This is a genomic window from Xanthobacter sp. SG618 (assembly GCF_012932745.1).
Lineage (GTDB): Bacteria > Pseudomonadota > Alphaproteobacteria > Rhizobiales > Xanthobacteraceae > Xanthobacter > Xanthobacter flavus.
Genome location: NZ_JABBHL010000001.1, coordinates 502,918 through 560,410, shown reverse-complemented (window position 1 = coordinate 560,410; position 57,493 = coordinate 502,918). Strand labels below are relative to the sequence as shown.

Here is a 57,493-nt window from a genome sequence, read left to right as displayed (position 1 = left end):
GCCGCCGTTGAAGTCGACCGTACACGGAGATCCACTGGATGCGACTGTTCATGCGCCGCCGCGGCGAGGCGGGCCCCGCCCTCGATGCCTCGCGGACCCTCGCGGACCTGGTGCGCACCACCCTGTCGCTGGAGGAGGAGGCCACCGTCTCCGTCTCCGAGATTTCCTGCGGTGATCCGGCCTGCGGCGGGGCCGAGACGGTGGTGTTGGTGATGCGCCCCGGCCGCCGCACCGAGGCCGCCAAGGTGCTGATGCCCATGGCGCAGGTGACGCCGGAGGCTCTGCTGGCGGCGCTCCGGCCGCTGATGCCGGGGGAGGCGGGGGTCTCCACCGGGCTTTCCGAAGGCGCCGGAAGGGTCTAAAGGGCGCTGGCCCGCTGGGCCCCGACCCCTTGCCATCGCGAATTTCCCATGTCCCATCCGCAATTTACGCCCCGTCCGCTTAATCCCATCTATGCCGGGCTGCCCACCACCATCTTCGAGGTGATGTCCGGGCTCGCCCGCACCCATGAGGCGGTGAACCTCGGCCAGGGGTTCCCGGACGATCCCGGCCCCGAGGACGTGCGCCGCAAGGCGGCCGAGGCGGTGGTGGACGGCTGGAACCAGTATCCGCCCATGATGGGCCTGCCCGAGCTGCGCCACGCCGCTGCCGCGCATTATCGCCACTGGCAGGGGCTGGAGCTCGATCCAGACGCGGAAGTCATGGTGACCTCCGGGGCCACCGAGGCGCTGGCCGGCGCGCTCTTCTCGCTCATCGAGCCGGGCGACGAGGTGGTGCTGTTCCAGCCGCTCTATGACGCCTATCTGCCGTTGGTGCAGAGGGCAGGGGGCATTCCCCGCCTCGTGCGGCTGGAGCCACCCTCCTGGGCCATGACGCCGGAGAAGCTGGACCAGGTGTTCTCCGAGCGCACCAAACTCGTCCTGTTCAACAATCCCCAGAACCCCACCGGCGTCGTCTACGACCGCGCGCAGATGCAGCTCCTCGCCGACTATTGCGTGCGCTTCAACGCCTATGCAGTGTGCGACGAGGTGTGGGAGCACGTGGTGTTCGACGGCCTCACGTTCGAGCCGCTGATGGCGCTCCCGGGGATGCGCGAGCGCACGGTGAAGATCTCCTCCGCCGGCAAGATTTTCGGCATGACCGGCTGGAAGGTGGGCCTCGTCTTCGCCGCGCCGCATCTCATGAAGGTGCTGTCCAAGGCCCACCAGTTCCTCACCTTCACCACGCCGCCGAACCTGCAGGCGGCGGTGGCCTACGGGCTCGGCAAGCCGGACGATTATTTCACCACCATGCGCGCCGGCCTCCAGCGCTCCCGCGACCGCCTCGCGGCGGGGCTGAAGGAGCTGGGCTTCGAGGTGCTGCCCTCGCGCGGCACCTATTTCCTCTCCATCGACCTCGCCGCCCAGGGAAACGCCCGCGAGCCCAACGCCTTCGACGACGAGGCCTTCTGCCTCGATCTCGTGAAGACCCGTAAGGTCGCGGCGATCCCGGTTTCCGCTTTCTACGCGGAGGATGCGGTGAAGAGCGTGGTGCGCTTCTGCTTCGCCAAGCACGACGCCACCATCGACCGGGCTCTGGCGCATCTGGCCGATCTCGCGCGCAAATCCTGACCCAAGGTCAAGTTAAGCGCGGGCTTGGCTGTTCACGAATGCGTCATTACTGTCACTTCCATCGCGCAAGGCGTGACAAAAGCTTAATTGGACCAGAGCGCTGAATTGTTGTTGCATCGCGGCGCGAACGGTTCTGACGCTGCGGAGTTTCGAGGACATTCATGCCAGCCGAGAATGCACCGGGTAGCGCGAAGAGCGGCGGATCGGCCGGCCGCAAGATGGTCCTCGCAGTCCTGTTTCTGGCCCTCCTCGGTGGCGGGGCGTGGGTCTGGGACAAGAAGCCGTGGCTCGCCGCCAGCGGGCAGAAGGCCGCGCCGCCGCCGCGCGTGGTCGCGGTGCTCGCCGGCAAGGCGGAGCGGACCTCCCTGCCGGTGCGCGTGGAGGCTTTGGGCACGGTGGAATCCATGGTCACGGTGCCGGTGCGCTCGCGCGTCGCCGCCGCCGTGGAGAAGGTGGGCTTTGCCGACGGCGCGACCGTCAAAGAGGGCGACCTCCTCTATCAGCTCGATCCGCGGGTGATCGACGCGCAGATCCTGCAGGCCGAAGCGACCCTCAACCGGGACAAGGTCCAGCTCGAAAAGAACCTGCGCGACGTGGAGCGCTATGCCGGCCTTGCCACCCGCAACGCGGTCTCGCAGGTGCAGGTTGACGATGCCCGCACCACGGCCGACGTGCAGAAGGCGGTGGTGGCGCAGGACGAGGCCAACCTTACGGCGCTCAGGGTGCAGCGCGGCTATTACGAGATCCGCTCTCCCGCCACCGGCCGCATCGGCGTGTCCTCGGTGCGTCCCGGCACGGTGATCCGCGTGGACGACACCCTCGCCACGGTGCGCCAGCTCGCGCCCATCTATGTCGCCTTCGGCCTGCCCGAGCGCTACATCGCCGGCCTCAGGGCGGCGAAGGATGCCAAGGTGTCCTTCACAATCCAGGGCACGGGTGAAACCATCTCCGGCGGGACCGTGGCGGTGATCGACAACACCATCGAGCCGCAGACCGGAACCCTCACCGCCCGCGCCATCTTCCCCAATGCCGACGAACGGCTGTGGCCGGGCGCCCTCGGTGCGGTGACGGTGACGCTGCGCATCGAGGACAACGTGGTCGCGGTGCCGAGCGAAGCGGTGCAGAACGGGCAGGACGGCCCGTTCGTCTTCATCGTCGACGACGGCATCGCCCATGTGCGGCCGGTCACCGTCACCCGCACGGTGGACGGGCGCAGCGTGATCGCCAAGGGGCTCGACGGCGGCGAGACCGTCGTCACCGATGGCCAGCTCTCCCTGCGCGAGGGCAGCCGCGTGAGCGTCCGCACCCGCACCGCTGTGCCGGCCACCGGGAGCTGAGCCCATGTTCTCCGAACTGTGCATCCGCCGCCCGGTGATGACGACGCTGATCATGCTGTCGCTCGTGGTGGCGGGCCTGTTCGCCTATCGCCAGCTTCCCGTCGCGGCGCTGCCGCGGGTGGATTTTCCCACCATCAACATCTCGGCCAGCCTGCCGGGCGCCAGCCCCGAGACTATGGCGACCTCGGTGGCCACCCCCATCGAGCGCCAGCTCGCCACTATCGCCGGCATCTCCTCGCTCACCTCCTCGTCCACCCAGGGCTCCACGTCGATCACCGTTCAGTTCGACCTGAACCGCAGCATCGACGCGGCGGCCCTCGACGTGCAGTCGGCCCTCTCCGTCGCCCAGCGCCAGCTGCCCGACGAGATGACCACCCCGCCGAGCTTCCGGAAGGTGAATCCCGCCGACGCGCCGGTGATCCTGCTCGCCATCTCCTCGGACACGCTGCCGCTGTCGGCGGTGAACGAATATGCCGACACGCTGATCGGCCAGCAGATCTCCCAGTTGCCCGGCGTGGCGCAGGTGCAGATCTACGGCTCGCAGAAATATGCCGTGCGCATCCGGGTCGATCCCGCCGCCGCCGGCGCGCGCAACATCTCGGCCGACGACATCCAGCGCGCGGTGGAGGCGGCGGCCTCCAACACGCCGCTCGGCATCGTCTCCGGTCCGAAGCAGGCGCAGACCATCGACATGGGCACGCCCAAGGCGGACGCCTCCCAGTTCCGACGGGTGGTGGTGAAGGCGCGCGACGGCTCGGTGGTGCGGCTCGAGGAGATCGCCGTCGTCTCGGACGGCGTGGAGAACGAGCGCGTCGCCAGCTGGTTCAACGACCGCCGCGCGGTGGTGCTGGCCGTGGTCCGCCAGCCCGACGCCAACACCGTGCAGGTGGTGGACGAGGTTCGCAACCGCTTGCCCCAGTTCCGCGCCCAGCTTCCGGGTTCCGTGGGCATCGAGGTGCTGAACGACCGCTCCGTCTCCGTCCGCGATGCAGTGGCGGACGTGCAGAAGACCCTGTTCGAGGCCATCGTCCTCGTGGTGCTGGTGATCTTCCTGTTCCTGCGCAACGTGCGCGCGACGATCATCCCCTCGCTGGCGCTGCCTTTGTCCATCATCGCCACCTTCGCGGCCATGTGGGGCTTCGGCTATTCCATCAACAACATGACGCTGCTGGCGCTGACGCTGTGCGTCGGCTTCGTGGTGGACGATGCCATCGTCGTGCTGGAGAACATCTATCGCCACGTGGAGGCGGGGGAGAGCCCGTTCCGCGCGGCGCTGCGCGGCTCGCGCGAGATTGGTTTCACCATCATCTCCATGACGCTGTCGCTGGTGGCGGTGTTCATCCCCGTGCTGTTCATGGGCGGCGTGGTGGGCCGGGTGTTCCGCGAGTTCGCGGTGACAATCTCGGTGGCCATCCTCGTCTCCGGCTTCGTCTCCCTCACGCTCACGCCCATGCTGTGCGCCCGCGTGATGAAGCCGGTGGACCACACCAAGAAGCCCGGTTGGTTCTTCCGCGTCACCGAACGGATGTTCGACTCTTGGCTCAACGCCTACCGGGTGAGCCTCGATTTCGTGCTGCAGCACAAGCCCTTCATGCTGGTGGTGACGTTCGCCACCATCGGCCTGTCGGTCTATCTCTACATCGTCATCCCGAAGGGCTTCTTCCCGCAGGAGGACAACGGCTTCATAACCGGCACGGTGGAGGCGGCGACCGACAGCTCCTTCGCCGCCATGGTGGAGCGCCAGAAGCAGGTGGCGGACGTGGTGCGCGCCGATCCGGCCGTGGACTATATCGTCTCCACCGCCGGCGCCACAGGCAGCAGCCGCACCACCAATACCGGCCGCCTGTTCATCGCCCTGAAGCCCAAGGGCAATGGGCCGGGCGAGCGCGTGGGCTCAGCCAACGACGTGATCCAGGGCCTGAGGAAGCGCGTTGCGCAGGTGCCCGGCGTCAACGTCTTCTTCCAGCCGGTGCAGAACATCAACGTGGGCGGCGTCGCCTCCAAGAGCCAGTATCAGTACACGCTGCAAAGCCCGGACACGGAGACCCTCTACGCCTTCGCCCAGACGATGGAGCAGCGCCTTGCGCAGCTTCCGGGCCTCAGGGACGTGACTTCCGACCTCCAGATCACCAATCCCCAGCTCACCATCGAGCTGGACAAGGACAAGGCGGCGGCCCTCGGCATCACCGAGCAGCAGCTGCGGGATGCGCTCTACACCCAGTTCGGCACCCGCCAGATTGCGACGCTCTACACGCCCACCAACCAGTTCGCGATCATCGCCGAGGTGCAGCCCATCTTCCAGCGCGACCCGAGCGACTTGGGCCGCGTCTATCTGCGCACCAGCTCCGGCAATGTGGTGCCGCTGGAGACGGTGGCGAACATCAAGCGCACGGTGGGCCCGCTCTCGATACAGCACCAGCAGCAGCAGCCGTCCGTCACCATCTCCTTCAACCTGGCGCCGGGCACCTCGCTCGGGCAGGCGGTGGAGGAGATCAATGCGGCGGCCGCCGAGGCACGCGTGCCGGACAGCGTCATCCCCGGCTTCCAGGGCACCGCGCAGGTGTTCCAGGATTCGCTCTCCAACCAGCCGCTTTTGATCCTGGCCGCGGTGGTGGTGATCTACATCGTGCTGGGCGTGCTCTATGAGAGCTTCATCCACCCCATCACCATTCTCTCGGGCCTGCCCTCCGCCGGCATCGGCGCGCTGCTGACCCTGATGGCGGCGGGGATGGAGCTGTCGGTGATCGCCATCATCGGCATCATCATGCTGGTGGGCATCGTGAAGAAGAACGCCATCATGATGATCGACGTGGCGCTGGAACGGCGGCGCGCCGGGGCGGCGGCGCAGGACGCCATCCGCGAGGCTGCGCTGCTGCGTTTCCGCCCGATCATGATGACCACGCTCGCCGCCATCTTCGGCGTGCTGCCCATCGCGATCGGCGCCGGAGCCGGCTCCGAGCTGCGCCAGCCCTTGGGCGTCGCGGTGGTGGGCGGCCTGCTGGTGTCGCAGCTGCTCACGCTGTTCATCACGCCGGTGGTCTACCTCTATCTCGACCGGCTGGACGCCATCGTTCACCACGCTGTCTCCGGCCGGCACGAGGACAAGGCCCATCCCGCGCATCCGGTCCCGCCGGTGCCGCCGGAGCGGATGGCGGCGGAGTAGGGGGCTTCTGCCACCCCGACGCGCATGCTGGTGGGTGCTACCTCCCGGTGTTGCACTCGCGCCCCATGACAAAATGATTAAGGAACCGTGACCATTCCTCGCCTTGCGAGGAATTGCCCCAACGTCGCCTCTTTGTTATCCCGCCTGTGGCGAGGTTTGCGCGCGGGCGGCTGCGCGCCTTGATCCGGGGGCGGGGCATGAATCTCAAGTATCGGCCGGATATCGATGGCTTGCGCGCCGTCGCGGTCGTGGTGGCGCTGCTGTTTCACGCCCACATTCCCCCGTTTCGCGGCGGCTTCATCGGCGTCGATATCTTCTTCGTCCTGTCTGGCTACCTGATTACCTCCATCCTGTACAACGACATGATGAAGGGCGAGTTCTCGCTCGTCGATTTCTACGACCGCCGCATCCGGCGCATCTTCCCGGCGCTGTTCGTCGTGCTGCCGGTCACCACCTTCATCGCCGCCTTCCTCCTGATGCCGCGGCAGATGGTGCTGTTCGCGCAATCCATCATTCCTTCGGCCCTGTTCTATGCCAACATCCACTTTCAGGGCCTGATGAACTATTTCGGCCCCCAGGCCGACGAGACGCCGCTGCTCCATCTGTGGTCGCTGGCGGTGGAAGAGCAGTATTACATTTTCTTCCCGCTGCTCATGTTCGCCTTCCTCAAAACCGGCGGGCGGGTCGCGCTGGGCCCGCGGCGGATGGCGATCCTCGGCTTCCTCATCATTGCCGTCGTCTCCGGCGTCTATGCGGAGCTGAGCGCGCGCACCCAGCCCACCGCCTCCTTCTTCCTGCTGCAGAGCCGCGCCTGGGAATTGCTGGTCGGCGCGCTGCTGGCGCTGGTGCACATGCCGAAGGTGTCGGAGAAGACGGCCAACTGGATCGGCGTGGCGGGGCTGCTCGCCATCGTCGTCCCGGTCTTCGCCTACAGCCATGACATGACCTTTCCGGGCCTCTCCGCCGCGCCCATCGTGTTCGGCACGGCGGCGGTGATCTATGCCGGCACCATCAACCCCGCGGGCTATGCCAACTTCCTGCTCAGCCGCCCGAAGGTGGTCTATGTGGGGCGCATCTCCTATGCGCTCTATCTCTGGCACTGGCCGCTGCTGGTGTTCGGCAAGACCTATATGGGCCGCGCGCTGACCTATTTCGAAGCCGGCGGCATGCTCATCGTCGCCTTCATCTTCGCCTCGCTGTCGCTGAAATATGTGGAGACGCCGCTGCGCCACGCCGGCTCGCTCGGCGGCAAGCGCCGGGGCCGTTTCGCAGCGGGCATCATGGCCATGGCCATGACGCTGGCCGTGGGCGTGCTGTTCGAGCGGCTGGGCGGCGGCTTCTATCCCATCTCCCCGCTGGGTGCGCGTGCCGAGGCGGCCATGGAGGACAGGAGCCCCTTCAGCCGCTCCTGCAACAACTCCCCCAAGGGCTTCAGCGCCGCCGTGCTGAACCCGGCCTCGGCCTGCTCGGTGGGCCCGGGCGCGGCCAAGGGCGAATATGACGTGGTGGTGTGGGGCGATTCCCACGCCGGCGCCTCCTTCATCGGCATCGCCGAGCAGGTCGCCGCCCTCGGCCACACCGCCCGGCTCCAGACCATGGCCGGCTGCCCGCCTTTGATCGGCGGACAGGCCCATCGCGACGACATGCCGAGCTGGACCTGCACCGCCTTCAATGCCGAAGTGCTGCAGGAAATCCGCCGCATCAAGCCCAAGGTCGCCGTGCTGGTGGGCCGCTGGGCCATGTGGACCAGCAAGGCCGGCCCGGCCTTCACCCTCACCTCCGACGAGGTGCCGGGCGGCGGCGTGCGGTCCAAGGAGGTGAGCCAGAAGGTGTTCGCCCACATGCTGGACCGCACTCTGAAGGACCTCTCCGACCTCGGCATCCACGTGGTTCTGGTGGGCCAGACGCCGGAATTCGGCCGCTCCCCCGGCCGCTGCGTGGCCGAGAAGGAGTTCTACAACCGCAGCAAGCTCGGCAATTGCCTGGAGCTGCCGAGCGCGGCGGCGGACAAGGTGCTCGGCATCAGCAACCAGATGATCGCCAAGGCGGCGACGAGCTTCCCCGGCACCACCACCTTCCTGCTGTCGGACGTGTTCTGCCGGGACGGGACCTGCCGCGCCGGCGACGGCGAGAAGTTTTTCTACTTGGATGCCGACCACCTCTCGGCCACCGGCGCCCACCACATGAGCCAGGACCCCGCGCTGCGCACGGCTCTGCTCAAGGCGCTGGGCGAGGGCGGCAACACCAGCGCCGCGCTCGCCCCGGCGACGGCCAAGGACTGACCGGGGGCGCCGGTTCCCACCTCCCCCCTGCGGCCCCGCTTTTCCTGAGCTGGAGCGTGGCCGCGCGGAACCGCAGCGAACGTTGCGTCAGCCCCGGATGGGCGGCGCGGCGGGCTTCCGCGCGATTTGCCCAAGCCGGATTTTGTCGGTAAGCGGTCCCCGCGGGGGCGTGCGCGTAGGGCGCGCCGATCAAGGACACCAGGATGAGTCTGGCCTACCGGTCCGACATCGACGGCCTTCGGGCCATCGCCGTCGGCAGCGTGGTTCTGTTCCATGCACGCATTCCGCCCTTTACCGGGGGCTATATCGGCGTCGACGTCTTCTTCGTCATCTCCGGCTTTCTCATCACGTCCATCCTCCATCAGGAGATGACGGCGGGCACCTATTCGCTGGTCGATTTCTACGATCGCCGCATCCGCCGCATCTTCCCCGCTCTGTTCCTGATGATGGCGGCGACGACGCTGTTCGCCGCGCTCATCCTGATGCCCCGGCAGATGCAGGGCTATGTGGGCACGCTGGTGCCCTCGGCCCTGTTCTTCGCCAACATCCATTTCGAGAGCCTGCTCAACTATTTCGGCCCCGCAGCCGACGAGGTGCCGCTGCTGCACCTGTGGTCGCTGGCGGTGGAGGAGCAGTTCTACATCTTCTTCCCGCTCGTCCTGTTCGTGCTGATGAAGCTGGGCGGGCGCCGGGTCGCGGTCGGGGTGCTCGCCCTCATCGCGCTCGGCTCGCTCGCTTATGCCGAGAGCATCGTGGAGACCGAGCAGTCGGCCGCCTTCTTCCTGCTGCAGAGCCGGGCTTGGGAGCTGCTGGCCGGATCGCTCCTCGCCATGGTGACGCTGCCGCGCCTGCCGGAGAAGGCCGCGTCATGGCTCGGCATCGCCGGGGCGCTGGCCATCGTCGTCCCGGTGTTCGCCTATGGCAAGGAAACCGTCTTTCCCGGCCTCTGGGCCCTGCCGCCGGTGCTGGGCGCGGCGGCGATCATCCTGTCCGGCGGATTCGCGCCGAACGGCATCGTCGCCCGCGTGCTCAGCCTGAAGGGCATGGTGTATGTGGGCCGCATCTCCTACGCGCTCTATCTGTGGCACTGGCCGATGCTGGTGCTCATCGCGATCTGGAAGGGGCGGCACACCACCTATATCGAATCCGGCATCGTCATCCTGGTGGCCGGCATCATCTCCGGCCTGTCGCTGAAATATGTGGAGGCGCCGCTCCGGCGCGGCAGCGCGCTGGGCGGGCGCCGCCTGATGCGCATCGGCGCAGGGGCCTGCGCCATTCTTCTCACCGTGGGCGTAGCCCTGGCGCTCCAGAAGGCCGGCCGGGGCGTGTTCCCCATCTCGCCGCTTGGCGCGGCGGCGGAGGCGGCGGCCGACGACCGCAGCCAATTCCAGCGCACCTGCAACAACAACGCCCGCTTCTGGACGCCGGACCAGATGCAGCCCATCGCCACCTGCGCGCTCGGGCCGGGGGCGGCGAAGGGCAGCTACGACGTGCTGGTGTGGGGTGATTCCCATGCCGGCGCGACCTTCCTCGGCATCGCCGAAATGGCAGAGAAGCTGGGACTCACGGCCCGGCTCCAGACCATGGCCGGCTGCCCGCCGCTCGTGGGGGGCATCGCGCGGCAGGATCATAACAACGGCGTCGTCTGCGCCAGCTACGTCGCCGCCGTGATGGACGAGATTCGCCGCATCAAGCCCAAGGTGGTGGTGCTGGTGGGCCGCTGGTCCATCTGGACGACGCGGTCGAGCGCCGGCTTCTCCCTCATCAGCAGCGAGATTCCGGGCGGCATGACGCGCGACCGGGCCACCAGCAAGCAGGCGTTCGCCCACATGATGGAGCGCACCGTCGCCGAACTGCGCCAGATCGGCCCGCAGGTGATCGTGCTGGGCCAGTCGCCGGAATACAAGCCGGCCCCGGCCGGCTGCGTCGCGACGCGCGAGTTCAACAGGACGGGCGGTGCCGAAGGCTGCATGAGCCAGCCGCGCGCCAGCGCGCTCGACATGGTCGGCTTCGGCAACGACGTCATCACGGCCACCGCAAGCCGGCATCCCGGCGTCTCGGCCTTCCGCATGGCGGACATCTTCTGCCGGGACGACCGCTGCACCGCGGGGGAGGGCACGCGCTTCTTCTATGTGGACGGCGACCACCTTTCCGTCACCGGCGCGCGCCATGCCGCCGAGGACAAGGCGCTGCGCCAGACGCTGATGCAGGCGCTCGCCGCCGGTGGGGCGACCACCGCGACGGCGAACGACTGAGGAGAGAATGGGTTGCGGGCCTTCTGGCCTCGGCTCAGTCCTTGTCGAGCAGGCCGGCGAGCTTCAGGGCGACGCCCTGCGAGCCTTCCACCTTCAGCCGGCCGGTGGAGAAGGCCATCATCGGCCCGATGCGGCCGGTGATGAGCTTGTCCAGCGTGTCGGTGGAGAGCTTCAGCACCGCATCGGCCTCGCCCGTGCCTTCACCCACCTCGACGCTGCCGCCGGTGGCATCGAGCAGGATCGCCTCGCCCGTGTCGCTGAGATCGAAGCGCACCTTGTAGCCGAGCTCGGAGAGGGCTTCGGCGCGATCGCGGATGGCTTCGACGAGGGAGGCGAGATCGGCCATTGGGTCTTCCTGGGCAGGCGTCCGTCCCCCGGGCTGCGGAAGCGGGAGGCGGAGGAGAAGGGAAAGCCGCCGCGGCAACATCCACCGCGGCGCGCGGTATTCAGAACATGGCCTCATCGAGCGCCATCATGGACCCCTTGCCGGCCTTGATGGAGCCCCACAGGGCGGCCACGTCTGGCAGCAGCTTCTCCATGAAGAAGCGCGCGGTGACGATCTTGGCATCGTAGAAGGCCGCGTCGTCCGGGTTGGAGACACGCTTCTCGTAGGCCACTTCCGCCATGCGCACCCACATGTAGCCCAGCGCCACGAGCCCGAACAGCCGCAGATATTCGGTGGCGGCGGCGCCGGCCTCCTCCGGGTCCTTCAGGCCCTTCTCGGCGATGTGGGCGGTGGCGAGCTGGAGCGCGCCGAACGCCTTGGAGAGGGGCGTGATGAGCGGGCCGAGATTCTCGTCGTCCAGCTTCGCATCCATGTAGTTGAGCACGGGATGGAAGAAGGAGCGCAAGTAGCGGCCCATGTGCGCCGGCAGCTTGCGGCCCACGAGGTCCAGCGCCTGCACGCCGTTGGTGCCCTCGTAGATCATGGCGATGCGGGCATCGCGCACATATTGCTCCATGCCGTGGTCGCGGATGTAGCCGTGGCCGCCATAGACCTGCATGCCCATGGAGGTGGCCTCGAAGCCGAGATCCGTGAACAGGGCCTTCACGATGGGCGTCATCAGCGCCGTGAAGTCCTCGGCGCGCTTGCGCTCCTCCGGATCTTCCGCCCGCTCCATCAGATCGAGCGCGCGGGCGATCCAGCCGGCGAGCGCCCGGCAGCCCTCATTGTAGGCCCGCATGGTCATCAGCGTGCGGCGCACGTCGGGATGGACGATGATCGGGTCGGCCGGCTTGTCCGGATGCTTGGCGCCAGAGAGGGCGCGGCCCTGCAGGCGCTCCTTGGCGTAGACCACGGCCGCCTGATAGGCAGCTTCGCCAAGGCCGAGGCCCTGCGTGCCCACGGAGAGGCGCTCCGAATTCATCATGGCAAACATGGCGCGCATGCCCTTGTGGGGCTCGCCGACCAGCCAGCCGGTGGCCTCGTCGAACGACATCTGGCAGGTGGATGAGCCGTGGATGCCCATCTTGTGCTCAATGCCGGTGCACAGCACGCCGTTGCGCGGGCCGACCGAGCCGTCTTCCTTCGGCAGGAACTTGGGCACCAGGAACAGGGAGATGCCCTTGATTCCCTTGGGCGCGTCCGGCAGGCGGGCGAGCACGAGGTGGACGATGTTCTCCGTCATGTCCTGCTCGCCGGCGGAGATGAAGATCTTGTTGCCGGTGATCTTGTAAGAGCCATCTCCTTGAGGCTCCGCCTTGGTGCGCACGAGGCCGAGGTCGGTGCCGCATTGCGGTTCGGTGAGGCACATGGAGCCGGACCACACGCCATCCACCATCTTGGGCAGGAAGCGGTCCTTCAGTTCCTCGGAGGCGTAGGCCTTGAGCGCCTGATAGGCGCCGTGGGTCAAACCGGGGCAGATGCCGAAGGCGAGGTTGCCCGAGCAGAGCATCTCCTCCACCAGCTTGTTCACGCTCGCCGGCAGGCCCTGCCCGCCATATTTGGGATCGCAGGCGATGCCGTTCCAGCCGCCTTCTCGGAAGGCGGTATAGGCCTCCTTGAAGCCCTTGGGCGTGCGCACCACGCCGTTCTCATAGGTGCAGCCCTCAAGGTCGCCCGACTGGTTGAGCGGCGCGAGCACCTCGGTGACGAACTTGCCCGCCTCCTCCAGCACCGCATCGATGAGGTCGGGCGAAAGCTCCTCCAGCCCCTTGAGCTTGCTCAGCTCCTCGCTGCCGTGCAACTCGTGGAGGACGAAGCGCATGTCGCGCAGCGGGGGGGTATAGACCTGCATGGCGTTGGCTCCCGTTTTGGTTTCTCCCCTCTCCCCTTGCGGGAGAGGGGGCGGGGGTGAGGGGGCGGCCGCCTGCTCCGGAGCGTTGTGCCCGGCGGAGCCATACCCCTCACCCTGACCCTCTCCCGCAAGCGGAGAGGGGATTCCTTCGCTCAGTTCCTGAGCGGCCGGCCCGTTTCGAGCACGTGCTCGATGCGGTCCAGGGTGGCGGTGGTGCGGATGAGCTTCATGAAGCCTTCCCGCTCCAGCTCCAGCACCCGCGCCGCCGGCACCGGGGCGATGTGGTCGGCATCCCCACCCGTGAGCACCTCGGCGAGGGCCGCGGAGACCACCTTGTCGTGCCGGGTCGCCAGGCCCTTCTTGGCAAAGCCTTCCACCGCCATGTCCATGGCCGCCTTGCCGGAGGGGCCGGGCAGGAAGAACTCCACGGGCTTGGGCGGTTGGTAGCCATCCACCATGGACAGGGCCTTCGCCTTGGCGTCGGCCAGGAGCCGATCGCGGTTCATGGTGATGCCGTCGCCCTCGCGCAGGAACTTCAGTTCCTTCGCCTCGGCGGCGGACTTGGCGACGGTGGCGGTGGAGACCGTCTCGAACACCTTCGAGGGGGCCGGCATGGGTCCCTTCGGGAATTTCGGGTCGGCCGCCCAGCGCTCCAGCATGGCGGTGCAGCCGCCCCAGGCCGGCAGAACCCCGACTCCGCACTCGACAAGCCCGATATAGCTCTCGGCATGGGCCTGAACGGCACCGACATGCAGCAGAATCTCGCACCCGCCGCCGAGGGCCAGGCCGGACGGCGCCGCCACCACGGGGAAGGGCGCGTACTTCACGTCCTGATAGGTCTTCTGTCCGGCAGCGACCAGCTTCTCGACTTCGCCGAAGGCGCCGATGTTGCAGGCAAACAGAGCGAGGCCGAGATTGGCGCCGACGGAGAAGTTCGAGCCCTCGTTATAGATGACGAGCGCCTTGTACTTGTCCTTCACCAGCTTCAGAGCCTTGGCGAGCATCGTGATGATGCCCTCGTCCAGCGAATTGCTCTTGGAGGTGAATTCCAGGCACACCACGCCGTCGCCAATATCCCACAGGGCAGCAGAGCCATTCTTGGCCAGCGGCTGGGACTTCAGCTTGATGTCGGCGAGCAGCAGCACACCTTCGGGCCGGACGATATCGCGGTAGGTGCCATCCAGAGTAAGGTATTGGCGCTGGCCGTTTTCCACCCGGTAGAAGGGCCTGTCGGCGGCGAGCGCCAGCAGCGGCGGCACCTCTCCCCCATCCGCCTTCAACAGCGCGATCAGGCGGGCCGCGCCGATCTTGTCGATCAGCTCGAACGGACCGGATTTCCAATTATATCCCAAGCGCATGGCATCATCGATGGCGACGATGTCATCGGCTGCCTCGGGCACGAGGCGCGCGGCATAGGCGAGGGTGCGCACCATGACGGAGCGGGCATAGCGCCCGCCTTCGCCGGGGGCGGAGAGGAGGGCGAAGAGATCCCGCCCGCCGCCATCCTCAAGCTCCGCCACCTGCGCCTTGGCCTGCGGGCGATAGGTGCCGGTGGAGAGGTCGATGGCCTCCTTGAGCTTCTGGCCGCCCTCGCGGTTGAGCCGGTAGAAGCCGCCCTTGCCCTTGCGGCCGGTGTAGCCGGTCGAGATCATCTTCTCGATCAGCGGCTCGTCGCGAAGCGTTGCGTGGAAAGGGTCCGTGGCGGGAAGCGCCCGCTTCAGCGAGCCCTGGACGTGGGGCATCAGATCGAGGCCCACGAGGTCGATAAGGCCGAACACGCCGGTCTTGGGAAAGCCGAACGGCCGGCCCATCACCGCGTCCGCATCCTCCACTTTCATGCCCAGCGCGAAGGCCTCGCCCACCGCCAGCTGCAGCCAGTAGGTGCCGAGCCGGTTGGCGATGAAGCCGGGTGTGTCCTTGCACATCACCACCGTCTTGCCGAGCTTCACGTCGGCGAAGCGGGCGACGGCAGCCACCGTGTCCGGGTTCGTCTCCGGGCCGGAGACGATCTCCAGAAGTCGCATGTAGCGGGGCGGATTGAAGAAATGGGTGATGAGGAAGTCGCGGCGGAAGCTCTCGGGCAGTCCCGCCGTGAGGTCCGCCAGCGGAATGGTCGAGGTGTTCGAGGACACCGCCGAGCCGGGCCGGCGCGCCGCCTCGATCTTCGCGTAAAGCGCCTGCTTGAGGTCGAGGCGCTCGATGATGGCCTCGATGATGAGGTCGCAGTCGGCGATGTCGGCGAGGTTGTCCTCGATGTTGCCGGGCTTCACCAGCTTCGCCGCAGCCTTGGACATGAAGGGCGCGGGATCGGCCTTCAGCAGCTTCTCCACCGCCTTCTCGGCGATGGTGTTGCGGTTGGCTGCACCCTCGGGAACGATGTCGAGGAGCAGCACCTCCACGCCCGCATTGGCCACATGGGCGGCGATTCCGGCGCCCATGACGCCGGCGCCGATGACGGCGACCTTCTTGATTTCAAAGGACATCCGGCCCTCCTCAGACGCGCTCGAGGACGGTGGCGATGCCCTGTCCGCCGCCGATGCACTGGGTGGCGAGGGCATACTTGCCGCCTTCGCGCTTCAGCAGCGCGGCCGCCTTGCCGACGATGCGCGCGCCGGTGGCGCCGAGGGGATGGCCGAGCGCGATGGCGCCGCCATCGAGGTTCAGAACCTCGTCCTTGATGCCGAGCTCCCGCTGGCAGGCGAGGGCCTGGGAGGCGAAGGCCTCGTTCAGCTCCACCACCTCGATCTCGGACACGTCGATGCCGGCGCGGGCCAGCGCCTTCTTGGTCGCGGCGACGGGGCCGATGCCCATGATCTCCGGCGCGCAGCCGGCCACCGCCACGCTGCGGATGCGGGCGAGGGGGGTAAGGCCGTTCTTCAGCGCGTAGTCCTCGGAGCACACCAGCACGGCGGAGGCGCCATCGGTGAGGGGAGAGGCGGTGCCGGCCGTCACCGTGCCATGCTCGTCGAAGGAGGGCTTCAGGGCGGCGAGGGCCTCGGCCGTCGCATCGCGGCGGATGCAGCCGTCCTGATCGACCGTCTTGTTGACCTTGCCGTTGGCCTTGATGGCGACGATCTCGTCCTTGAAGAGGCCTTCCGCTTCGGCCTTCGTCGCCTTCTGATGGCTCTTGAGGGCGAAGGCGTCCTGGTCAGCGCGTGTGATCTGCCACTTGGCCGCGACATTCTCGGCGGTCTCGCCCATGCCCATGTAGGCCTGCGGCATGGACTTGTAGAGCGCGGGGTTGGGCATGGGGTTGAAGCCGGTCATGGGCACGCGGCTCATGCTCTCGATGCCGGCGCAGATGAACACTTCGCCCGCGCCGAGCTGGATCTGTCCGGCCGCGTTGTGCACCGACTGCATGGAGGAGCCGCAGAAGCGGTTCAGCGTCACGCCGGCGACGCTCTCGGGCAGGCCGGCGATCATGCCGATGAGGCGGGCGATGTTGAAGCCCTGCTCGGCTTCGGGGAAGGCGCAGCCGACGATCAGATCCTCGATGTCCTCCACCTTCACGCCGGTGCGGGCCACGAGCTCGGCCACCACTTGGGCGGCAAGATCATCGGGGCGCACGCGCGCCAGATCACCCTTCTTGGCGAGGGTGAAGGGCGAGCGGGCATAGCCTGCAATCACGACGTTTCGCATCGGCGCGTTCATTGGGCTCTCCTGCCTGTCCATTGTTGTCGTCCGCCGCTTTGGTGCGGCGGGTTTTCGCGGTTGTTCGCCGCCGCTTCACGCGTCGGACGTAACGGGGCGATCCGCGCGAATGAAAAATCCGCCCGGGGAACGCCCCACGAAAAACTCAGGATGGCCTGCGCCCGGCCCGGCTGCGGCCGGGCGGCGCCGGCCTAGCCGGCGGCCTTCTGGTCGCCGGTCTCGCTGCTGGCGAGGGCAGACAGGGCCTGCTCCTCGATGTCCTTCAGCTCGATGATGGTCTCCTCGAGGGCGAGGCGCTGGTCCTCCAGCATCTCGAGGCGGTCCTGCACCTTCTTGAGCAGCAGGCGGATCTGCTCGCTCTGGCTCGGGTCGAGGTCGTAGAGGTCGAGATAGTCCTTGATCTCGCGAAGCGAGAAGCCGAGGCGCTTGCCGCGCAGGATCAGCGCCATGCGGGCGCGATCGCGCTTGGTGTAGACACGCATGGTGCCGGCGCGGCGGGGGGTGATGAGACCCTTGTCCTCGTAGAATCGGATGGTGCGCGGCGTGACCGAGAGGTCCCGCGCCAGCTGCGTGACGGTGAAGAACGTGTCGGTCAAAGCGGACGCGCCGCCACGTTTGCCAGAGGATGCCACCAGTTCACCTATACGTCACCCAGTCGCCCTGAAGATACATGCTTTGACCTTCTCCGCAAGACCCGTTTGGCAGATGACGGAACGGTTGTGCCTTCACAACCGGTCGAGCCGGCGGGTCGCCACAAGGTGGTGGATAGAAGCCCGGCCAGCGCTGGGAAATCTGGACAGCATCGCTGCCATTTCGGCACTGTTGCATCGGCGCAACGCCCGCCGAATTCCCCAGCGTCTTGGCCCGCTACGCTGCAGGAAGTCGGTTGACGGATCATCCGCGAAAGGCATGCTGGGTGACGTATAGGGCACCGATAAAACGTATAGTGCACCGCAGCGTGCCGGGCCCGGAGGAACAGCCTAGGAGGGGGTCTTCATGACGATGCACAAGTGGGCCAGAGCCAGTCGCGATTGGTCACGGCACGTGGCTCCGGTGCTTGCCATTCCCGCCATTGCGATTCCCGTCGCACTGGTGAGCAGCGCCGCCCACGCCGGCGGATTCGGGCTCCGCGAGCAGAGTTCCTACTATCAGGGCACGTCTTTCGCCGGCACGGCCGCCGGCGGCGACGGCCTTGCCTCCATGTTCTGGAACCCCGCGGCCATCAGCTTCAATCCGGGGCTGAGCGTGGAAGGCAACGTCACCTATATCGCGCCGCATGCCTCCATCGACGTGTTCTCGGCCACCGCGCCCATCACCGGCACCAGCCTGGGCAATGTCGGCGTGAGCGACATGGTGGACAACGGCACGCTGCCGACCTTCTTCGCCACCTATGCCTGGGACAGGTGGGCGATCGGCTTCGGTGTCACCTCGCCGTACGGCCTCGTGACGGATGCGCCGTGCAGCTGGTCCGGGCGCTATTACGGCTGCTACAGCAGCATCTTCGACATGAACGCCCAGCTCTCGGTGGCCTACAAGCTCACCGACTGGATGACCATCGGCGGTGGCCTGAACGTCAATTACATCAACGCCAAGCTCACCAACGCGCAGTTCGCGGGCTTCGCGCCGCCGACCAACAATCTCTATGCCCAGGTCAACGGCGACGACATCGGCTACGGCATCAATCTCGGCGTGCTGTTCACGCTGGCGCCCGGCACCACGCTCGGCATCGGCTACAAGTCGCAGATCTCGCAGACCTTGAACGGTATGCTGGACGTGTCCGTCGCCAACATCGTTCCGGTCAAGAGCGCCAACGTGACGGCCGGCCTGACGCTGCCGGACCAGATCACCGCCTCGTTCCGCTCGAAGCTCAATGCCCAGTGGACCGTGCTTGGCACCGTGGAGTGGACCAACTGGTCGACCGTCCAGGAACTGACGGTGAAAGCCTCCGGCGTGCCGGTCAGCACGCTTGACCTCCAGTGGAACGACGGCTGGTTCTTCTCCGGCGGCGTCGAGTATCAGTGGGACCCCAAGCTCGCTCTGCGCGCCGGTATTGGCTACGAGCTGACGCCCGTGCCAGATTCCACCCGCTCGCCGCGCCTGCCCGACACCAATCGTTTCTGGCTCTCGGGCGGCTTCACCTACAACTTCACGCAGCAGTTCTCGGCGGATTTCGCCTACACCCACATCTTCGGCGAGACGAGCCCCATCCTCCTCACGCCTGCCGATCCGGCCAATGCCCTGCGCGGAACGCTGGTCGGCCAGGTGAGCAACGGCTATGTGGACATCATCTCCGTGGGCCTGCGCTACAAGTTCGACGCGCCCCAGGCGGCGGCCCTCATCACCAAGTAGGGCCTTGCGCCATCCCCGGCGGCGTTCGCGCCGCCGGTTTGCGCTTTACTAGACCCGGCACAAACCGCCTTTCTGGCGCAATCGCGCGCCAGCATTCTTGAATCACGACGTTGGTGACCCAACGTCGGAGATCACGCCGCCGGCTTGCCCAAGAAAACAGAAAAGCGCCGGCGCAGGAGGGACATCATGCTCCATCGCACCGATGCGGCGGCCATCGCCATCTCGCCCGTGCCCGACCTTCTGGAGGTCAGCGTCGCCGCGCATGGCGCGAAGCCGGCCCTGAGCTTCCTCGGCCGCAAGTGGACCTATGCCGAGGTCGGCGCCACGGTGAACAAGGTGGCGGCAGGGCTTCAGGCCATGGGCGTGGGCAAGGGCACCCATGTAGGCCTGTGCCTGCCCAACACGCCCTATTCCGTCATCTTCTTCTTCGCGGTGATGAAGGCCGGCGGCACGGTGGTCAACTTCAGCCCGCTCTATGTGGAGCGCGAGCTGAGGCACCAGATCCGCGATTCCGGCACCACCATCATGGTGGTTCCCGACCTGAAGCTGATCCACTCCCGCGTCCTGGCGGTGGCGCACGAGGCGGGGCTGAAATCCATCATCGTCTGCCCCATGTCCGGCATCCTGCCGTTTCCCAAGGGGCTGCTCTTCAACCTGTTCAAGCGCAAGGAGAAGGCGGTCTACAGCACCGGCGACGGGATGCATGTGGACTATGCTTCCCTGCTGAAGCACGGCGACCGCCCCGAGCCGGTGGAGGTGGACCCGGCCAAGGACCTCGCGGTGCTCCAATATACCGGCGGCACCACGGGCGTCCCCAAGGGCGCCATGCTCACCCACGCCAACGTCTCGGCCAATGCCCGCCAGCTGGTCCAGCATGCGGAGTGCGAGCGCATCGGGGTGAAGCGGGTGCTGGGCGTGCTGCCCCTGTTCCACGTCTTCGCCATGCAGACGGTGATGCTGATCCCGATTTGCCTCGGCGCCGAGATCATCCTGGTGCCGCGCTTCAACCTCATGTCGCTGCTCGACGATATCGAGCGCGAGAAACCCACCATGTTCCCCGGCGTGCCGACCATCTATGCCGCCATCAACAATGTGGGGGGCATCGAGAAGCGCGACCTCTCCTCCCTCACGCTTTCCATCTCCGGCGGCGCGCCGCTGCCGCTCGACGTGCGCACGCGCTTCCAGGAACTCACCGGCTGCCCGCTGGTGGAGGGCTACGGCCTCTCCGAAAGCTCGCCGGTGGTGAGCGCCAACCCGCCTCTCGGCCTCGTCAAGGATGGCTCGGTGGGCACTGCTCTGCCCGAGACGGTGATCGAGATTCGCGACCTCGCCGATTCAACCCGCCTGATGCCCGTGGGCCAGAAGGGCGAGGTGTGTGTGCGTGGGCCGCAGGTGATGGCCGGCTACTGGAATCGCCCGGACGAGACGACCGCCGTCTTCGTGGACGGGGCGCTGCGCACCGGCGACGTCGGCCTTCTGGACGAGGACGGCTATCTGTTCCTCGTGGATCGCATCAAGGACGTGATTCTCTGCGGCGGGTATAACGTCTATCCCCGGATGATCGAGGAGGCGCTCTATCTCCATCCGGCGGTGGCCGAGGCCGTGGCCATCGGCATTCCCGACAGCTATCGCGGCCAGGCGCCCAAGGCCTTTGTCACCCTGCGCAAGGATGCGCAGGCGACGCCGGCCGAGCTGATGGAGTTCCTCTCCGCCCAGATTTCCAAGATCGAGATGCCCAAGGCCATCGAGATTCGCGAGAGCCTGCCCAAGAGCGTGGTGGGCAAGCTCTCCAAGAAGGAACTGGTGGAGGAGGAGCGCCAACGGGCCGCCGCGGGGTGAAAGCGGCGGTCGCAGCCCCGTATCCCGTTGCGGCCGCCGCCGTATTCCTCCGTCGTGGCCGGTTGGGTCGGAACGGTATGGCGATGGGGGAGGGCATGCCCCCGCAGGGCGCCACCCTTGCCTATCAGCCCCACCTCGTGTATGTGCCCGACCCATTCCGCACGCGGACACAGGCCAGATCGGCCATCCGGTGCCATTCGCCATTGGCGAAGGTACGTCCGCGGAGGCTCAACCGGAGAATACCAAAGTGGCTCTTCCCGACTATTCGATGCGTCAGCTCCTCGAAGCTGGCGTGCACTTCGGACATCAGTCCCACCGTTGGAACCCCAAGATGGCTCCGTACATCTTCGGCGTTCGCAACAACATCCACATTCTCGACCTGTCGCAGACCGTGCCGGCGCTCCACCGCGCCCTGCAGGCCGTGTCCGACACCGTGGCCCAGGGCGGTCGCGTGCTGTTCGTCGGCACCAAGCGCCAGGCGCAGGAGCAGGTGGCGGACGCCGCCCGCCGCTCCGCCCAGTATTATGTGAACTCCCGCTGGCTCGGCGGCATGCTCACCAACTGGAAGACCATCTCCAACTCCATCGCCCGGCTGAAGAAGCTGGAGGAGATGCTGGCCGCCCCCGAGGCGTCTTCCGGCTACACCAAGAAGGAGCGCCTGACGCTCTCCCGTGAAAAGGAGAAGCTGGACAAGGCGCTCGGCGGCATCCGCGACATGGGTGGCCTGCCGGACCTCCTGTTCGTGATCGACACGAACAAGGAAGACATCGCGGTCAAGGAAGCGCAGCGCCTCGGCATCCCGGTGGCGGCCATCCTCGACACCAATTGCGATCCCGACGGCATCGCCTATCCCGTCCCGGGCAACGATGACGCCGGCCGCGCCATCCAGCTCTACTGCGACCTCGTCGCCCGCGCCGCCATCGACGGCATCGGCCGCGGCCACAGCGACCTCGGCTACGACGTGGGCGCCGAAGAGGCCCCGCTCGTCGAGGACCTGCCGGTCGAGACCAGCGTGTGGTCGTCCTTCGAGCCCCTCTCTGGTCCCCGCGGCGTCGCCGACGACCTGAAGAAGCTCACCGGCGTGAGCCCCGAGATCGAGCAGAAGCTCAACGATCTCGGCGTGTTCCACTTCGGCCAGATCGCCGGCCTCGATGCCAACGATGCGCACCGCATCGGCGAGGAAGTGGGTCTGCCGGGCCGCGTGGACGGCTGGGTTGCCCAGGCCAAGGAGATGTCTGCCGAGGTCGAGTGACACCCGTCACCATCCTTGTCGCAGATCTGAAAACGAATCGAGAGTAATGGGGCGCGCACCGCGCCCCCACGGCCGGCTCGGGCGCACCGTGGCCGGCCGTGGCGCGAGAAGAAGGGATTGAACATGGCTGCGATCACCGCCGGGCTCGTGAAGGAACTGCGCGACAAGACCGGCGCAGGCATGATGGACTGCAAGTCCGCGCTCACCGAGACGAACGGCGACGTCGAGGCTGCCATCGACTGGCTGCGCAAGAAGGGTCTCGCCAAGGCTGCCAAGAAGGCCGGCCGCGTGGCCGCCGAGGGCCTCGTTGCGGTCGAGTCGTCCGGCCACTACGCCGCCGCCGTCGAGGTGAATGCCGAGACCGACTTCGTGGCGCGCAACCCGGACTTCCAGGCGTTCGTGCGTGAGGTGGCCAAGGTCGCCCTCAACACGGACGGCTCCCTGGAGGCCGTCGCCGCCGCCAAGTTCCCGGGCGAGGACGTCACCGTCGCCGACCGCCTCACGGCGCTCATCGCCACCATCGGCGAGAACATGACGCTGCGCCGCTCGGTGAAGCTCACGGTCTCCAAGGGCGTGATCGCCTCCTACGTCCACGGCGCCGTGGTCGAGGGCCAGGGCCGCATCGGCGTGCTCGTGGCGCTCGAGTCCGAGGGCGACGTGGAGAAGCTCTCCACCCTCGGCCGGCAGATCGCCATGCACGTGGCGGCCCTCAACCCGCTGGCGCTCGACGCCTCCGGGATCGATGAGGCCACCATCGCCCGCGAGAAGGCCATCCTGCTCGAGAAGCACCAGGGCAAGCCCGCCAACGTGCAGGACAAGATCGCCGAAAGCGGCATGAAGAGCTTCTTCAAGGAGAATACCCTCCTCGACCAGCCCTTCGTGCATGACGGCTCCAAGTCCGTGTCGCAGGTGCTGAAGGAGGCCGAGGGCCAGGTCGGCGCTCCGGTCAAGCTCACCGCGTTCGTGCGCTACGCGCTCGGCGAGGGTATTGAGAAGGAAGAGACCGACTTCGCGGCCGAGGTGGCCGCCGCCGCCGGCCAGTCCTGATCGCAGGCGGGGAGGGGGCTCCCATGACCGCCATCTCCGACGACTCGGACTATCCGGAACCCCCGGCGCCCTTCGCGGCGCCGGGACTGCCTTATCCCCGCATTCTGGTGAAGGTCTCGGGCGAGGCCCTGATGGGCGCCGAGCCCTTCGGCCTGCATCCGCCCACCGTCGCCCGCATCGCCCGTGACCTCGTCGCCGCCCGCGCGGCGGGGTGCGAGGTGGCGGTGGTCGTCGGTGGCGGCAACATCCTGCGCGGCGCGCGGGTGGCGGACGAAAATCTCGATCGCGCCACCGCGGACCACATGGGCATGCTCGCGACCGTCATGAACGGCCTCGCGCTGGAACGGGCCATCGAGGCCGCCGGCGCGCCCGCCCGCACGCTTTCCGCCATTCCCATGCCGACGGTGTGCGAGCCCTACGCCCGCCAGCCGGCCATGCGGCACCTGCGGCGCGGCCGCATCGTGGTGCTCACCGGCGGAACCGGAAACCCCTATTTCACCACCGACACCGGTGCCGTGCTCCGCGCCGCCGAGCTCGACTGCGACGCGGTGCTGAAGGCGACCAACGTGGACGGTGTCTATTCCGCCGACCCCAAGCTCGATCCCTCTGCCACCCGCTACGACCGCATCACGCACGACGAGGCGCTGTCCCGCGACCTCAAGGTGATGGATGCGGCGGCGTTCGCGCTTGCCCGCGAGGCTGCGTTGCCGATAATCGTGTTTTCCATCCGCGAGCCGGGCGCCATCGCCACGGCGGCGATGGGAGAGGGGCGCGTCACGGTCGTCGCGCCCTGATCCGGCGAGACGGACCGCGGCTTGAGGGTTTCCGGACGGACAGGGAGCGCTGTCGACGGATGAAGGCAAACGGCTCGCTCCGGGGCATCGCCTTGGGCGCGAGCCGCGTTCGGCACGGCCACTGAATTGCCGTGCCGGCCTGCCATGTCCACGCGAGCCGCGCCCTCGACCCGAACGCCACCCGCCGCACCTTTCCCGCCGGGACAACGCCGACGCATGGAATCCGAAACGTTTCCGTGCGATTGAAGCGTGCCCGCGATCTTGAAGACAGAGGATAGTCATGACCACCGGGACCTTCGACATGGCCGATCTCAAGCGCCGCATGCATGGCGCGGTCGGCGTGCTCAGGGACGAGCTTGGCGGCCTGCGCACCGGCCGCGCCTCGGCCAGCCTTCTCGAGCCGATCACCATTGAGGCCTATGGCGCGCGAATGCCGCTGAACCAGGTGGCCACCGTCTCCGTCCCCGAGGCCCGCATGCTCTCCGTGCAGGTGTGGGACCGCGGCATGGTGAACGCCGTCGAGAAGGCGATCCGCGATTCGAATCTCGGCCTCAATCCGGCGACGGAAGGCCAGGTGCTGCGCCTGCGCATCCCTGAACTCAACCAGGAGCGGCGCCAGGAACTCGTCAAGGTTGCGCACAAATATGCCGAGGCCGCCCGGGTCGCGGTACGTCATGTGCGTCGCGACGGGATGGACCTGCTGAAGAAGCTGGAAAAGGACAGCGAGATGGGTTCCGATGAACTCGACCGCCTGTCCAAGGACGTCCAGAAGGCGACCGACGAGACCATCTCCGAGATCGACCAGACGCTCGCCCAGAAGGAAAAGGAAATCCTGTCCGTCTGAGCGGGGACAGCGGCGGCGGGAGGCCAGGGACGCGGTTGACCGATGCCGGTCAGCCGCCACGGTTTGAGAGCCAACGCGGTTTGAGGACGAAGGTGTGAGCCCTGAGCAAGCCATGACCCTGCGCGCCGCGAGCGACGCCGCCGTCCCCGGCCGGCCGTCGCCGGCCACGCCCGCGTCCGCCGGTCAGCCGACGCCCGCTCCAGCCGGCCAGTGCGTTCCCGTGCATGTCGGCGTCATCATGGATGGCAACGGCCGCTGGGCCACGTCCCGCAAGCTGCCGCGCGTGGAAGGGCATCGCCGGGGCGTGGAGGCGCTGCGCCGCTGCGTGCGCGCCGCCCGCGAGATCGGCATCCGCTTCCTCACCATCTACAGCTTCTCCGCGGAGAACTGGTCGCGTCCCGTCACCGAGGTGACGGAACTGATGCGCCTGCTGAAGTTCTTCCTGCGACACGACCTCGCCGAGCTGAATTCCGCCAACGTGCGGGTGAAGGTGATCGGCGAGCGGGCGGCCCTTGCGCCCGACATCCGCCAGCTCCTGGACGATGCCGAGGCGCTGACCTGCACCAATACCGGGCTGACGCTGGTCGTTGCCTTCAACTACGGCGCGCGGCAGGAGATCGCCTCCGCCGTGGCGCGCATCGCGGCGGATGTGGCGGCCGGGCGGGTGAAGCCTGAGGACGTTGACGTGGAGATGATCTCCCAGCGGCTCGAAACCGCCGGTATCCCCGATCCCGATCTCATCGTGCGCACCTCCGGCGAGCAGCGGCTGTCCAATTTCCTGCTGTGGCAGGCCGCCTATTCAGAATTCGTGTTCCTGCCCATCTACTGGCCTGATTTCGACAAGGCCGCCCTCATCGCGGCCATCGACGAATATGCCCGGCGCGACCGGCGGTTCGGCGGCGTGACGCCTCGCCCCGGACCCTGACCCACGTGCATTTCGGCTCCGATCTCGGGCACCGGACCCTTTCCGCTCTCGTGCTGGTGCCGCTGGTGCTCGCCACCGCGTGGTATGGCGGCATCCCCTTTGCCATTCTGTGGGTAGCGGCGGGGCTCCTCGTCCTTAATGAATGGGCGGTCATCGCCCGCCTCGATCATCGCCCGGTCTATCTCGGCCTCGGCGGCCTCGGCCTCGTCGCCGGTGGCGTGCTGGCGGTGACATCGGACCCGACCTGGGCCTTCAGCGCCGTCGTGCTGGGTGCCGCTGCCTGCAGCCTCGCGGTGCCGCGGCAGAGCGCCTGGGCTATGGCCGGCGTGCTGGTGGCGGCCAGCGCGGCGCTTCCCGTGGTGGTCTTGCGCGGCAGCTCGGCGCTCGGCCTTTCCGCGGTGCTCTATCTGTGCGCCGTTGTCTGGGCGACGGACATTTTCGCCTATTTCACCGGTCGCGCGCTGGGCGGGCCGAAGCTGTGGCCGCGGGTGTCGCCGAACAAGACCTGGTCCGGCGCCATCGGCGGAACCCTGCTCGGCACCCTCTGCGGCCTCGCCGTGGCCTATGCCTCCGGAGCGCCGGCTTTGCTGCCGCTCGCCGGCCTCTCCCTCCTGCTCAGCATCGTCAGCCAGGCCGGCGACCTCGCGGAATCGGCGTTCAAGCGCCTGTTCGGCGTGAAGGATGCGAGCCGGCTCATTCCCGGCCATGGTGGCCTGCTCGACCGGCTGGACGGCTTCGCCGCCGCCGCGCTGGTGGCGGTCGTCGTCGCCGTGCTCCGCAATGCGGGCGACCCGGCGACTGGCCTGCTTTTGTGGTAGGACGCTCCCCATGAAACGTCTCTCCGTGCTCGGGGCCACGGGCTCCATCGGCCATAGCGTCCGCAAGGTTCTCGCGGATGCTCCGGACCTCTACCGGGTCGAAGCCGTCGTTGGAGGTCGCGACGCCGCAGCGCTTGCCGAGACCGCCCGCGCCCTTGGCGCCAGCTTTGCCGCAGTGGCCGACCCCGCGGCCGGCGCGGCCCTGAGGGAGGCCCTCTCTGGAACCGGCATCGAGAGCGGCGCCGGACCGGAGGCGGTACTGGAAGCCGCGCGACGCGACACCGATGTGGTGGTGAGCGCCATCGTCGGCTGCGCCGGCCTTGCCCCGACGGTCGCCGCATTCGCGCCCGGCCGGCGCATCGCGCTCGCCAACAAGGAATGCCTCGTCGCCGCCGGCGCCTTCTTCATGGCCGAGGCGGCGCGGCTCGAAACCGAACTCCTCCCGGTGGATTCCGAGCACAACGCCATCTTCCAGGCGCTGGCGGCCGGCCCGCAGCGAGCGGTGGAAAAGATCACCCTCACGGCGTCCGGTGGCCCCTTCCGCCTCAAGAGCCGGGAGGAGATCGCCCGCGCGCTGCCGCAGGACGCGCTGAAGCACCCCAACTGGAACATGGGCGCGAAGGTCACCATCGATTCCGCGACGCTCATGAACAAGGGGCTGGAGCTGATCGAGGCCCAGCACCTGTTCTCCGTCACCGCCGACCAGCTGGATGCGGTGGTGCACGCCGAGTCGGTGGTGCACGGCCTCGTCTCCTTCATCGACGGTTCGGTGACGGCGGGGCTGGCGCTGCCCGACATGTGCGTGCCCATCGCCCATTGCCTCGCCTATCCGGAGCGGGTGGCGACCTCCTGCCGCAAGCTCGACCTCGTGGCCCTCGGCCGCCTCAGCTTCGAAGCGCCGGATGTGGCCCGATTCCCGGCGCTCGCTTTGGCCCGCGAGGTGTTGAAGCAGGGCGGCGTCGCCGCCACCATTCTCAACGCGGCGAACGAGATCGCCGTCGCGGCCTATCTGGACGGGCGGATCGGCTTCTACGGCATCACGGACATCGTCGCGGCGACCCTCGACCGTATCAATGGTGGTCCGGCACCTTCGAGCGTCGCCGACGCGCTGGAGGCGGACCAGCTCGGGCGCCGTACCGCCTCCGGACTTCTGCCCAAGTTTGCCGCAAAGGCGTCTTAAGAGCAGTTTTCCGCCCGCGGCTCCGGTGCACCGAGGCTGGCGAGAGCGGGATAAGTGTGTAGGGTTGGCCCGCCCCCGGGCGCCCGGGAGATGAGGAACGGATGATGGATGTGATTTCCGGTCTCGGTGCGAACCTTGGCACGCTGTCCTCCACTCTCCTCGGCTACGTCATTCCCTTCCTGTTCGTCCTGACGCTGGTGGTGTTCTTCCACGAGCTCGGCCATTTCTGGGTGGCCCGCCGCGCCGGTGTCCGGGTGGTGACCTTCTCGCTGGGCTTCGGACCGGAGATCGCCGGCTTCAACGACAAGCACGGCACCCGCTGGCGCATCGCCGCGATACCCCTCGGCGGCTATGTGCGGTTCTTCGGCGATGAGGATGCGGCTTCCACGCCCGATTCCGCGCGTCTCTCCCAGATGACGGCCGCCGAACGCAACGAAAGCTTCTTCTACAAGCCGGTGGCGTGGCGCGCGGCCATTGTCGCGGCCGGTCCGATCGCCAACTTCCTCCTGGCCATTGCCATCTTCGCCATCGTCTTCATGGTGTTCGGCAAGCAGGTGACGGCGCCGCGTGTCGACCAGATCAATCCCGGCAGCGCGGCGGAGATGGCGGGCTTCAAGCCCGGCGACCTGGTGCTGGAGATCGACGGCGCCAAGGTGGACAGCTTCTCCGACATGCAGCGTATCGTCGGGTCCCATGCCGGCCAGCCGCTCGCCTTTACCGTCGCCCGGGGCGACCGCGAGGTTACGCTCACGGCCACGCCCGAGCTGAAGGAGGTCAAGGACCCCTTCGGCAACAGCCACCGGACCGGCCTCCTGGGAATCTCCCGCTCCCTCGCCGCCGGCGACGTGACGACTCAGCGCTTCGGCCCGGTCGAGGCCATCGGCATGGGCGTGCAGGAAACCTGGTTCGTGGTGGCCCGCACCTTCGATTACCTCGGCGGTCTCGTGGCCGGACGCGAGTCGGCGGACCAGCTGGGTGGCCCGATCCGCATCGCGCAGGTATCCGGGCAGGTCGCGACATTTGGTATCGGGGCACTTCTGTCCCTGGCCGCGGTGCTCTCCGTGTCTATCGGATTGCTTAACCTCTTTCCCATCCCGCTGTTGGATGGCGGCCACCTTCTGTTCTACGCTTTCGAGGCGATCCGTGGCCGCCCGCTGAGTGCGCGGACGCAGGACATCGGCTTTCGCATCGGCCTTGCGCTGGTGCTGATGCTGATGATCTTCGCCACCTGGAATGACGTGCTGCATATTGCTGCAATGTAAGGGATTTTGATTTGTCGCACCGGGGTCGTGGCGAGCGGGCAACGGTCTCCGGAAAAGGTCAGTCTTCAGCCGCGGCTTGGTTTGCACCTGCGGTAAAAGACTGTACAAGCGGCAGCGCAGGGTGAGAATCCGTCCCTGTGCCCTGGCCTTCGGCCGGGGAAGGGCGGCGGGTTCGAGAACAACGAAATTTCAAGGTTGCGCACCATATGACTGCTTCGCTCCGGGTTCTGAGAAATCTGGCCGCCGCCTTTGGTCTCGCCGCCTGCGTTGCGGCGGGTTCGGTGGCCGGTTCTCTCGTTGTGGCGTCCCCCGCTGCAGCCCAGTCCAGCTCCATCGTGGTCGAAGGCAACCGCCGTGTGGATGCCGACACCATCCGCTCCTATTTCGGCTCCGGTCCCTATACCGCCGCCAAGATCGACGAGGCCTGGAAGGCGCTTTACGCCACTGGCCTGTTCTCGGACGTGCAGATCAACCAGTCCGGCGGCCGCATCGTGGTGCGGGTGGCCGAGAACGAGGTGATCAACCGCGTCGTCTTCGAGGGCAACAAGAAGATCAAGGACGAGGTGCTCGAGGGCGAGGTTCAGTCCAAGCCCCGCGGGCCGTTCAACAAGACGGTCGTCCAGGCGGACACCCAGCGCATCATCGAGGTCTATCGTCGGTCGGGCCGTAGCGACGTGCGCGTCAACCCGGTCACCATCGACCGCGGCAACGGTCGCGTCGATCTGGTCTTCGAGATCAAGGAAGGCGACAAGACCGGCATCAAGGACATCAAGTTCGTCGGCAACAAGGCCTTCTCGGACTGGAAGCTGAAGGACGTCATCTCCACGACCCAGACCAACTGGCTGTCGTTCCTGAAGTCCACGGACGCCTATGATCCGGACCGAGTGAACTCCGACCAGGAGCTGCTGCGCCGCTTCTACCTGAAGAACGGCTATGCCGACTTCCGTATCATCGGCGCGACCGCTGAGCTCGATCCGGCCGGCGGCGGCTACATCCTGACCTTCACCCTCGAAGAGGGCGATCAGTACCGCTTTGGCAAGGTCGATGTGATCTCCAACATTCGCGATCTGGCTGCCGACTCCTTGAAGCGCGTGGTTCGCGCTCAGGACGGCCAGATCTATAACGCCGAGCTCGTCGAGAAGTCGGTCGAGAACCTCACCATCGAGGCGTCCAAGGCCGGCTATGCGTTCGCCCAGGTGCGTCCGCGCGGCGATCGCGACTTCCAGAGCAAGCTCATCAACGTCGCGTTCGTGATCGAGGAAGGCCCGCGGGTCTACATCGAGCGCATCGAGATCCGCGGCAACACCCGCACCCGCGACTACGTCATCCGTCGTGAGTTCGATATCGGCGAGGGCGACGCCTACAACCGCGTGCTGGTCGATCGGGCTGAGCGCCGGCTGCGCAACCTCGGCTACTTCAAGAACGTGAAGATCACCACCGAGCCGGGCTCCGCGCCTGATCGCGTGATCCTCGCGGTGGACGTGGAAGACCAGCCCACGGGCGAGTTCTCCATCTCCGGCGGCTACTCGACCGCGGACGGCGTCATCGGCGAGGTCTCGCTGGGGGAGAAGAACTTCCTCGGCCGCGGCCAGTACGTGAAGGTCTCCGGCACCCTCGGCCAGTACTCGCAGGGCGCGGAATTCTCCTTCACCGAGCCCTACTTCCTCGGCTATCGCCTCGCGGCCGGCTTCGACCTCTACTGGAAGAACACCGAGACTACGAGCTACACGCCGTACGGCACCAACATGGTTGGCGGTGGCCTGCGCTTCGGCCTGCCCATCACCGACGAGATCACGCTGGCCCTGCGCTACAACCTCTATCAGCGCACGATCAACCTGTGCGCCAACTACGGCGATGTAGGAACGCTGCCCTACAGCTACTGCGCGACGTCCATCTCGTGGGCCATTCGCGATGCGGCGGCTCAGGGTGCGACCATCACGTCGGCGCTCGGCTACACGTTGTCCTTCAACTCGCTCGACAGCAACCAGAACCCGACGCAAGGCATCTACGCCGAACTGAAGCAGGATCTGGCCGGCGTGGGCGGAGACGTGAACTTCATTCGCACCACGGGTGACTTCCGTCACTACACCCCGCTGCCGTACGACAGCGTGCTCATCCTGCGTGCTCAGGCTGGCTATGTCTCGTCTTGGGGCAATCAAGACCTCGACGTGCTGGACAACTTCTACATGGGTCCGAACTTGGTCCGCGGCTTCGCGCCGTCCGGTATCGGTCCCCGCGATATCGCGCCTTGCGCGGCATCGAACGCCGGCACGCCGCTCTCGTACAACTGCTACAACAACCAGCTGAATGCGCTGGGCGGCACCACCTACTGGGGTCTGTCTGCGGAAATCCAGTTCCCCTTCGCCTTCCTGCCTAAGGATATCGGCATGAAGGGTGCGATCTTCGCGGATGCCGGTTCGCTGTTCGACTACGGCGGCCCGACGAAGTTCCCCGGCGTGTACAACTGGGATGGCAGCAACTTCTACGGCAAGCCGAACCTGGTGAACTGCCCGAGCATCGGCAAGACGTGGGGCTACAACAACGTCTGCGTCTATGACGACGATGCCATCCGCTCCTCGGTCGGCGTCAGCTTGATCTGGCAGTCGCCGTTCGGACCCCTGCGCTTCGACTATGCCTGGGTGCTCTCGCAGGCCCAGTTTGACCAGACGCAGGCGTTCCGCTTCTCGGGCGGTACCCGCTTCTGATCGCGCTCTACGGAAAGGCTGCGGCGGCGTTCGCTTCCGAAGCTCCAACGGGATGAGATCTTCTCCCTGCCTCTCCGGTGCGTTGCATCGGGGAGGCAGTCTCGTTATGGGAGAGGCGCATTTCGACCACGCGAGCCCTTTCCTGCAGCACAGCCTCTCCGGCGAGGTCTTCCCCCTCGCGCTGTCTTCCGCGTCACGACGCCGTCGTCGTCGGCTAACGTTCCTTGCCCCGAGCGCGCCGGCCCAAGAACAATTCAATTGGGAGAACGCCGCGTTGCAGATTGGCGCCGGCAGCAGGGCACCTGCCTGGCGGGATGTCTTGCTCAGGACAGATCCCGCAGCGGTTGAGGACAACCTCCAGCTGGGAGTTGCGCGTGGTTGGGGCTTGCCCGGAGGCCCCCTTGCCGCGTACGTGAAATCTCCTGTTCCGTCCTCCGGCGTCTGGGCGTATCCGTCATGAGTCACGACCTCTTCTTCCCGCTTCCGGAGCCGCTGACCCTCGCGGAAGTGGCAGCCCTCTCCGGAGCGCGGCTTGCCGCTTCAAGTCCCGCGGAGGAGGCCGAGCTTGGCGCCCGGCGTATCAACGGCCTCGGTACGCTGGAAACCGCCGGCCCCGACGAACTTGCCTTCTGCGATTCCTTTCTCTTCGCGGAAAAGCTCGGCAGCGTGCGCGCTGGCGCACTCATCACCTCTGAGCGCTTCGCCCCGAAGGCCCCGGCCGGCCTGCCGCTGCTGATTGCCCCGCGACCTGCCGCGGCCTTCCTCGCCGTGTCGCGGCGCATGTTCCCCGCCGCGCTCCGTCCGCTGCCGATCTTCGGTCATGAGGGCGTTGCCCCCGGCGCTCAGGTCCATCCGAAGGCGCGGCTGGAGGACGGGGTAACGGTCGATCCCGGCGCCGTCATCGGGCCCGGTGCCGAGATCGGCGCGGGGACCGTCATCTGTGCGGGAGCGATCGTCGGGCCGAACGTGCGCATCGGCCGCAACTGCGCCATCGGCGCCGGCGCGAGCGTGATCCACGCTTACCTCGGCAACGGCGTCATCATCCATGCCGGCGCCCGTATCGGCTCCGACGGTTTTGGCTACCAGCCGAGCCCGGCCGGCCACGTGAAGGTGCCGCAGCTCGGCCGCGTCGTGGTCCAGGACAATGCGGAGATCGGCGCCAACACCACCATCGATCGCGGCGCCATCACCGACACGGTGATCGGCGAGGGCAGCAAGATCGACAACCTGGTTCAGATTGCCCACAACGTGGTTATCGGCCGCCATTGCATCGTCGTGTCCCAGACCGGCATTTCGGGCTCCACCACCCTCGGTGATTTCGTGATGCTCGGCGGGCAGGTGGGCGTGGTGGGCCATGTCACCATCGGCACCGGGGCGCAGATCGCTGCCTCCAGCAATGTGAAGGGCGACGTGCCCCCCGGCGTGCGCTGGGGTGGCTCGCCCGCAAAGCCCGTGCGCGAGTGGTTCCGCGAGGTCGCGACGCTCAAGCGCATCGCTGCGGCGAGCGCCCGCCGCGGCAAGGACGACGAGGAAGGGGAAGGACCGCAGGAATGAACGACACCACGCGCGCAGCCGGCGAGGCCGGCGCGGCCCAGGCCGAAGCCCCCAAGGTGCTCGGCAGCGCGGACATCCAGAGGGTGCTCGCCTGCCTGCCGCATCGCTATCCCATCCTGATGGTGGATCGCGTGGAGCAGATCGACGGCGATCTCTCCTGCATCGGCGTCAAGAACGTCACGGCCAACGAGCCGCACTTCCTCGGCCACTTCCCGGGCAATCCGGTGATGCCCGGTGTCCTCATCATCGAGGGCATGGCGCAGACCGCGGGCGTCGTCTGCGTGCTGGGCAAGGAAAACAAGGAGAAGCCCTCGCTGGTCTATTTCATGACCATCGACGAGGCGAAGTTCCGCCGTCCCGTAGTGCCGGGCGATGTGCTCGAATACCACATGACCCGCATCAGCCGCCGCCGCAACATGTGGTGGTACCGCGGCGAGGCCAAGGTGCGCGGCGAGCTGGTGGCCGAGGCCAAGGTCGGCGCGATGATCGTGGAGAACAGCTAGTGGCGAAGATCGATCCCACCGCCCGGGTGGAGAACCCGGCGGGGCTCGCGGATGATGTCGAGATCGGTCCCTATGCCATCCTCGGTCCCGATGTGGTGCTCGAAGCGGGCGTGAAGCTCCACGCCCATGTGGTCATCCAGGGCGTCACCACCATCGGTGCGCGCACGCAGGTCTTCCCCTTCGCCTCTCTAGGGTCCGCGCCCCAGTCCGTGCACTACAAGGGTGAGCCGACGAAGCTCGTCATCGGCACGGACTGCATGCTCCGTGAGCACGCGACCGCCAGCACGGGCACGGTGGGCGGCGGCGGCATCACGCGCATCGGCAATGGCGTGATGATGATGACGGGCTCCCATGTGGGCCATGATTGCACGGTCGGCAACGGCGTCATCTTCGCCAACAATGCGGTGCTCGGCGGCCATGTGAGCGTTGGTGATTTCACCTTCCTCGGCGGCCAATGCGCGGTGCACCAGTTCACCCGCATCGGCGCCCAATGCATGATTTCCGGCCTCACCGGGGTGCGCGAGGATGTGATCCCCTTCGCCAACGTGCTCGGGCAGGCCGGCAAGCTGGTCGGCCTCAATGTGGTGGGCATGAAGCGGCGCGGCTTCACCAAGTCGGACCTGCACGCGGCCCGCGCGGTCTATCGCGACCTGTTCTTCGGCGAGGGCACGTTCGACCAGCGCCTCGATAAGGTGCGGCAGATGGCGGGGGAATCGGCGTTCGCTGCGGCCGTGGTGGCCTTCATCGATGCCGATCGCAAGCGCCCCATCTGCCATCCCGCCCGGGGTGTCATCAAGGAGGATTGAGCCGTGGGCCTGCCGGGGGAAGACGGGCATGGGCGTGCCGCGGGGGCGGCATGCGGCCCGGACGCGGCCGGCTTCGGGGCGTCGCAGAAGCCGACCCCCCATGGCAAGGGCCCGCTCGGCATCGTGGCCGGCGGTGGCTCCTTTCCGGCGGCGGTCGCCGAGGCGGCGGCGGCGGACGGGCGCGAGGTGGTGCTGTTCCTCATCCAGGGCTTCGCCGATCCGGCGTTGGAGCGCTGGCCGCACCACTGGTTCCGCCTCGGCTCGCTCGGCTCCGTCACCTCATGGGCCAAGGCGCGCGGGGTGCACGAGGTGGTGATGGTGGGAGCGCTCACCCGCCCGCGTATGCGTGACCTCGGGTTCGATTTCACCATGCTGCGGCTTCTGCCGCGCATCGCCCGCCTGTTTCGGGGCGGCGACAATCACCTGCTCTCGGGCGTGCTGGGCCTCGTGTCGGAACAGGGCTTCACCCTGGTCGGCGCGCATGAGGTCGCTCCGCGCCTGCTGCTCCCGCAGGGTGTGCTTGGTGCGCTCCAGCCGAACGAGACCCAGGAGGCGGACATCGCGCGCGGCCTCGACGTCATCCGTGCTCTCGGTCCGTTCGATGTGGGGCAGGGGGTGATCGTGGTGGATGGGTTGGTCGCGGCAGTCGAGGCGGCCGAGGGCACCGATCAGATGCTGGCGCGCTATGGCGAGATGCGCCGTTCCGGACGGCTGCGCTTCGCCGCCGGCAAGGGCGTGCTGGTGAAGGCGCCGAAGCCGGGGCAGGACCGCCGGGTGGATCTGCCTTCCCTCGGGCCGCAGACCGTGACGCGTGCGGCGGAGGTGGGCTTGGCCGGCATCGCCTTCGAAGCGGGCGGCGCCATCGTGCCGGATGCGCAGGCGCTGGTGGAGGCGGCGGACGCCGCCGGCCTGTTCGTCGCCGGTATCGGAGGGCGTGGCGCGTGACCGTACAGGATGCGAGGCGTCCGCCGAAAATCTTCATCGTCGCGGGTGAGGAATCGGGGGATCAACTGGGCGGTGCGCTGATGGAAGCGCTGGCCGAGGTCGCGCCGGGTACCACCTTCCGGGGGGTCGGCGGCCGGCGCATGGGCGCGTCGGGGCTGGAAAGCCTCTATCCCATGGATGACCTGACCGCCATCGGAATCGCCGCCGTGGTCGGCAAGCTGCCCACCATCCTCAGGCGCCTCAAGGAGACGGTGGAGGCGGTGCTCGCCGACCCACCGGACGTGCTGGTGCTGGTTGATGCGCCGGATTTCACCCACCGCGTCGCGGCGCGGGTGCGGGCGCACAACCCGAACATTCCCATCGTCAAATATGTCTCGCCCACCGTCTGGATCTGGCGGTCGGGGCGGGCGGCGGCCATGCGACCCTATGTGGACGCGCTGCTCGCCCTGCTGCCGTTCGAGCCGGAGGTCCATCGCAAGCTGGGCGGGCCGCCGACCTTCTATGTAGGGCATCCCCTGCTGCAGAGGCTGGGCGAATTGCGGCCGTCGCCCGCCGAGGCCGAGCGGCGACAGGCGAAACCACCGCTGGTTCTGGTGCTGCCGGGCAGCCGGCGGCGGGAGATTTCGCGCATCGGCGCCGATTTCGGCGCGGCTTTGGCCGAGGTCGGTCGGGTCCATGAGATGGAACTGGTGCTGCCCACCCTGCCACGGCTGGAAGGGCTGGTGCGCGAGACCATCGCCAGCTGGCAGCTGAAGCCGCGCATCGTGACGAGCGAGGCGGAGAAGCTTGCTGCCTTCCGTTCCGCTCATGCCTCGCTTGCCGCCTCCGGCACGGTGACGCTGGAACTGGCGCTCGCCGGCATTCCCCACGTCGCGGCCTACCGCATCGGCTGGCTGGAGGCGCAGATCGGCCGGCGGGTGCTGAAGGGTACGACGGTGATCCTCGCCAATCTGGTGGCCGGGGAAAATGTGGTGCCGGAGTTCCTGCAGGAGTATTGCACGGTGCCGGCGCTCGTCGGCGCCCTCTCGGCCCTGCTGGAGGACAGCCCCGAGCGGCGGCGCCAGGCGGCCGCGTTCGCGCGTTTCGACGATATCTTCGGCATTGCCGGGCCGAGCCCCAGCGCGCGCGCAGCCCAGGTGGTGCTCCGCCTCGCGCGGGATGGGCGCCCGGGCGCCCTGCCGCCGCCGGCCTGAAGGTCGGCGCGGCGATACGGCTCCCCAAACGAAAAACGCGGCCCGAAGGCCGCGTTTTCCTTTTTCAGACGACCTCCAGCGCTCACTTGCGCTTGGACATGGCCACGTAGTCGCGCTGGGCGGCGCCGGTGTAGAGCTGGCGGGGACGGCCGATGCGCTGGCTCGGGTCCTCGATCATCTCCTTCCACTGGCCGATCCAGCCCACGGTGCGGGCGAGCGCGAACAGCACGGTGAACATGGTGGTGGGGAAGCCCATCGCCTTGAGGGTGATGCCCGAATAGAAGTCGATGTTCGGGTAAAGCTTCTTCTCGATGAAGTAGTCGTCGTGCAGCGCGATGCGCTCCAGCTCCACGGCCACATCGAGCAGCGGATCGTCCTTGATGCCGAGCTCGGTCAGCACTTCATGGCAGGTCTGCTGCATGATCTTGGCGCGCGGGTCGTAATTCTTGTAGACCCGGTGACCGAAGCCCATCAGGCGGAAGGGATCGTTCTTGTCCTTCGAGCGCTTGATATATTCGGGGATGCGATCCACCGAACCGATCTCGGCCAGCATCTTGAGGGCCGCCTCGTTGGCGCCGCCATGGGCGGGGCCCCACAGGCAGGCGATGCCGGCGGCGATGCAGGCGAAGGGATTGGCGCCGGAGGAGCCGGCGAGGCGCACGGTGGAGGTAGAGGCGTTCTGCTCGTGGTCGGCGTGGAGGATAAAGATCTTATCCATCGCCTTGGAGAGAACGGGGTTGACCTTGTATTCCTCGCACGGGACAGCGAAGCACATGCGCAGGAAGTTCGACGTATAGTCGATATCGTTCTTGGGATAAACAAACGGCTGGCCGATGGAATACTTGTAGGCCATGGCCGCCAGCGTCGGCATCTTCGCGATCATGCGGATCGATGCGATCAGGCGCTGGGTGGGGTCGGAAATGTCGGTGGAGTCGTGATAGAAGGCCGACAGCGCGCCGACCGAAGCCACCATGATGGCCATCGGGTGTGCGTCGCGGCGGAAGCCCTGGAAAAAGCGGGTCATCTGCTCGTGAACCATCGTGTGATTGGTCACGGACTTGTCGAACTCCGCCTTCTGCGCCGCAGTGGGGAGCTCGCCGTAGAGCAGCAGATAACAGGTCTCGAGGAAGTCACCGTTCTCGGCGAGCTGCTCGATGGGGTAGCCGCGATACAGCAGCACACCTTCGTCGCCGTCGATGTAGGTGATCTTGCTCTCGCAGGAAGCGGTCGAGGTAAAGCCGGGGTCGTAGGTGAACATCCCCGTCTGGCCGTAGAGCTTGGAGATGTCGACCACGTCGGGTCCGATGGAGCCTTCGTGGATCGGAAGGTCCCAGCTCTTCTCCCCCAAGCTTAGCTTGGCCGCTTTTGCCCCGGTGTTGGTGGTGGCGTCCATGGATCCCTCATCCTTTGGGCGGACAGACCCGTTTTCGGCAGAGGTCCGGAGGTGGCGGTCCGGTCTCCGAGCGGCAAGTCCGTCTCCGCTCCGGCATCTTCGCGAATGCGAAGCCGCCGTCCTGCAGTCCTAAACCCTCCCCAATCCTGCCGCAAGCATGACCATGCTTCATTGGCGGGCAGCGAGGCGTTTCTCTGCAATGGCAAGGTCTTCCGGCGTGTTCACGTTGAAGAATGGGTCATCCGGAAGGCCCTCCCACGACACCGTTACGGCATTGAGGGTATCGAGGAGAAGCCCGACTTTCAGCCGTCCCGCCTCAAGGCTTTGCCGCAGCGCGGTGCGAGCCGCCACGGGCCAAAGGGCGATCACGGGATGCCGCTGCCCACCCGATTCTGCGCACACCACGGTGCCGCTCTCCCGGTACCGTTCCGTCAGTCGCGCGATGAGATCATCAGGCAGGAAGGGCGTATCCGCGGCGACCGTCACGAGGCTGGCAGCTGCGCCTGTCTCGGCGAGATGGTCGAGACCCGCCAGCACGCCGGCGAGCGGTCCCGGATAGCCGGCGATGGTATCCGGAAGCACCGGGAGGCCGAATCCCTCATAGGTGCCGGCCGGGGCGTTGGCGTTGATGAAGAGGGGACCGGCCTGCGGCCTCAGGCGATCTATCACGTGTGCGATGAGGGGGCGGCCGCCCAGCGGCACCAGCGGCTTTTCCAAGGCTCCCAGCGCCGGCGCATTGATCCGCCGGCCCAGGCCACCCGCGAGGATCAGGGCCGGGGGAAGCGGGGGGAGGGGAGAGACGGTCGGCTGATCGGGCATCTCGGCTCAGGGCCACCGCCGTTGCCGGCGTAGAAGGGGAGGACAAAAAGAAACGCCCGGCGCGAGGGCCGGGCGTTCGGTTAGGTCTGGGGCCCCGCTCAGTCCGCGACGGCGGGGGGCGCATTGAGGCCGAGGCGGCGGGGCACCGCCGCGAGCTTGGCGCGGATGACCCGCCAGGTGGCGAAGTCATTGAGGCGCGAGGGCTCGAAGGCGCCGATCATCGCTGCAGCCACGAACGGTAGGCTCTGCACCAGCAGGGCGATGCCATAGAGGTTGATCTCGCGGATATGACGCCAGTCGTTGGAGGTCTTCACGATGGAAGAGCCCGGCAGATTGTTCGCCACCAGCATGTAGGCGCCCGCGGCGATCAGGAGACCGCCGATGATCGCTTCCGGCAGGGCCGGGAAGGAGCGCGCCGCGCCAGCGAGCCAGTTGTTGCCCTTGGCGGTGCGGGCGAAGGCGAGGTCCTTGTAGCGGAAGCCGTCGACCACCGCCTTCGCCACCGTGAACTGCACCGCGCTGGCCGCCACAGCCGCACCGAGCATGCGCAGCGGCGTGGTCTCCACCCTCAGGCGGTACAGGCTGATGAAGTGCAGCACGTACACCAGGAAGGTGATGAGGATCGGCAGCGTCAGCACGTGCGCCGGCACCGAGATGGAGAAGTAGGCGACGAACGGCACGAACATCAGGGAGGCGATGGCCATGAACGCGCCCACCGATTCCGAGCCGAGCCACGAAATCCAGCCGAGCACGAAGTGCCGCTTCTGGGCCGTGGTGAGGCGAGAATTGTTCGGCAGGAACCGGCGCCAGTGCTTCTTGATGATCTGGAAGCCGCCATAGGCCCAGCGGTGACGCTGCTTCTTGAACGCCTCGAACGAGTCGGGCAGCAGGCCATAGCCGTAGCGCTTGCGGGTGTAGTGGGTCTTCCAGCCGTTCTCGGCGATGGACAGGCCGAGGTCGGTGTCCTCGCAGATGGTGTCGGACGACCAGTTGCCGGCCTCCACCATGGCCGCACGGCGGATGAGGCACATGGTTCCGTGGACGACGATGGCGTCGTCCTCGTTGCGCTGCACCATGCCGATGTCGAAGAAGCCGGCATATTCGGCGTTCATCGCCTCGTGCAGGGGGCTGCGATGGCCGTCGCGGTGATCCTGCGGCGCCTGGACGAGGCCCACGGTCGGATCGTCGAAAGCGGGGACGAGGTCCTTCAGCCAGTCGGGCGTCACCACATAGTCGGCATCGATCACGCCGATGATCTCGGCATCGGGAGCCGTCGCATCGAGGGCGATGCGCAGGGCACCGGCCTTGAAGCCCGCCACCTTCTCGGCGTTGATGAACTTGATGTGGTCGCCGAGCTTGGCGCAGTGCTCGCGCACCGGCTCCACCATCGCCGGGTCCGGCGTGTTGTTGACGATGATGATCGCCTCGTAGTTGGGATACTCCAGCCGGGCGAGGGCATCGATGGTCTGGATCAGCATCTCCGGCGGCTCGCGATAGGCGGGCACGTGGATGGAGACCTTTGGGAAGCGCGTGGGCGCGGCGTGCTTCTGCTCCTCGACGAGGCGCTTGGGACCGCTGCCGAAGGCCACGGCCGCCAGTTCCTCGATACGGTAGAGCAGCACGAACACCAGCGGCACCAGCATCACCACGCTCAAAGCGAGGGTGAGGTAGTCACCGCCCGACACGTAGTGGTTGAGCCAGTAGTCCACCACCAGCGCCAGCCACGCGGCGACACCGTTGGCCGAGGCGGCCAGCACGAGGCCCTGCGTCATGGTGAGGTCACGCATGCGCAGCAGCGGCAGGGTGAAGAGCACGCCCAGCAGCAGCGCCAGGATGGCGGTCTGGTTGTAGGTCTTCTCGAAGATCGGGCCGGTCAGGGGAAACTTCAGGGTGCGGTCCGCGTCGAACACGCCCCAGTACTGGCCCACCGAGCCTTCGTTCTGCTTCTTGGGCAGGTCGAACGCCTCGATGATGTTGTACTCGATGCCCAGCGCATCGGCGCGGGCGACGAAATTGCGGATGATCTTGGCCTGCTCCATCGGGTCAGGCACGGAGGCGCCGCGGTTGTAGCCGTGCGAGGGCCAGCCGAACTCGCCGATCACGATGCGCTTGCCGGGATAGGCGGCGCGCAGGCGGTTGTAGGCGTTGATGGCGTAGTCCACCACCTGATCCGCCGGCACCTCCTCCCAGTAGGGCAGGATGTGGGCGAGGATGAAGTCCACCGAAGCCACCAGCTCCGGCGCGTCGGGCTCCAGCCAGGTGTTCCAGATCTCGCCCGTGCTCACCGGCACGTTGACCTGCCGCTTGACCTTGCGGATGACGGCGGCGAGTTCCGACTTCGACATGTCCCCGCGCAGGACGGTCTCGTTGCCGACGATCACCGCGTTCACGTTGCGGTTCTGGCGGGCGACCTTGACGACGCTGTCAAGCTCGCGGTCATTTTCTTCCTTGGCCGTGAGTGGCTCGCCGGTCTGCGGGTTGAGGACAAATTTCCCGCTCTTGTCCTTGACCTTGATGGGCTCGCCGGTCTTCTCGTTGACTTCCTTGTTGAGCCACGCGCCGGCGGTCACGCGCAGGCCCTGCTCGGCCGCGATGGGCGCGATCAGTTCCTTGCCGTTGGTGGAGGAATAGGTGCGCACGCCGCGGCTGTAGGGCGCGACCACCGCCATGTCCGAGCGCACCTGCGCTTCGGTGGTGGGTGCATCGCCCTCAGGGCTCATGTTGCGCGCGAAGGGCGCGAAGGACAGGCTTTGAAAGCGGTCCGTGATGTTCGGAGCGCTCGCCTCGGGACGCATGGAGAGCCACATCGCGGCGTGGAACGAGGTCACAACCGCAATGACCGCTGCCGCAGCAGCAAGACCGGGACGCATGGCGATGCCCACCCATAGGGGAAGTCGGAACCCAACGCTGGCTTAAGGCACAGGTTCCAGAGGACGTTTCCGGGAATTACGCGAACGGATCGGGGCACCTTTTCGACCTGCCCCCAGATCGGCATCGCAGCGTTAATGGTAAATTTACGCTGCAATGCATCGAGAGACTAACACTCTCACGCAGAGAGATAAATCCCGATCGTGGCGCCTCTTCGACGCCGCTGCGTCAGCCGGGTGTCTGCGCAATGATCTAATTATTGCGCTGCGCCAGGGGCAGCGGGGGTGGTGCCCTGGGTTGCGCCAGCTGCGGGGGCCGGTGCCGCGGCGACGTAATCCGGGTTCACCCAGCACTGCTGGGCGCGTGTGTCCACCCGATCGCGCGCCTTGGTGTCGATCTTGCCCTGCCGCACGAGGCAGCGCACCGCCACCTTCAGATGCTCGGTGGGGCAGCCGAAGCGCTCGTAGAATTCGAGATGCCGCCGCGCGGTGTCGACGTCGTCGTTCCAGATCAGTGCGGCGATCCGCCGCCCGGTGAAGACGCACTCGGGCAGGCCGGCCGCGCCGGGCAGCTTTGCGGCCTCGTTGAACTCCTCGACCGAGCGGCGCTGCTCGGCCGCGGCCTTCTGCTCGGGGGTCTGCTCCGCCGGCGGCTTCTGGTCGGCCGGCTGGGTCTGGGCCGAGGCCGGCGAGAGGCACGCGAAAACGATTGCGGCCGCGAGCAGCGGGAGGCGGTAGGGGTGCATGAGGATCATGATCTCGAGAAAATGGTCGGCGGGCGCCGCGCCCGACACCCTAGGAGAAGGAAGAGAATTTGTCAGCATGACGGCGCATCGTTCGGCACATGCCGTAGGGAAAGCGTGGCTTTCGCTTACCGTCCCCCCATAGCTGCGTGCGGAGGCTTCACACCGCCTGTCCAAGGCTCTATGTGGCGCGGGGGACACCTTCACCTCTGGAGACGAGATGCCTTCCTCCGTGCGGCTGCCTCTGGTGCTGGCGCTCCTGGTCTGCGGCCTCATCGCGGGCCTGTGGACCTATCTGGGCCGTCCGGTGTCCATGCCCCCGTCGCCGCTGGCCGCGGGCGAGAAGTTGCCCTGCGTCTCCTACGCCCCGTTCCGCGATGGCCAGTCGCCCTTCCAGAAGGGGCTGGTGATTCCCGAGGCGCAGATCGAGGAGGATTTCGTCCGCCTCGCGCAGATCACATCCTGCGTGCGCACCTATTCCATCGAGATGGGCCTCGACAAGGCCCCGGCGCTGGCCCGCAAGCACGGCCTGACCATGCTGCTCGGCATCTGGCTGGGGCCGGACGCGGACCGCAACCGCATCGAGCTCGAGACCGGCATCCGCCTCGCGAAGGAAAATCCGGACGTGGTTAAGGCCGTCGTCGTCGGCAACGAGGTGCTGCTGCGCGGCGAGATGTCGGCCACGGAACTTGCCAACGTGCTCGCCCGCGTGAAGCGGGAGGTGGGCGGCGTGCCCGTCACCTACGCCGATGTCTGGGAGTTCTGGGAGCGTAACAAGGGCCTCACCGAGAACGTGGATTTCGTCACTATCCACATCCTGCCCTATTGGGAGGACCTGCCGGTCTCCGCCGAGGATGCCGGCCCGCATGTGGACGAGATCCGCCAGCGCATGGCCGAGGCCTTTCCCGGCAAGGAGATTCTCATCGGCGAGACCGGCTGGCCCAGCGCCGGCCGCATGCGCGAGGATGCGCTGCCCTCGCCCGCCAACCAGGCGCGGGTGATGCACGACGTGGTGGCGCTGGCCAAGCGCCAGGGCTACCGGGTCAACGTCATCGAGGCCTTCGACCAGCCGTGGAAGCGGCGCAGCGAGGGCACGGTGGGTGGCCATTGGGGCGTGATCGACGCCGACACGCGCCTGCCCAAGTTCGCCTGGGGCCAGCCGGTGGAGGATTTCCCGGGCTGGCGCATGCATATCGCCGTGGGCATCCTCTCGGTCGTCGCGGTGTTCGGCTCGGCCCTCGCCGCCACCCGCCGCCGCGAGGAGCCGGTGCGGCCGCTGGAATGGTACGCGATCGCCGCCATCGCCCTGTTCGGCGGAGCGACGCTCGGTGCCGCGCTCTCGGCGCTGCCGCTGGAAAGCCTCGGCTTCGTGGGCTGGCTGCGCAACGGCCTCATCCTCGCCGCCGCCGCGCTGGCCATGGTGACCATGCCGGTCGTGATCGTGCGCGGGCAGGGGCTCGCGCCCTTCTCGGTCGCCCTCGATTCCCGCCGCTGGCCCGCGACCTCGGGCGCCGCCATCGCATCCGCGGCGGTGCTGGCCCTCGCCACGATCGCGGTGGGGTCGGTGGCGTTCGAGCTGGTGTTCGATCCGCGCTACAAGGATTTCCCGGTGTTCCCGCTCACCGCGCTGGTGGCGGCGGTCGCGGCGCCGTTGTTCGTGCGGCGGGCGGATCGCGACGGTGCCGGCCTCGCCGAGCTGATCGCCATGTGGGGCCTGTTGGTGGCCGGCATCTATGTGCCGCTCAACGAGACTCTCGCCAACTGGCAGGCGGCCTGGTTCGGCGCGCTCTGCCTCGTCATGGCCTTCACGCTGTGGCGGGTCCAGGCCGTGCAAAGGAGAGGATGAGCATCATCGCCGCCAGCGCCCCGGCGACTTCGTTGTGGAAGACGAGGGCGAAGCTCGCGAACACCATGCCCACGGAGAAGGTGGCGAGGCCCGGCGCCAGAAGCTGGATCAGGGCCACCACCAGCGCCACGGCGCCGAACACGTTCCACAGGGACAGCGCCAGCACCGCGGCGCGGCCGTAGCAGCCGGCGCTTTCCAGCCCCGCCTCGCAGGCCAGCGAAACGAGGGTCGGCTCCACCACCATGTAGCGCATGTAGAGGGCCCAGCCGACGGCGCCCATGCCCAGCGGGATCATCCAGTTGAGCGTGCGCGGCCCGGGGCGGAAGAGCGGGCGCTCCGAATAGGGCAGGGTCGTCATCTGGCGAAATCTCCGTCCGGCCGGCGGGGCGTTCATAATGACATGGAGACGGCGCGGTCCAGCGAAAAGGGCGGATTGCCGGCGGAAGGCTTCACAAACGGCGCGGGGATCACTAGACGCAGCGGGAGGCACCTGCCCCTCCGTCGCTTTGCGGAGCGGCCGACGCCGTATCCCCAGATCCCGTGCCCGCATCCTCATCGGAGGCGGGCGCCCGTACCCGTCCCACCCCCCGGGAGGAGCGCATGCGCGACGATGCTGATGAGGCCGGCGCTGAGGTGATGCCTCTGACGGTGCGCGACGAGGACGGCAATCTCTCGGACTCCTTCCGCAACCGGGTCAACGAGGCCATCGAAGCCCGCGATGTGGATGCGCTGAAGGCGCTCGTCGGCGATCTGCACGAAGCCGACATGGGCGACCTCATCGAGGAGCTGGACGCCGACGAACGGCGCCGGCTCATCGAGCTGCTTGGGCCGGCCTTCGACTTCACGGCCCTGACCGAGCTGGACGAGACGGTCCGCGTCTCCATCCTGCGCAGCCTCTCGCCGATCACCGTCGCCCGGGGGATGCGGGACCTCGATTCGGATGATGCCGTCTACATCCTCGAGGATCTCGACGAGGACGAGATGGCCGCGGTGCTGGAGCACCTGCCGGCGCCGGAGCGGGTGGCCCTGCAGCGCTCCCTCGACTACCCGGAAGAAAGCGCCGGCCGGCGCATGCAGACGGAGTTCATCGCCGTCCCGCCCTTCTGGACCGTCGGACGCACCATCGACTACATGCGCGAGACCGCCGACCTGCCGGACACTTTCTATGAGGTGTTCGTGGTGGACCCCGCCTATCGCCTCGTCGGCTCGGTGCCTCTGGACCGGCTGCTGCGCACGCGCCGCCCGGTGCTGATGAGCGCGGTGAAGGCCGAGCAGGCCAAGGTGGTGAAGGCGTCCGAGGATCAGGAGGACGTGGCGCGCATGTTCGAGCGCTACAACCTCGTCTCAGCGCCGGTGGTGGACGATGCCGGCCGGCTGGTGGGCGTCATGACCATCGACGACGTGGTGGACGTCATCCAGGAGGAGGCGGACGAAGACCTGCGCGCCCTCGGCGGCGTGCGCAGCGACGAGGAACTGTCGGACACGGTGGCCTTCACCGCCCGCAGCCGCCTGCCGTGGCTGGTGGTGAATCTCGGCACCGCCTTCGTCTCCGCCTCCATCATCAGCCTGTTCGAGGGCACCATCGAGAAGATGGTGGCGCTCGCCATCCTCATGCCCATCGTCGCCTCCATGGGCGGCAATGCGGGCACGCAGACCATGACGGTGGCAGTGCGCGCCCTCGCCACCAAGGAACTCTCCAGCCACAACGCCCGGCGCATCGTCTTGCGCGAGGTGCTGGTGGGGCTGGTGAACGGCACGACGCTCGCGTGCCTGCTCGGCGTCATCGCCGGCTTCTGGTTCGCCAACGTCCATCTTGGCGTGGTGATCTCCTCGGCGCTGATCCTGAACATGATCGCCGCCGGCCTGTTCGGAATCCTGATTCCCCTCGCCATCTCGAAGCTCAAGCTGGACCCGGCGGTGGCCTCCGGCGTGTTCGTCACCATGGTGACGGATACGGTGGGATTCTTTGCCTTCCTCGGCCTTGCCACATGGTGGTTCGCCACTTGACCGGCCCGGCTTGCATTCCCCTGCGATCTCCTCAACAAGGATGCGCCCGGCCGGTGCCGGGAAGCGGTGAAGGGTGAGCGCATGCGGACTACGGCTTGGAATTTGGCGGCGATGGCAGTGGCCGCAGGGCTCCTCTCGACGGCTCCCGCTTTTGCCGACAAGGCCGCCGCCGACCGTTGCGCAGCCAAGCTTTCCAACGATGCCCGCGCCATCTACGTGGCGAGCGCCCCCCTGCTGGTGAAGGGCGCCGACGGCCGCGCCGTGGTGACGGACCAGACCCGCTCGCTGGTGCTCTCGGGCAAGGTGAGCCACCTCACCGCCGCCGAATCGGCGCAGGCGGCCGCGGAGTGCCTGATCCTGCGCTGAGGCGTCCCAATACGGGGCGCGGCGCCGTGTTCGGTTGCCTCGCCCGCGTGGCTTCACTATAGACGAAACAGACGAAACGGGCCGCCCGGCAGGGGCCGCCCGGCATTCTGACGGGTTCGAACCATGGTCGCTCGCATCTACAAGCCGTCGCGCAACGCCATGCAGTCCGGCGTGGCGAAGACCAAGCACTGGGTGCTCGATTACGAGCCGGAGCACGCCCGCCGCGTGGAGCCCCTCATGGGCTACACCTCCTCGGCCGACATGCGCAGCCAGATCCGCCTCTCTTTCGAGACGAAGGAAGAGGCCGTGGCCTATTGCGAGAAGCGCGGCATCCCCTACCGGGTGTCCGAGCCGCACGAGGCGGGCCGCCGGCGCATGGCCTATTCCGACAATTTCGCCTTCAACCGCACCGGCCAGTGGACCCACTGAGCCGGCTGCGTTCCGATCCCGACCGGGAAAGGCGCTTCCGCTGTGCGGCCGCCCGCCGTAAAAGGCGGAACGAGGCCCCGTAGCTCAGCTGGATAGAGCAAGTGCCTTCTAAGCACTAGGTCGCAGGTTCGAGCCCTGCCGGGGTCGCCAATTGCTCGCCGTGCCCTGGCGCGCCCATTGAGCCTTCTCCATTTTCCGCCCCTGCTACCGCTGCCCTGCGTCGCGAACATCGGTGTTCTGCGCGTTGTGCAGTGCAACAATTATTCTTCCGGGGTTACGCTCCTTCTGCCGCAGTGCAGCAAGGGTTCAGGAGATGCAGACCGTCGTCGCAATCATGCTGATCGGCTCCGTGGTCATGGTCGCCATCGCCGCGCTGGATCAGCCCAACAGCTGACCGCGCAGCGGGACCGACTGGAGCCTACATGCGGCCGGCGATGGTGCCGTCCGCCGCATGGAGCGCGCGCTCGGGCACCTTCTCGGCGGCGGCGCGCAGGCGGGGAAGGATGTCTTCAGCCCGGTCCGCGGTGAGCATCTCCACCGGCGTGTCCGCGCGGATGAAGCCGGCGCCGCGCATGTGATCCACCAGCGTCACGAAAGGATCCCAGAAGCCCGCCGTGTTGAGGATCAGGATCGGCTTCTTGTGCCGGCCGAGCTGGGCCCAGGTGAGCTGCTCCACCAGTTCCTCCAGCGTGCCGACGCCGCCGGGCAGGGCCACGAAGGCATCCGCCCGTTCGAACATCAGCCGCTTGCGCTCGTGCATGTCCTCCACGACGATCATCTCCGCCTCGTGGGCGAAAGCACGCTCGCGGGTCATCAGGAAGCGCGGGATGATGCCGGTGACGGAGCCGCCGGCCAGCGCCACCGCGCTCGCCACTTCGCCCATCAGCCCGATGCCGCCGCCGCCATAGACGAGGCGCACGCCCTCCGCGGCAAGGATGCGCCCGAAATTCCGGGCTTCTTCGGCAAACACCGGATCGCCGCCGGTGGCGGAGCCGCAATACACACAGACACTGTCGATTCTGGCCATGCGCGCACTTTACCAAACTTGGCGGCCGGTAGGGCAGGCCGCCCGAGGGCGAATAGAGCGCGAATAGTGCGCACCCGCGACGACGGCGTGACGCGGGCGGGGGCAACGAGCTTGTTCCATGGTCGTTCATCGTCTATCGTCGATGAACGATGAATGCTCCCTCCTTCCCAACCCCGGACCCCGCCGCTGCCGATGAAACCGGCACCGCAAGGGCCGATCTCGCGGCAAAGCTGCGCGCGCTCGCCCATCCGGCACGGCTCGCCATGCTGGAGACGCTGGCAGGGCAGGAGCGGTGCGTGTGCGGCGAGATCGTCCGGGCGCTGCCCCTTGCGCAGTCCACCGTCTCGCAACATCTGAAGGTTCTCCTCGACGCCGGGCTGATCCGCGGCCGCACCGAGGGGCAGCGGTCCAGCTACTGCCTCGACAAGGCGGCGCTCGATGCGCTGGCTGAAGAGATCGATGCGCTGTTCAAGGCGCTCCGCCGGCCGTCGGGTTGCTGCACCCCCGGCGCACCGGAACAACGTTAGGCCATCATGTCCCAATCCCAGAAGCCCGCAGCCCGGCGGGCCGCCGTCTCTTCCGACGCCATGTTCTCCACCCTGCGCGGCCTGTGGCCCTATCTGTGGCCGGCCGACCGGGCGGACCTTCGCGCGCGTGTGGTCGTCACCTTTGTCCTGCTCTTCGCCTCCAAGGGTGCCACCATGGCGGTGCCCTTCCTGTTCAAATGGGCGACCGACGCACTGACCGCAGAGGTCGCCGCCGGCAAGGCGGCGACGCCGGATGTCGGATTCTGGGCCCTCGTCATCGGCGCCCCGGTGGCGCTGACGCTGGCCTATGGGCTCGGCCGCATCCTCATGGCCGGCGTCACCCAGCTGCGCGACGGCCTGTTCGCCAAGGTGGCGCTCAATGCCGTGCGGCGGCTCGCCATGGAGACGTTCGAGCATATGCACGCACTGTCCCTGCGCTTCCATCTGGAGCGCAAGACGGGCGGGCTGACGCGCGTTCTGGAGCGGGCGCGCTCGGGCATCGAGACCATCGTGCGGATGCTGGCGCTACAGCTGGCGCCGACCATCGTCGAACTGGTCATGGTGCTGGGCGTGCTGCTGTTCGCCTTCGACTGGCGCTATGTGGCGGTCGTGTCGGCGACGGTGGTGCTCTATTCGCTGTTCACCTATGTCGCCAGCGAGTGGCGCCTCGCCATCCGCAAGGAGATGAACGAGAGCGACACCGACGCCAACACCAAGGCCATCGACAGCCTGCTCAACTACGAGACGGTGAAGTATTTCGGCGCCGAGCGCTGGGAGACGGCCCGCTACGATCGCTCCATGGCGCGCTACGAGAAGGCGACGGTGAACACCTACACCTCGCTGGCGTGGCTGAACGCCGGGCAGGCGCTCATCTTTTCCATCGGCCTCGCGGCGGTGATGGTGATGTGCGTGCTGGACATCCGCGCCGGGCGGCAGACGGTGGGCTCGTTCGTCATGGTCAACGCCATGATGATCCAGTTCTACATCCCTTTGAATTTCCTCGGCTTCATCTATCGCGAGATCAAGCAGGCCATCGTCGACATCGAGGCCATGTTCGCCGTGCTTCAGGTGGCCCCGGAAGTCACCGATCGTCCCGGTGCGCCGGACCTCGTGGTCTCCGGTGGCACGGTGCGGTTCGAGGATGTGCGCTTCTCCTACGACGCCGGCCGGGAAATCCTGAAGGGCATTTCGTTCGAGGTGCCGGCGGGGCGCACGGTGGCCATCGTCGGGCCGTCGGGCGCGGGCAAGTCGACACTCTCCCGCCTGCTGTTCCGTTTCTATGATGTCTCGGGCGGCCGCATCACCATCGACGGGCAGGATTTGCGGGAGGTGTCGCAGGAGAGCCTGCGCGCGGCCATCGGCATGGTCCCGCAGGACACCGTGCTGTTCAACGACACCATCGCCTACAACATCCGCTACGGTCGCCCGGCGGCGTCGGAGGCCGAGGTGGAGGAGGCGGCGCGGCTCGCCCGCATCGACGGCTTCATCCGCGCCACGCCCAAGGGCTTCAAGACTGAGGTGGGCGAGCGCGGCCTCAAGCTTTCCGGCGGCGAGAAGCAGCGCGTGGCCATCGCCCGTACCCTGCTGAAGGCGCCGCCCATCCTGGTGCTGGATGAGGCGACCTCGGCGCTGGACAGCCATACGGAAAAGGAAATCCAGGACGCGCTCGACCGCGTGTCCGAGGGGCGGACCACACTGGTCATCGCTCACCGCCTCTCCACCGTGGTGAGCGCGGACGAAATCCTCGTTCTCGCCGATGGCAAGGTTGCCGAGCGCGGCTGCCACGCGGAGCTGCTGGCGAAGGGCGGGCTTTATGCCGCCCTCTGGAACCGCCAGCGGGAAGCGGAGGACGCCGCCGCGGCCCTCGCCCGTGCGCAGGCCGAGGAGGCGCTGGAGGCATTGCCCGCCCGCCACCCCGACGAGGAGGGAATGGACGAGGAGCGCGTGCGCGCGGTCGGCTGACTTTGCGCGCGCCTCGAACCGCAGTCAGCGCGGCTGGTTGAAGGCCCAGAGCACGCCGAAGGGGTCGCGCACCTGCGCATAGCGGGCGCCCCAGAACATGTCCTCCGGCGGCATCACCGGCGTTGCGCCCGCTTCCACCGCGCGGGCGAAGGCGGCATCCGTGTCGCCCACATGCAGCGAGAGGTTGAAGCCGCCGAGCTTCTCCACGGTACCGGAGCAATATTCCGGGTAGGGGTCGGCCAGCATCACCGACGAGCCGTTGATGTAGAGGTGGACGTGCATGGTCCGCCCGCTCTCGTCCGGCGGGATGGCGAAGGCGAGCTCCGCGCCGAGGGCTTGTCTGTAGAAATCGGCGGCCTTCATGGCGCCTTCCACGGTGACATAGGCTGTGACGCCGCCCTTCACCGGGGGCATGGCGGCGGGATCGATGGACGGCATGGTGGTCTCGGCAGTGTCGGACATGCTTTCCTCCTCCGGCGCCGGAGCGCGCCTTTTGTGATGACGGGCGGGCGGCGCCGATCCCGACAGCCTGCCCGCATTTTTCCTCAGGCCTGTGACTGGATGAGATCGATCTGCGCGCGGATGTGCTCTGCCTCGGCCGGTGTGTTGGCGAGCGCGATGGCCCGGTCGAAGGCGACGCGCGCCTCCTGTTGCCGGCCAAGTTCCAGCAGGAATGCGCCGCGGGCACCGAAGAAGTGGAAATAGCCGGAGAGCTGCGGCGCCAGCGGCTCGATCATGGCGAGCGCAGCCTCCGCACCCTTGACCTTGCTCACGGCGACGGCGCGGTTGAGCGTCACCACCGGGGAGGGCTGGAGAAACTCGAGCGCCGCATAGAGCGCGTCGATCTGCGCCCAGTCGGTCTCCTCCGGGGTCGCCGCGCGGGAGTGGAGGCCCGCGACCGCCGCCTGGATCTGGTAGGCGCCGGGGCGGCGGTGGCGCATGGCCTTGTCGATGAGCGCCAGCCCTTCGGCGATGCGCTCGCGATCCCATCTCGTGCGGTCCTGCCGGTCGAGCAGGATGGCCCGGCCGTCCGCATCGAAGCGGGCGGCGGCCCGGGCGTGCTGGAGCAGCATGAGCGCGAGGAGGCCCATGATCTCCGGCTCGGTGGGAAACAGCCGCAAAAGAAGCCGGCCGAGGCGGATGGCGTCGTCGCACAGGCCGGCGCGGCTGGGTTCGCCGCCGGCTGAATAGCCTTCGTTGAAGACGAGATAGACCATGGCCGCCACCGTCCCCAGCCGCTCGGCGCGCTCCACAGGTCCGGGCGCCTCGAACGGTACGTCGGCGCGCGCGATCCGCGCCTTGGCTCTCGTGATGCGCTGCTCCATGGCGGCCTCGCTGACGAGGAAGGCGCGGGCGATCTCCTTCACCGTGAGACCGGAGACGATGCGCAGGGCGAGGGCGATCTGCTGCGTTGCCGGAAGCTCGGGATGGCAGCAGATGAAGAGCAGGCGCAGCACGTCGTCGCGATAGTGGGAATTGTCCAGCCGCTCGGCCAAGGGCGCCTCGGCGTCGTCGAGGTCGGAGAGCTGGTCGTCCGGGGGCAGGGGATCGTGCTTCGCCCGCTTGCGCACGCCATCGAGGGCGGCGTTGCGGCCGACGAGGATGAGCCAGGCCGCGGGATCGCGCGGCGGGCCGTTCACCGGCCAGGTGCGCAGCGCGCGCAGGCAGGCTTCCTGAAACGCCTCCTCGGCGGTGTCGAGATCGCGGAAATAGCGCAGGAGGGCCGCCACCGCCTGCGGCCGGGCGGCGGTGAGGGTGGCGTTGATCCAGTCGGGATCGGTAATGGCGGGGGTGGTCATGTTCCGGTCTTCTGGCCCGCGCGCTGGTCGGGGAAGAAGGCGCGCACCGGCCGAATCTCATAGGTGGCGCCGGGATTGACCTCCGAGAGGTCCTTGACGATGGCGAGCACGTCGTCGAGGTCGGCGGCGTCCACGAGATAGAAGCCCAGCAGTTGCTCCTTCGTCTCGGCGAAGGGACCGTCAATGACGAGGGGTGCCTCCTGCGTCTTGCGCAAGGTCGTCGCCGCAGTGGTGGGCAGGAGGCGGAGCGAGGCGCCCATCTTGCCGGCTTTGGTGAGCCGTTCTTGAACCACGGCGATCTTGGCCATCACGGCGTCGTCCTGCTCCTGGGTCCAGGAACAGACCACATCTTCTTCGTGGTAACAGAGGATGGCGTACATCATGGCGGGGCTCCCTTGGTGCCTTCTGAAGGACGCCCGAGTATGACCATGGCCGACAATGCGGGGCAAAATCTGCGCGGGGAGAGGCGGGCGACGCACCATGCCGCCCGCTTGACGGCGCCGATGCCCGCTTATAGGCCGGACACATGACCTCGCGCGCCTTCATCGCCGGCTGTGCCGGCCCGAACCTTTCGGCCACCGAGCGCAGCTTCTTCCGCGATGCGGAGCCCTGGGGCTTCATCCTGTTCGCCCGCAACGTGGCGGACCCGGACCAGGTGCGCGCGCTGGTCGCCGACCTGCGCGAGGCGGTGGGCTGGATGGCACCGGTCCTCATCGATCAGGAAGGCGGCCGCGTGCAGCGCCTGCGCCCGCCCCACTGGACCGACGATCCCCCCGCCGAGGCCTTCGGCCAGCTCTACCTCTCCGATCCCACCGCGGCGCTTGAGGCGGTGCGGCTCAATTCGCGGGCCATCGCGGCGGACCTCTACGCCCTCGGCATCGACGTGGACTGCCTGCCCTGCGCGGACCTGCGCCACCCGGATGGCCACGGTATCATCGGCAATCGCGCCTATGGTACTGAGCCGGTCGCAGTGGCGGCTCTGGCGCGGGCGGCGGCGGTGGGGCTGATGGAGGGTGGCGTGCTACCCGTGCTGAAGCACATCCCCGGCCATGGCCGCGCGCCTGTGGACAGCCACGAGAAGCTTCCCGTCGTCACCGCCACGCGCGGCGAACTGGAAGGCATGGACTTCGCCGCCTTCCGCGACCTGTCTGATCTGCCCCTCGGCATGACCGCCCATGTGGTCTATGCCGACATCGACCCGAACCGTCCCGCCACCACCTCGCCGGTGGTGCTGTCCGAAGTGGTGCGCGGCTCCATCGGCTTCGACGGGATGCTGATGAGCGACGACCTCTCCATGGGGGCGCTCGCCGGCACCATGGAAACCCGTGGCCGCGACGCGCTGGCGGCGGGCTGCGACATGCTCCTCCACTGCAACGGCAAGATGGAGGAGATGGAGAAGGTGGCCGCCTCCGCTCCCGTTCTGACCGGCGAGGCCTATGCCCGCGCCGCCAAGGCCCTGTCGTTGCGGGTGGTGCCTGATCCGGTCGACGCCAGGCAGCTGAGGGCAGCGGTCGCGGCTCAGCTCAAGACGGTGGGCTGACCCCATGTCCGCGCCGACCTCGGGCGATTCCGGTCCGGACGCCTTCGAGCTCGGCACAGACCGCGCCCAGGTCGCCGCCGACGAGGCGTTCGTGGTGGACGTGGACGGCTTCGAGGGGCCGCTGGACCTGCTGCTCGCGCTGGCGCGGACGCAGAAGGTTGATCTGTCCAGGATCTCCATCCTCGCCCTCGCCGACCAGTATCTCGCCTTCATCGAGGAAGCCCGGCGCGGCCGTCTTGAGCTTGCGGCCGATTATCTCGTGATGGCGGCGTGGCTCGCCTATCTGAAATCGCGCCTGCTGCTGCCGGCACCGCCGCAGGAGGAGGGGCCAAGCGCGGAGGAGATGGCCGCCGCCTTCGCCCGGCGCCTGCGGCATCTGGAGCGCATCCGCCGCGCCGCCGCGCAATTGATGGCGCGCCCGCAGATGGGCCGCGACGCCTTCGCCCGTGCTTTGCCGCCGCCCTCGAAGGAGCCGCTCTATACGGTCTACACGGCCACCATCTACGACCTGCTCTCCGCCTATGCCCGCCAGCGACAGACCAAGGCGCTGTCGCATGTCACGCTCAAGACCCGCACCGTCTGGTCCCTCGCCGAGGCCCGCGCCCGGCTGGAGCGTCTGCTCGGGGCGGAGGTGGTCGGCGAATGGATGCGGCTCGACCAATTCCTGCTAGATTACATGACGACGCCCGAGCAGCGGGCGACCGCGCTCGCGTCGAGCTTCTCGGCCAGCCTCGAGATGGTGCGGGAGGGGATGCTGGATATCCGCCAGGATGCCCCCTTCGCCCCCCTGTGGCTGCGTCCGCGCCCGGCGGTGGAGCCTGAGCCGCTGCTGCCGTTCGATGCGTCCGACCCGGCGCCCGGAGAGGAGAGATGACCCGTTCCGCCCCGCGCATCGACCTGTTCGACGTGCGTCCGGAGGACGAGCGCGCCTATGCCTTCGCGCGCGATCTGAGGGCCATCGAGGCGCTGCTGTTCACCTCGCCGCTGCCGGTGGACGCCAAGGCCATGAAGCCGCACCTCTCCGCCGACGCCGATATCGGCGCGCTGATGGAGGCGCTGACCGCCGATTACGCCCGGCGCGGCGTCAACATCGTGAAGGCCGCCGGCGGCTGGATGCTGCGTACGGCGCCGGACCTCGCCCGCGTCGTCGCCGGGCCGGTGCCGGAGGCGCGCAAGCTCTCGCGCGCGGCCATTGAGGTTCTGGCCATCGTCGCCTACCACCAGCCGGTCACCCGCGCGGAGATCGAGGAGATTCGCGGCGTCTCCACTTCCAAGGGCACGCTGGACGTGCTGCTGGAGACCGGATGGGTGCGCCTGCGCGGCCGCCGCAAGGCGCCGGGACGGCCCGTGACCTATGGCACCACGCCGGCCTTCCTCGTGCAGTTCGGCCTCGATGCGGTGCAGGATCTGCCCGGCCTCGACGAGCTGAAGGGCGCCGGCCTCATCGACGGGCGCATCCCCGCCGGCTTCGCCATTCCGCTGCCGTCCGACGATCCGGGCCTGCGCGAGGACGAGGAGGCGCTGGAGCCGGACATGCTGGATTTCCACCTCTCGCCCCCGCCGGAGGACGAGGAGCCGGGCGCGAGCGCGCCCGAAGATGATGGCGACGCGTGAGGAGGCGGTTCTGGTTGACGAGATCGAGACCCTGGGGATGACCCGCAGCCGCACCCCTGCCGCTTTCGCCAAGGGCCTCTCCTTCGAGGCCGTGCAACTCTCCTATGGCGACGTCGCCGCCGTGCGCGGCGTGAGTCTCGCGGTGGAGCCGGGGGAGGTTTTGTGCCTGCTCGGCCAGTCGGGTTGCGGCAAGACCTCTCTGCTGCGCCTCGCGGCGGGCATCGAGCAGCCGGACGCCGGCCGAATCCTCATCGATGGCGAGGTGGTGGCGGGGCAGGGGGCCTTCGTGCCGCCCGAGCGGCGCGGGGTGGGGCTGGTGTTTCAGGACTATGCCCTGTTCCCGCACCTCACCAATCTTGAGAACGTGATGTTCGGCCTCAACGGCCTGAAGCGGGCCGAGGCGGCGCGGGAGGCGCGCCTCGCGCTGGCGCGGGTAGACCTCGCCGATCTCGCCGAGGTCTATCCCCACGAACTCTCCGGCGGGCAGCAGCAGCGCGTGGCGCTGGCCCGCGCCATGGCGCCGCGTCCGGGCATCCTTCTCCTCGACGAGCCCTTCTCCGGCCTCGACCGCCGCCTGCGCGACCAGGTGCGGGCGGAGACGCTGGCGGTGCTGCGGGATGCCAAAGCGACGGTCATCATCGTCACCCACGATCCCGAGGAGGCGATGCGCCTGTCCGACCGCATCGCTTTGCTGCGCAAGGGCGAGCTGGTGCAGCTCGGCCCGCCGGAGGAGCTCTACCGCCGCCCGGCGGATCTCGGCGTGGCGCGATTCTTTTGCGAGCTGAACGAGATCGATGCCGAGGTCGTCGGCGGCATGGCGGACACGCCCATCGGCCGGTTCGCGGCGCCGGGACTGCTGGACGGGCCGGCCATCGTCGCCATCCGCCCGCAGGGCATCGCGCTCGTGCCGGCCGGGCGCGGCGTCGCGGGACGGCTGCTTGAGCGGCGCTTTCTCGGCGAGCTCGATCTCGTGGAAGTGATCGTGGAAGGGGTGGAGCGCCCGCTGGTGCTGCGCCTGCGGGACGCGGGAAACGTGAAAAAGGGCGACGAAGTGGGCCTTCTGGTCGATCCCGGTGAAGTCCTTGTTTTCGCCGCGGGCCGAGCCTAGTGTCGCCGTCCGAACGGCCCTGCGGTCTGCCGCCGGGGCCACAAAGAATATCCTTGGAGGATGGTTAGATGGGTTCGTTGAGCATCTGGCACTGGATCGTAGTGCTGGCCGTGGTGCTCCTCCTGTTCGGTCGCGGCAAGATCTCCGATCTGATGGGCGACGTGGCCAAGGGCATTAAGTCCTTCAAGAAGGGCATGGCCGACGACGACGAGCCGGTGAAGGCTCCTCCGGCCGCCCCCGAGGCGCCGCGCCCGCTTCCGCACCAGACGTCGAGCGCCCCCGAAGCCGAGAAGAAGCCCGTCTGACGGACCTCTGCCCCTGAACACTTGAAGAGGGCGGCGGCACCACCGCCGGACAGACGGGCTCATGTTCGATATCGGCTGGTCCGAGCTGATGCTGATCGGCATTGTCGCGCTGATCGTCATCGGTCCCAAGGAGCTGCCTACGGTGCTGCGCACCGTGGGACGCACCGTCACGAAGCTGCGCCGGATGGCCGGCGAGTTCCAGGGCCAGTTCCAGGAGGCCCTGCGCGAGGCGGACCTTGCCGACATGCGCAAAGAAATCAGCGACGTCACCGAGACCGCCCGCTCCACCCTCGCCACCTCCGACATGTTCGATCCGCTGCGCTCCATCCGCGAGGAGATTCGCTCCACCGTGGAGGGCGCGAACCCGACCCCGCCGGCCCCCGCTCCCGAGGCTCCGATCGCGCTGCCCGATCTGCCCCCGCCCGTGGAACTGCCCGATCCCATGGCCGCCATCCGCGCCGAAATCCGCCGCTCGGTGGAGGCCGCCGTGCCCCCCGCGCCGGTTGCGCCGCCTGCCGTAGCCGTTGAGCCGGCTCCCGAGAGCCTGCCCGTCGCCGGCGAGACGAAGAGCGCGTGATGAGCGACCAGGA

49 protein-coding genes and 1 tRNA gene (1 of these 50 cut by a window edge) are annotated in these 57,493 nt (G+C 67.6%); 36 read left to right on the top strand and 14 right to left on the bottom strand.

The window, feature by feature from the left end:
* The first annotated feature begins 38 nt into the window (after positions 1 to 38).
* The 6 genes from FHT36_RS02685 to FHT36_RS02660 all read left to right on the top strand — a co-directional run bounded on the left by FHT36_RS02685 (position 39) and on the right by FHT36_RS02660 (position 10,647).
* Positions 39 to 362, top strand: coding sequence for a hypothetical protein (locus tag FHT36_RS02685; protein WP_169120898.1), 324 nt, complete (start codon positions 39 to 41; stop codon positions 360 to 362).
* A gap of 48 nt (positions 363 to 410) precedes the next feature.
* The gene (locus tag FHT36_RS02680; protein ID WP_169120896.1) at positions 411 to 1,610 is read left to right on the top strand and encodes an aminotransferase; all 1,200 of its coding nucleotides are present in this window, start codon (positions 411 to 413) and stop codon (positions 1,608 to 1,610) included.
* A gap of 218 nt (positions 1,611 to 1,828) precedes the next feature.
* On the top strand, positions 1,829 to 2,947 hold the full coding sequence (locus FHT36_RS02675; protein ID WP_169120894.1) for an efflux RND transporter periplasmic adaptor subunit: 1,119 nt from the start codon (positions 1,829 to 1,831) through the stop codon (positions 2,945 to 2,947).
* 4 nt (positions 2,948 to 2,951) lie between these two features.
* Positions 2,952 to 6,110, top strand: coding sequence for an efflux RND transporter permease subunit (locus FHT36_RS02670; RefSeq protein ID WP_169120892.1), 3,159 nt, complete (start codon positions 2,952 to 2,954; stop codon positions 6,108 to 6,110).
* 197 nt (positions 6,111 to 6,307) lie between these two features.
* On the top strand, positions 6,308 to 8,392 hold the full coding sequence (locus FHT36_RS02665; protein WP_169120890.1) for an acyltransferase family protein: 2,085 nt from the start codon (positions 6,308 to 6,310) through the stop codon (positions 8,390 to 8,392).
* Between the two features lie 203 nt (positions 8,393 to 8,595).
* Positions 8,596 to 10,647, top strand: coding sequence for an acyltransferase family protein (locus tag FHT36_RS02660; RefSeq protein WP_169120888.1), 2,052 nt, complete (start codon positions 8,596 to 8,598; stop codon positions 10,645 to 10,647).
* Between the two features lie 34 nt (positions 10,648 to 10,681).
* Here FHT36_RS02660 and FHT36_RS02655 read toward each other — a convergent pair whose 3' ends face one another.
* The 5 genes from FHT36_RS02655 to FHT36_RS02635 form a co-directional block, all read right to left on the bottom strand.
* Positions 10,682 to 10,993, bottom strand: coding sequence for an SCP2 sterol-binding domain-containing protein (locus tag FHT36_RS02655; protein ID WP_169120886.1), 312 nt, complete (start codon positions 10,991 to 10,993; stop codon positions 10,682 to 10,684).
* Positions 10,994 to 11,093: 100 nt separating this feature from the next.
* Entirely contained in the window at positions 11,094 to 12,884 is a 1,791-nt protein-coding gene (locus tag FHT36_RS02650; RefSeq protein WP_169120884.1) for an acyl-CoA dehydrogenase C-terminal domain-containing protein, read from the bottom strand.
* Between the two features lie 152 nt (positions 12,885 to 13,036).
* Positions 13,037 to 15,367 (bottom strand): 3-hydroxyacyl-CoA dehydrogenase/enoyl-CoA hydratase family protein, encoded by a 2,331-nt coding sequence (locus FHT36_RS02645; RefSeq protein ID WP_169120882.1) that lies wholly within the window; start codon positions 15,365 to 15,367, stop codon positions 13,037 to 13,039.
* A 10-nt stretch (positions 15,368 to 15,377) separates the two neighbouring features.
* Positions 15,378 to 16,523, bottom strand: coding sequence for a thiolase family protein (locus FHT36_RS02640; RefSeq protein ID WP_169121479.1), 1,146 nt, complete (start codon positions 16,521 to 16,523; stop codon positions 15,378 to 15,380).
* A 203-nt stretch (positions 16,524 to 16,726) separates the two neighbouring features.
* A complete protein-coding gene (locus tag FHT36_RS02635; protein ID WP_210257537.1) occupies positions 16,727 to 17,131 on the bottom strand; it encodes a MerR family DNA-binding transcriptional regulator in 405 nt (134 codons plus the stop codon).
* A gap of 448 nt (positions 17,132 to 17,579) precedes the next feature.
* Here FHT36_RS02635 and FHT36_RS02630 point away from each other — a divergent pair, with 448 nt between their 5' ends.
* The 16 genes from FHT36_RS02630 (at position 17,580) to lpxB (ending at position 36,551) form a co-directional block, all read left to right on the top strand.
* A complete protein-coding gene (locus FHT36_RS02630) occupies positions 17,580 to 18,884 on the top strand; it encodes an outer membrane protein transport protein (RefSeq protein ID WP_169120878.1) in 1,305 nt (434 codons plus the stop codon).
* A gap of 186 nt (positions 18,885 to 19,070) precedes the next feature.
* Positions 19,071 to 20,723, top strand: a complete 1,653-nt coding sequence (locus tag FHT36_RS02625) for a long-chain fatty acid--CoA ligase (protein ID WP_169120876.1) — start codon at positions 19,071 to 19,073, stop codon at positions 20,721 to 20,723.
* A gap of 247 nt (positions 20,724 to 20,970) precedes the next feature.
* A complete protein-coding gene (locus FHT36_RS02620; protein WP_169120874.1) occupies positions 20,971 to 21,975 on the top strand; it encodes a 30S ribosomal protein S2 in 1,005 nt (334 codons plus the stop codon).
* A 123-nt stretch (positions 21,976 to 22,098) separates the two neighbouring features.
* On the top strand, positions 22,099 to 23,022 hold the full coding sequence (gene tsf, locus FHT36_RS02615) for a translation elongation factor Ts (protein ID WP_169120872.1): 924 nt from the start codon (positions 22,099 to 22,101) through the stop codon (positions 23,020 to 23,022).
* 23 nt (positions 23,023 to 23,045) lie between these two features.
* Entirely contained in the window at positions 23,046 to 23,816 is a 771-nt protein-coding gene (gene pyrH / locus FHT36_RS02610) for a UMP kinase (RefSeq protein WP_024279301.1), read from the top strand.
* 280 nt (positions 23,817 to 24,096) lie between these two features.
* On the top strand, positions 24,097 to 24,660 hold the full coding sequence (gene frr, locus FHT36_RS02605; RefSeq protein ID WP_169120870.1) for a ribosome recycling factor: 564 nt from the start codon (positions 24,097 to 24,099) through the stop codon (positions 24,658 to 24,660).
* 112 nt (positions 24,661 to 24,772) lie between these two features.
* Positions 24,773 to 25,585: an isoprenyl transferase gene (locus tag FHT36_RS02600; protein WP_169120868.1), complete on the top strand. Its 813-nt coding sequence runs from the start codon at positions 24,773 to 24,775 to the stop codon at positions 25,583 to 25,585.
* A gap of 5 nt (positions 25,586 to 25,590) precedes the next feature.
* Entirely contained in the window at positions 25,591 to 26,403 is an 813-nt protein-coding gene (locus FHT36_RS02595) for a phosphatidate cytidylyltransferase (RefSeq protein ID WP_169120866.1), read from the top strand.
* A 10-nt stretch (positions 26,404 to 26,413) separates the two neighbouring features.
* Positions 26,414 to 27,583, top strand: coding sequence for a 1-deoxy-D-xylulose-5-phosphate reductoisomerase (gene dxr, locus FHT36_RS02590; protein ID WP_169120864.1), 1,170 nt, complete (start codon positions 26,414 to 26,416; stop codon positions 27,581 to 27,583).
* A 104-nt stretch (positions 27,584 to 27,687) separates the two neighbouring features.
* Entirely contained in the window at positions 27,688 to 28,845 is a 1,158-nt protein-coding gene (rseP, locus tag FHT36_RS02585) for an RIP metalloprotease RseP (protein ID WP_169121478.1), read from the top strand.
* Positions 28,846 to 29,051: 206 nt separating this feature from the next.
* Positions 29,052 to 31,550, top strand: coding sequence for an outer membrane protein assembly factor BamA (bamA, locus tag FHT36_RS02580; protein ID WP_169120862.1), 2,499 nt, complete (start codon positions 29,052 to 29,054; stop codon positions 31,548 to 31,550).
* A 456-nt stretch (positions 31,551 to 32,006) separates the two neighbouring features.
* Positions 32,007 to 33,104, top strand: coding sequence for a UDP-3-O-(3-hydroxymyristoyl)glucosamine N-acyltransferase (gene lpxD, locus FHT36_RS02575; RefSeq protein WP_169120860.1), 1,098 nt, complete (start codon positions 32,007 to 32,009; stop codon positions 33,102 to 33,104).
* Positions 33,101 to 33,607, top strand: a complete 507-nt coding sequence (gene fabZ / locus FHT36_RS02570) for a 3-hydroxyacyl-ACP dehydratase FabZ (RefSeq protein WP_051679217.1) — start codon at positions 33,101 to 33,103, stop codon at positions 33,605 to 33,607. The genes lpxD and fabZ overlap by 4 nt, the downstream gene beginning before the upstream one ends.
* Positions 33,607 to 34,413, top strand: coding sequence for an acyl-ACP--UDP-N-acetylglucosamine O-acyltransferase (gene lpxA, locus FHT36_RS02565; RefSeq protein ID WP_169120858.1), 807 nt, complete (start codon positions 33,607 to 33,609; stop codon positions 34,411 to 34,413). The genes fabZ and lpxA overlap by 1 nt, the downstream gene beginning before the upstream one ends.
* Before the next feature lie 3 nt (positions 34,414 to 34,416).
* Positions 34,417 to 35,358, top strand: a complete 942-nt coding sequence (locus FHT36_RS02560) for a UDP-2,3-diacylglucosamine diphosphatase LpxI domain-containing protein (RefSeq protein WP_348644366.1) — start codon at positions 34,417 to 34,419, stop codon at positions 35,356 to 35,358.
* Complete coding sequence (gene lpxB, locus FHT36_RS02555) at positions 35,355 to 36,551, top strand: lipid-A-disaccharide synthase (RefSeq protein ID WP_169120856.1); 1,197 nt, start codon at positions 35,355 to 35,357, stop codon at positions 36,549 to 36,551. The genes FHT36_RS02560 and lpxB overlap by 4 nt, the downstream gene beginning before the upstream one ends.
* 82 nt (positions 36,552 to 36,633) lie before the next feature.
* On the opposite strand, the gene gltA is transcribed toward lpxB, so the two are convergent.
* The 4 genes from gltA to FHT36_RS02535 all read right to left on the bottom strand — a co-directional run bounded on the left by gltA (position 36,634) and on the right by FHT36_RS02535 (position 42,385).
* Positions 36,634 to 37,944, bottom strand: a complete 1,311-nt coding sequence (gltA, locus tag FHT36_RS02550) for a citrate synthase (protein ID WP_169120854.1) — start codon at positions 37,942 to 37,944, stop codon at positions 36,634 to 36,636.
* Positions 37,945 to 38,112: 168 nt separating this feature from the next.
* Positions 38,113 to 38,763: a molybdenum cofactor guanylyltransferase MobA gene (mobA, locus tag FHT36_RS02545; RefSeq protein ID WP_169120852.1), complete on the bottom strand. Its 651-nt coding sequence runs from the start codon at positions 38,761 to 38,763 to the stop codon at positions 38,113 to 38,115.
* A gap of 98 nt (positions 38,764 to 38,861) precedes the next feature.
* Positions 38,862 to 41,633, bottom strand: a complete 2,772-nt coding sequence (locus FHT36_RS02540) for a glycosyltransferase (protein WP_210257536.1) — start codon at positions 41,631 to 41,633, stop codon at positions 38,862 to 38,864.
* Between the two features lie 254 nt (positions 41,634 to 41,887).
* Entirely contained in the window at positions 41,888 to 42,385 is a 498-nt protein-coding gene (locus tag FHT36_RS02535) for a hypothetical protein (protein ID WP_169120850.1), read from the bottom strand.
* Positions 42,386 to 42,593: 208 nt separating this feature from the next.
* Here FHT36_RS02535 and FHT36_RS02530 point away from each other — a divergent pair, with 208 nt between their 5' ends.
* The gene (locus FHT36_RS02530) at positions 42,594 to 44,219 is read left to right on the top strand and encodes a glycosyl hydrolase family 17 protein (protein ID WP_210257535.1); all 1,626 of its coding nucleotides are present in this window, start codon (positions 42,594 to 42,596) and stop codon (positions 44,217 to 44,219) included.
* Here the strand turns inward: FHT36_RS02530 and FHT36_RS02525 are convergent.
* Entirely contained in the window at positions 44,179 to 44,577 is a 399-nt protein-coding gene (locus tag FHT36_RS02525; RefSeq protein ID WP_169120848.1) for a hypothetical protein, read from the bottom strand. The genes FHT36_RS02530 and FHT36_RS02525 overlap by 41 nt on opposite strands.
* A 242-nt stretch (positions 44,578 to 44,819) precedes the next feature.
* On the opposite strand from FHT36_RS02525, the gene mgtE reads away from it, so the two are divergent.
* From mgtE to FHT36_RS02505, 4 genes are all read left to right on the top strand, one after another.
* A complete protein-coding gene (gene mgtE, locus FHT36_RS02520) occupies positions 44,820 to 46,226 on the top strand; it encodes a magnesium transporter (protein WP_169120846.1) in 1,407 nt (468 codons plus the stop codon).
* A gap of 111 nt (positions 46,227 to 46,337) precedes the next feature.
* Complete coding sequence (locus tag FHT36_RS02515; protein ID WP_169120844.1) at positions 46,338 to 46,592, top strand: hypothetical protein; 255 nt, start codon at positions 46,338 to 46,340, stop codon at positions 46,590 to 46,592.
* A gap of 123 nt (positions 46,593 to 46,715) precedes the next feature.
* Positions 46,716 to 47,021 carry an ETC complex I subunit gene (locus FHT36_RS02510; protein ID WP_169120842.1) on the top strand — a complete coding sequence of 102 codons (306 nt, stop codon included), beginning with the start codon at positions 46,716 to 46,718 and terminating at the stop codon, positions 47,019 to 47,021.
* 73 nt (positions 47,022 to 47,094) lie between these two features.
* Positions 47,095 to 47,171, top strand: a tRNA-Arg gene (locus FHT36_RS02505).
* Between the two features lie 268 nt (positions 47,172 to 47,439).
* Here FHT36_RS02505 and FHT36_RS02500 read toward each other — a convergent pair.
* Positions 47,440 to 48,048 carry a TIGR00730 family Rossman fold protein gene (locus tag FHT36_RS02500; RefSeq protein WP_169120840.1) on the bottom strand — a complete coding sequence of 203 codons (609 nt, stop codon included), beginning with the start codon at positions 48,046 to 48,048 and terminating at the stop codon, positions 47,440 to 47,442.
* A gap of 149 nt (positions 48,049 to 48,197) precedes the next feature.
* Between FHT36_RS02500 and FHT36_RS02495 the strand changes: the two genes are divergently transcribed.
* On the top strand, positions 48,198 to 48,575 hold the full coding sequence (locus tag FHT36_RS02495) for a helix-turn-helix transcriptional regulator (RefSeq protein WP_169120838.1): 378 nt from the start codon (positions 48,198 to 48,200) through the stop codon (positions 48,573 to 48,575).
* A 6-nt stretch (positions 48,576 to 48,581) separates the two neighbouring features.
* On the top strand, positions 48,582 to 50,537 hold the full coding sequence (locus FHT36_RS02490; protein ID WP_169120836.1) for an ABC transporter ATP-binding protein/permease: 1,956 nt from the start codon (positions 48,582 to 48,584) through the stop codon (positions 50,535 to 50,537).
* A 24-nt stretch (positions 50,538 to 50,561) separates the two neighbouring features.
* Here the strand turns inward: FHT36_RS02490 and FHT36_RS02485 are convergent, their stop codons facing one another.
* From FHT36_RS02485 to FHT36_RS02475, 3 genes are all read right to left on the bottom strand, one after another.
* Positions 50,562 to 50,999 (bottom strand): glyoxalase/bleomycin resistance/extradiol dioxygenase family protein, encoded by a 438-nt coding sequence (locus FHT36_RS02485; protein WP_169120834.1) that lies wholly within the window; start codon positions 50,997 to 50,999, stop codon positions 50,562 to 50,564.
* Positions 51,000 to 51,082: 83 nt separating this feature from the next.
* On the bottom strand, positions 51,083 to 52,336 hold the full coding sequence (locus tag FHT36_RS02480; protein WP_169120832.1) for an RNA polymerase sigma factor: 1,254 nt from the start codon (positions 52,334 to 52,336) through the stop codon (positions 51,083 to 51,085).
* The gene (locus FHT36_RS02475) at positions 52,333 to 52,719 is read right to left on the bottom strand and encodes a YciI family protein (RefSeq protein WP_169120831.1); all 387 of its coding nucleotides are present in this window, start codon (positions 52,717 to 52,719) and stop codon (positions 52,333 to 52,335) included. Before FHT36_RS02475 ends, FHT36_RS02480 begins: the two co-directional genes overlap by 4 nt.
* A 143-nt stretch (positions 52,720 to 52,862) precedes the next feature.
* Between FHT36_RS02475 and nagZ the strand changes: the two genes are divergently transcribed.
* The 7 genes from nagZ to tatC form a co-directional block, all read left to right on the top strand.
* A complete protein-coding gene (gene nagZ / locus FHT36_RS02470) occupies positions 52,863 to 53,876 on the top strand; it encodes a beta-N-acetylhexosaminidase (protein WP_169120829.1) in 1,014 nt (337 codons plus the stop codon).
* Between the two features lie 4 nt (positions 53,877 to 53,880).
* Positions 53,881 to 54,750 carry a ScpA family protein gene (locus FHT36_RS02465; RefSeq protein WP_169120827.1) on the top strand — a complete coding sequence of 290 codons (870 nt, stop codon included), beginning with the start codon at positions 53,881 to 53,883 and terminating at the stop codon, positions 54,748 to 54,750.
* Entirely contained in the window at positions 54,747 to 55,490 is a 744-nt protein-coding gene (gene scpB, locus FHT36_RS02460; protein WP_169120825.1) for an SMC-Scp complex subunit ScpB, read from the top strand. The genes FHT36_RS02465 and scpB overlap by 4 nt, the downstream gene beginning before the upstream one ends.
* Entirely contained in the window at positions 55,477 to 56,598 is a 1,122-nt protein-coding gene (locus FHT36_RS02455) for an ABC transporter ATP-binding protein (RefSeq protein WP_246702034.1), read from the top strand. The genes scpB and FHT36_RS02455 overlap by 14 nt, the downstream gene beginning before the upstream one ends.
* A gap of 68 nt (positions 56,599 to 56,666) precedes the next feature.
* A complete protein-coding gene (locus FHT36_RS02450; protein ID WP_169120823.1) occupies positions 56,667 to 56,903 on the top strand; it encodes a twin-arginine translocase TatA/TatE family subunit in 237 nt (78 codons plus the stop codon).
* 61 nt (positions 56,904 to 56,964) lie between these two features.
* Entirely contained in the window at positions 56,965 to 57,480 is a 516-nt protein-coding gene (tatB, locus tag FHT36_RS02445; RefSeq protein WP_169120821.1) for a Sec-independent protein translocase protein TatB, read from the top strand.
* Positions 57,480 to 57,493: the start of a twin-arginine translocase subunit TatC gene (gene tatC, locus FHT36_RS02440; protein WP_169120819.1), read on the top strand. The gene runs 796 nt beyond the window's last position; 14 of the gene's 810 nt are visible here — the first part of the coding sequence; its start codon is at positions 57,480 to 57,482; the stop codon falls past the right edge of the window. Before tatB ends, tatC begins: the two co-directional genes overlap by 1 nt.

Coding starts and splice junctions, on each gene's coding strand:
- FHT36_RS02685 (WP_169120898.1), top strand. CDS start 39: ATGCGACTGTTCATGCGCCGCCGCGGCGAGGCGGGCCCCGCCCTCGAT.
- FHT36_RS02680 (WP_169120896.1), top strand. CDS start 411: ATGTCCCATCCGCAATTTACGCCCCGTCCGCTTAATCCCATCTATGCC.
- FHT36_RS02675 (WP_169120894.1), top strand. CDS start 1,829: ATGGTCCTCGCAGTCCTGTTTCTGGCCCTCCTCGGTGGCGGGGCGTGG.
- FHT36_RS02670 (WP_169120892.1), top strand. CDS start 2,952: ATGTTCTCCGAACTGTGCATCCGCCGCCCGGTGATGACGACGCTGATC.
- FHT36_RS02665 (WP_169120890.1), top strand. CDS start 6,308: ATGAATCTCAAGTATCGGCCGGATATCGATGGCTTGCGCGCCGTCGCG.
- FHT36_RS02660 (WP_169120888.1), top strand. CDS start 8,596: ATGAGTCTGGCCTACCGGTCCGACATCGACGGCCTTCGGGCCATCGCC.
- FHT36_RS02655 (WP_169120886.1), bottom strand. CDS start 10,993: ATGGCCGATCTCGCCTCCCTCGTCGAAGCCATCCGCGATCGCGCCGAA.
- FHT36_RS02650 (WP_169120884.1), bottom strand. CDS start 12,884: ATGCAGGTCTATACCCCCCCGCTGCGCGACATGCGCTTCGTCCTCCAC.
- FHT36_RS02645 (WP_169120882.1), bottom strand. CDS start 15,367: ATGTCCTTTGAAATCAAGAAGGTCGCCGTCATCGGCGCCGGCGTCATG.
- FHT36_RS02640 (WP_169121479.1), bottom strand. CDS start 16,523: ATGCGAAACGTCGTGATTGCAGGCTATGCCCGCTCGCCCTTCACCCTC.
- FHT36_RS02625 (WP_169120876.1), top strand. CDS start 19,071: ATGCTCCATCGCACCGATGCGGCGGCCATCGCCATCTCGCCCGTGCCC.
- tsf (WP_169120872.1), top strand. CDS start 22,099: ATGGCTGCGATCACCGCCGGGCTCGTGAAGGAACTGCGCGACAAGACC.
- pyrH (WP_024279301.1), top strand. CDS start 23,046: ATGACCGCCATCTCCGACGACTCGGACTATCCGGAACCCCCGGCGCCC.
- frr (WP_169120870.1), top strand. CDS start 24,097: ATGACCACCGGGACCTTCGACATGGCCGATCTCAAGCGCCGCATGCAT.
- FHT36_RS02600 (WP_169120868.1), top strand. CDS start 24,773: ATGACCCTGCGCGCCGCGAGCGACGCCGCCGTCCCCGGCCGGCCGTCG.
- dxr (WP_169120864.1), top strand. CDS start 26,414: ATGAAACGTCTCTCCGTGCTCGGGGCCACGGGCTCCATCGGCCATAGC.
- rseP (WP_169121478.1), top strand. CDS start 27,688: ATGGATGTGATTTCCGGTCTCGGTGCGAACCTTGGCACGCTGTCCTCC.
- bamA (WP_169120862.1), top strand. CDS start 29,052: ATGACTGCTTCGCTCCGGGTTCTGAGAAATCTGGCCGCCGCCTTTGGT.
- lpxD (WP_169120860.1), top strand. CDS start 32,007: ATGAGTCACGACCTCTTCTTCCCGCTTCCGGAGCCGCTGACCCTCGCG.
- fabZ (WP_051679217.1), top strand. CDS start 33,101: ATGAACGACACCACGCGCGCAGCCGGCGAGGCCGGCGCGGCCCAGGCC.
- gltA (WP_169120854.1), bottom strand. CDS start 37,944: ATGGACGCCACCACCAACACCGGGGCAAAAGCGGCCAAGCTAAGCTTG.
- mobA (WP_169120852.1), bottom strand. CDS start 38,763: ATGCCCGATCAGCCGACCGTCTCTCCCCTCCCCCCGCTTCCCCCGGCC.
- FHT36_RS02540 (WP_210257536.1), bottom strand. CDS start 41,633: ATGCGTCCCGGTCTTGCTGCTGCGGCAGCGGTCATTGCGGTTGTGACC.
- FHT36_RS02535 (WP_169120850.1), bottom strand. CDS start 42,385: ATGATCCTCATGCACCCCTACCGCCTCCCGCTGCTCGCGGCCGCAATC.
- FHT36_RS02530 (WP_210257535.1), top strand. CDS start 42,594: ATGCCTTCCTCCGTGCGGCTGCCTCTGGTGCTGGCGCTCCTGGTCTGC.
- FHT36_RS02525 (WP_169120848.1), bottom strand. CDS start 44,577: ATGACGACCCTGCCCTATTCGGAGCGCCCGCTCTTCCGCCCCGGGCCG.
- mgtE (WP_169120846.1), top strand. CDS start 44,820: ATGCGCGACGATGCTGATGAGGCCGGCGCTGAGGTGATGCCTCTGACG.
- FHT36_RS02515 (WP_169120844.1), top strand. CDS start 46,338: ATGGCAGTGGCCGCAGGGCTCCTCTCGACGGCTCCCGCTTTTGCCGAC.
- FHT36_RS02510 (WP_169120842.1), top strand. CDS start 46,716: ATGGTCGCTCGCATCTACAAGCCGTCGCGCAACGCCATGCAGTCCGGC.
- FHT36_RS02500 (WP_169120840.1), bottom strand. CDS start 48,048: ATGGCCAGAATCGACAGTGTCTGTGTGTATTGCGGCTCCGCCACCGGC.
- FHT36_RS02495 (WP_169120838.1), top strand. CDS start 48,198: ATGAATGCTCCCTCCTTCCCAACCCCGGACCCCGCCGCTGCCGATGAA.
- FHT36_RS02490 (WP_169120836.1), top strand. CDS start 48,582: ATGTCCCAATCCCAGAAGCCCGCAGCCCGGCGGGCCGCCGTCTCTTCC.
- FHT36_RS02485 (WP_169120834.1), bottom strand. CDS start 50,999: ATGTCCGACACTGCCGAGACCACCATGCCGTCCATCGATCCCGCCGCC.
- FHT36_RS02480 (WP_169120832.1), bottom strand. CDS start 52,336: ATGACCACCCCCGCCATTACCGATCCCGACTGGATCAACGCCACCCTC.
- FHT36_RS02475 (WP_169120831.1), bottom strand. CDS start 52,719: ATGATGTACGCCATCCTCTGTTACCACGAAGAAGATGTGGTCTGTTCC.
- nagZ (WP_169120829.1), top strand. CDS start 52,863: ATGACCTCGCGCGCCTTCATCGCCGGCTGTGCCGGCCCGAACCTTTCG.
- FHT36_RS02465 (WP_169120827.1), top strand. CDS start 53,881: ATGTCCGCGCCGACCTCGGGCGATTCCGGTCCGGACGCCTTCGAGCTC.
- scpB (WP_169120825.1), top strand. CDS start 54,747: ATGACCCGTTCCGCCCCGCGCATCGACCTGTTCGACGTGCGTCCGGAG.
- FHT36_RS02455 (WP_246702034.1), top strand. CDS start 55,477: ATGGCGACGCGTGAGGAGGCGGTTCTGGTTGACGAGATCGAGACCCTG.
- FHT36_RS02450 (WP_169120823.1), top strand. CDS start 56,667: ATGGGTTCGTTGAGCATCTGGCACTGGATCGTAGTGCTGGCCGTGGTG.
- tatB (WP_169120821.1), top strand. CDS start 56,965: ATGTTCGATATCGGCTGGTCCGAGCTGATGCTGATCGGCATTGTCGCG.